Annotated in this window: 48 protein-coding genes and 8 pseudogenes (1 of these 56 running past the window's edge); 26 read left to right on the top strand and 30 right to left on the bottom strand. The window is 59.4% G+C overall.

What is annotated here, in order from left to right; translation table 11 throughout:
* Positions 1-289, top strand: the 3' portion of a protein-coding gene (locus HK44_RS10440) for a potassium channel family protein (RefSeq protein ID WP_019692802.1). It extends 137 nt beyond the left edge of the window; 289 of the gene's 426 nt are visible here — the last part of the coding sequence; its start codon lies off the left edge, out of view; the stop codon is at positions 287-289.
* A 60-nt stretch (positions 290-349) separates the two neighbouring features.
* On the opposite strand, the gene HK44_RS10435 is transcribed toward HK44_RS10440, so the two are convergent.
* The gene (locus HK44_RS10435) at positions 350-2,725 is read right to left on the bottom strand and encodes a phosphoketolase family protein (RefSeq protein ID WP_019692803.1); all 2,376 of its coding nucleotides are present in this window, start codon (positions 2,723-2,725) and stop codon (positions 350-352) included.
* Between the two features lie 456 nt (positions 2,726-3,181).
* Here HK44_RS10435 and fnr point away from each other — a divergent pair, with 456 nt between their 5' ends.
* Positions 3,182-3,934, top strand: a complete 753-nt coding sequence (fnr, locus tag HK44_RS10430; RefSeq protein ID WP_019692805.1) for a fumarate/nitrate reduction transcriptional regulator Fnr — start codon at positions 3,182-3,184, stop codon at positions 3,932-3,934.
* Between the two features lie 33 nt (positions 3,935-3,967).
* Positions 3,968-4,951, top strand: a complete 984-nt coding sequence (locus HK44_RS10425) for a zinc-dependent alcohol dehydrogenase family protein (protein ID WP_019692806.1) — start codon at positions 3,968-3,970, stop codon at positions 4,949-4,951.
* Here HK44_RS10425 and HK44_RS10420 read toward each other — a convergent pair.
* On the bottom strand, positions 4,941-5,861 hold the full coding sequence (locus HK44_RS10420) for a universal stress protein (protein WP_019692807.1): 921 nt from the start codon (positions 5,859-5,861) through the stop codon (positions 4,941-4,943). The genes HK44_RS10425 and HK44_RS10420 overlap by 11 nt on opposite strands.
* A gap of 226 nt (positions 5,862-6,087) precedes the next feature.
* Between HK44_RS10420 and HK44_RS10415 the strand changes: the two genes are divergently transcribed.
* The gene (locus HK44_RS10415; RefSeq protein ID WP_019692808.1) at positions 6,088-6,651 is read left to right on the top strand and encodes a GNAT family N-acetyltransferase; all 564 of its coding nucleotides are present in this window, start codon (positions 6,088-6,090) and stop codon (positions 6,649-6,651) included.
* A 53-nt stretch (positions 6,652-6,704) separates the two neighbouring features.
* On the opposite strand, the gene HK44_RS10410 is transcribed toward HK44_RS10415, so the two are convergent.
* Positions 6,705-7,628 (bottom strand): universal stress protein, encoded by a 924-nt coding sequence (locus HK44_RS10410; protein ID WP_019692809.1) that lies wholly within the window; start codon positions 7,626-7,628, stop codon positions 6,705-6,707.
* Between the two features lie 138 nt (positions 7,629-7,766).
* Positions 7,767-9,005, bottom strand: coding sequence for an MgtC/SapB family protein (locus tag HK44_RS10405; protein ID WP_019692810.1), 1,239 nt, complete (start codon positions 9,003-9,005; stop codon positions 7,767-7,769).
* 671 nt (positions 9,006-9,676) lie between these two features.
* On the opposite strand from HK44_RS10405, the gene HK44_RS10400 reads away from it, so the two are divergent.
* Positions 9,677-10,603, top strand: coding sequence for a universal stress protein (locus HK44_RS10400; protein WP_019692812.1), 927 nt, complete (start codon positions 9,677-9,679; stop codon positions 10,601-10,603).
* 250 nt (positions 10,604-10,853) lie between these two features.
* Positions 10,854-11,501: a YceH family protein gene (locus HK44_RS10395; RefSeq protein ID WP_024264842.1), complete on the top strand. Its 648-nt coding sequence runs from the start codon at positions 10,854-10,856 to the stop codon at positions 11,499-11,501.
* Between the two features lie 27 nt (positions 11,502-11,528).
* Here HK44_RS10395 and HK44_RS10390 read toward each other — a convergent pair whose 3' ends face one another.
* Positions 11,529-12,347, bottom strand: a complete 819-nt coding sequence (locus HK44_RS10390; protein WP_019692814.1) for a shikimate 5-dehydrogenase — start codon at positions 12,345-12,347, stop codon at positions 11,529-11,531.
* Between the two features lie 247 nt (positions 12,348-12,594).
* Between HK44_RS10390 and HK44_RS10385 the strand changes: the two genes are divergently transcribed.
* The 3 genes from HK44_RS10385 to HK44_RS10375 all read left to right on the top strand — a co-directional run bounded on the left by HK44_RS10385 (position 12,595) and on the right by HK44_RS10375 (position 13,660).
* Positions 12,595-12,912 carry a hypothetical protein gene (locus tag HK44_RS10385; RefSeq protein WP_019692815.1) on the top strand — a complete coding sequence of 106 codons (318 nt, stop codon included), beginning with the start codon at positions 12,595-12,597 and terminating at the stop codon, positions 12,910-12,912.
* A 264-nt stretch (positions 12,913-13,176) separates the two neighbouring features.
* A complete protein-coding gene (locus tag HK44_RS10380) occupies positions 13,177-13,371 on the top strand; it encodes a hypothetical protein (RefSeq protein ID WP_019692816.1) in 195 nt (64 codons plus the stop codon).
* 106 nt (positions 13,372-13,477) lie between these two features.
* Positions 13,478-13,660 carry a hypothetical protein gene (locus HK44_RS10375; RefSeq protein ID WP_019692817.1) on the top strand — a complete coding sequence of 61 codons (183 nt, stop codon included), beginning with the start codon at positions 13,478-13,480 and terminating at the stop codon, positions 13,658-13,660.
* Here HK44_RS10375 and HK44_RS10370 read toward each other — a convergent pair.
* Positions 13,657-14,718 carry an AI-2E family transporter gene (locus HK44_RS10370; RefSeq protein WP_019692818.1) on the bottom strand — a complete coding sequence of 354 codons (1,062 nt, stop codon included), beginning with the start codon at positions 14,716-14,718 and terminating at the stop codon, positions 13,657-13,659. The genes HK44_RS10375 and HK44_RS10370 overlap by 4 nt on opposite strands.
* 162 nt (positions 14,719-14,880) lie before the next feature.
* Here HK44_RS10370 and yegQ point away from each other — a divergent pair, with 162 nt between their 5' ends.
* A complete protein-coding gene (yegQ, locus tag HK44_RS10365; protein ID WP_019692819.1) occupies positions 14,881-16,206 on the top strand; it encodes a tRNA 5-hydroxyuridine modification protein YegQ in 1,326 nt (441 codons plus the stop codon).
* Positions 16,207-16,382: 176 nt separating this feature from the next.
* Positions 16,383-17,408, top strand: a pseudogene (locus HK44_RS10360) (IS110 family transposase).
* A 288-nt stretch (positions 17,409-17,696) separates the two neighbouring features.
* On the opposite strand, the gene HK44_RS30485 reads toward HK44_RS10360, so the two are convergent.
* From HK44_RS30485 to HK44_RS10350, 3 genes and pseudogenes are all read right to left on the bottom strand, one after another.
* Entirely contained in the window at positions 17,697-18,452 is a 756-nt protein-coding gene (locus HK44_RS30485; protein ID WP_371917732.1) for a methyl-accepting chemotaxis protein, read from the bottom strand.
* Between the two features lie 102 nt (positions 18,453-18,554).
* A pseudogene (locus tag HK44_RS30480) lies at positions 18,555-19,379 on the bottom strand (cache domain-containing protein); the annotation flags it as partial.
* A 107-nt stretch (positions 19,380-19,486) separates the two neighbouring features.
* Positions 19,487-19,711, bottom strand: a pseudogene (locus HK44_RS10350) (Na+/H+ antiporter NhaC family protein); the annotation flags it as partial.
* 264 nt (positions 19,712-19,975) lie between these two features.
* On the opposite strand from HK44_RS10350, the pseudogene HK44_RS30475 reads away from it, so the two are divergent.
* Both HK44_RS30475 and HK44_RS30470 read left to right on the top strand, forming a co-directional pair.
* Positions 19,976-21,265 (top strand): annotated as a pseudogene (locus HK44_RS30475) (HAMP domain-containing protein); the annotation flags it as partial.
* 102 nt (positions 21,266-21,367) lie between these two features.
* Positions 21,368-22,123 (top strand): methyl-accepting chemotaxis protein, encoded by a 756-nt coding sequence (locus tag HK44_RS30470; protein WP_431357327.1) that lies wholly within the window; start codon positions 21,368-21,370, stop codon positions 22,121-22,123.
* Between the two features lie 148 nt (positions 22,124-22,271).
* Here the strand turns inward: HK44_RS30470 and HK44_RS10340 are convergent.
* Both HK44_RS10340 and HK44_RS10335 read right to left on the bottom strand, forming a co-directional pair.
* Positions 22,272-22,487 (bottom strand): annotated as a pseudogene (locus HK44_RS10340) (ATP-binding protein); the annotation flags it as partial.
* A gap of 4 nt (positions 22,488-22,491) precedes the next feature.
* Positions 22,492-22,599 (bottom strand): annotated as a pseudogene (locus tag HK44_RS10335) (PepSY domain-containing protein); the annotation flags it as partial.
* A 152-nt stretch (positions 22,600-22,751) separates the two neighbouring features.
* On the opposite strand from HK44_RS10335, the gene HK44_RS10330 reads away from it, so the two are divergent.
* The 3 genes from HK44_RS10330 (at position 22,752) to codA (ending at position 25,617) form a co-directional block, all read left to right on the top strand.
* Positions 22,752-23,831: a hypothetical protein gene (locus tag HK44_RS10330; RefSeq protein ID WP_019692824.1), complete on the top strand. Its 1,080-nt coding sequence runs from the start codon at positions 22,752-22,754 to the stop codon at positions 23,829-23,831.
* 94 nt (positions 23,832-23,925) lie between these two features.
* The gene (queD, locus tag HK44_RS10325; RefSeq protein WP_019692825.1) at positions 23,926-24,282 is read left to right on the top strand and encodes a 6-carboxytetrahydropterin synthase QueD; all 357 of its coding nucleotides are present in this window, start codon (positions 23,926-23,928) and stop codon (positions 24,280-24,282) included.
* A 96-nt stretch (positions 24,283-24,378) separates the two neighbouring features.
* Positions 24,379-25,617, top strand: a complete 1,239-nt coding sequence (codA, locus tag HK44_RS10320) for a cytosine deaminase (protein ID WP_019692826.1) — start codon at positions 24,379-24,381, stop codon at positions 25,615-25,617.
* Positions 25,618-25,770: 153 nt separating this feature from the next.
* On the opposite strand, the gene HK44_RS10315 is transcribed toward codA, so the two are convergent.
* The gene (locus HK44_RS10315; protein WP_019692827.1) at positions 25,771-26,763 is read right to left on the bottom strand and encodes a diaminopimelate epimerase; all 993 of its coding nucleotides are present in this window, start codon (positions 26,761-26,763) and stop codon (positions 25,771-25,773) included.
* 150 nt (positions 26,764-26,913) lie between these two features.
* Between HK44_RS10315 and HK44_RS10310 the strand changes: the two genes are divergently transcribed.
* Positions 26,914-28,065, top strand: a complete 1,152-nt coding sequence (locus tag HK44_RS10310; protein WP_019692828.1) for an MFS transporter — start codon at positions 26,914-26,916, stop codon at positions 28,063-28,065.
* Positions 28,066-28,141: 76 nt separating this feature from the next.
* Here the strand turns inward: HK44_RS10310 and HK44_RS10305 are convergent, their stop codons facing one another.
* Positions 28,142-28,996 carry a hypothetical protein gene (locus tag HK44_RS10305; RefSeq protein ID WP_431357326.1) on the bottom strand — a complete coding sequence of 285 codons (855 nt, stop codon included), beginning with the start codon at positions 28,994-28,996 and terminating at the stop codon, positions 28,142-28,144.
* Positions 28,997-29,593: 597 nt separating this feature from the next.
* Complete coding sequence (locus HK44_RS10300; protein WP_019692830.1) at positions 29,594-30,724, bottom strand: MFS transporter; 1,131 nt, start codon at positions 30,722-30,724, stop codon at positions 29,594-29,596.
* Positions 30,725-30,823: 99 nt separating this feature from the next.
* On the opposite strand from HK44_RS10300, the gene HK44_RS10295 reads away from it, so the two are divergent.
* From HK44_RS10295 to HK44_RS10285, 3 genes are all read left to right on the top strand, one after another.
* Entirely contained in the window at positions 30,824-31,588 is a 765-nt protein-coding gene (locus HK44_RS10295; protein WP_024264839.1) for an AraC family transcriptional regulator, read from the top strand.
* Positions 31,589-31,690: 102 nt separating this feature from the next.
* Positions 31,691-32,818: an HlyD family secretion protein gene (locus HK44_RS10290; RefSeq protein ID WP_019692832.1), complete on the top strand. Its 1,128-nt coding sequence runs from the start codon at positions 31,691-31,693 to the stop codon at positions 32,816-32,818.
* Positions 32,815-34,407, top strand: coding sequence for a DHA2 family efflux MFS transporter permease subunit (locus HK44_RS10285; RefSeq protein WP_019692833.1), 1,593 nt, complete (start codon positions 32,815-32,817; stop codon positions 34,405-34,407). The genes HK44_RS10290 and HK44_RS10285 overlap by 4 nt, the downstream gene beginning before the upstream one ends.
* A gap of 7 nt (positions 34,408-34,414) precedes the next feature.
* Here the strand turns inward: HK44_RS10285 and HK44_RS10280 are convergent, their stop codons facing one another.
* The 3 genes and pseudogenes from HK44_RS10280 to HK44_RS10270 form a co-directional block, all read right to left on the bottom strand.
* Positions 34,415-34,855, bottom strand: a complete 441-nt coding sequence (locus HK44_RS10280) for a carboxymuconolactone decarboxylase family protein (protein ID WP_019692834.1) — start codon at positions 34,853-34,855, stop codon at positions 34,415-34,417.
* Positions 34,856-35,170: 315 nt separating this feature from the next.
* Positions 35,171-36,607, bottom strand: coding sequence for a mechanosensitive ion channel domain-containing protein (locus HK44_RS10275; RefSeq protein WP_019692835.1), 1,437 nt, complete (start codon positions 36,605-36,607; stop codon positions 35,171-35,173).
* A 243-nt stretch (positions 36,608-36,850) separates the two neighbouring features.
* A pseudogene (locus tag HK44_RS10270) lies at positions 36,851-36,982 on the bottom strand (hydrolase); the annotation flags it as partial.
* Between the two features lie 149 nt (positions 36,983-37,131).
* Here HK44_RS10270 and dkgB point away from each other — a divergent pair.
* On the top strand, positions 37,132-37,935 hold the full coding sequence (gene dkgB / locus HK44_RS10265) for a 2,5-didehydrogluconate reductase DkgB (protein ID WP_019692837.1): 804 nt from the start codon (positions 37,132-37,134) through the stop codon (positions 37,933-37,935).
* A gap of 10 nt (positions 37,936-37,945) precedes the next feature.
* On the opposite strand, the gene HK44_RS10260 is transcribed toward dkgB, so the two are convergent.
* From HK44_RS10260 to HK44_RS10230, 7 genes are all read right to left on the bottom strand, one after another.
* Positions 37,946-41,191, bottom strand: a complete 3,246-nt coding sequence (locus HK44_RS10260; protein WP_024264838.1) for a transporter substrate-binding domain-containing protein — start codon at positions 41,189-41,191, stop codon at positions 37,946-37,948.
* A gap of 6 nt (positions 41,192-41,197) precedes the next feature.
* Complete coding sequence (locus tag HK44_RS10255; RefSeq protein WP_019692839.1) at positions 41,198-41,845, bottom strand: response regulator transcription factor; 648 nt, start codon at positions 41,843-41,845, stop codon at positions 41,198-41,200.
* 148 nt (positions 41,846-41,993) lie between these two features.
* The gene (locus tag HK44_RS10250; protein WP_019692840.1) at positions 41,994-42,428 is read right to left on the bottom strand and encodes a chemotaxis protein CheY; all 435 of its coding nucleotides are present in this window, start codon (positions 42,426-42,428) and stop codon (positions 41,994-41,996) included.
* 265 nt (positions 42,429-42,693) lie between these two features.
* Positions 42,694-45,459 carry a magnesium-translocating P-type ATPase gene (gene mgtA, locus HK44_RS10245; RefSeq protein ID WP_019692841.1) on the bottom strand — a complete coding sequence of 922 codons (2,766 nt, stop codon included), beginning with the start codon at positions 45,457-45,459 and terminating at the stop codon, positions 42,694-42,696.
* 614 nt (positions 45,460-46,073) lie between these two features.
* The gene (locus HK44_RS10240) at positions 46,074-47,246 is read right to left on the bottom strand and encodes an MFS transporter (RefSeq protein ID WP_019692842.1); all 1,173 of its coding nucleotides are present in this window, start codon (positions 47,244-47,246) and stop codon (positions 46,074-46,076) included.
* 149 nt (positions 47,247-47,395) lie between these two features.
* Positions 47,396-47,767 (bottom strand): DUF6124 family protein, encoded by a 372-nt coding sequence (locus HK44_RS10235; protein WP_019692843.1) that lies wholly within the window; start codon positions 47,765-47,767, stop codon positions 47,396-47,398.
* A gap of 618 nt (positions 47,768-48,385) precedes the next feature.
* A complete protein-coding gene (locus HK44_RS10230) occupies positions 48,386-49,372 on the bottom strand; it encodes a GlxA family transcriptional regulator (protein WP_019692845.1) in 987 nt (328 codons plus the stop codon).
* A gap of 109 nt (positions 49,373-49,481) precedes the next feature.
* On the opposite strand from HK44_RS10230, the gene inhA reads away from it, so the two are divergent.
* Positions 49,482-50,180 carry an isonitrile hydratase gene (inhA, locus tag HK44_RS10225; protein WP_019692846.1) on the top strand — a complete coding sequence of 233 codons (699 nt, stop codon included), beginning with the start codon at positions 49,482-49,484 and terminating at the stop codon, positions 50,178-50,180.
* 299 nt (positions 50,181-50,479) lie between these two features.
* Here inhA and HK44_RS10220 read toward each other — a convergent pair whose 3' ends face one another.
* Positions 50,480-50,842 (bottom strand): ArsR/SmtB family transcription factor, encoded by a 363-nt coding sequence (locus tag HK44_RS10220; protein ID WP_019692847.1) that lies wholly within the window; start codon positions 50,840-50,842, stop codon positions 50,480-50,482.
* Positions 50,829-51,287, bottom strand: a complete 459-nt coding sequence (locus HK44_RS10215; RefSeq protein ID WP_019692848.1) for an SRPBCC family protein — start codon at positions 51,285-51,287, stop codon at positions 50,829-50,831. The genes HK44_RS10220 and HK44_RS10215 overlap by 14 nt, the downstream gene beginning before the upstream one ends.
* Before the next feature lie 149 nt (positions 51,288-51,436).
* On the opposite strand from HK44_RS10215, the gene HK44_RS10210 reads away from it, so the two are divergent.
* The 3 genes from HK44_RS10210 (at position 51,437) to HK44_RS10205 (ending at position 53,248) form a co-directional block, all read left to right on the top strand.
* A complete protein-coding gene (locus HK44_RS10210) occupies positions 51,437-52,357 on the top strand; it encodes an ADP-ribosylglycohydrolase family protein (RefSeq protein WP_019692849.1) in 921 nt (306 codons plus the stop codon).
* A gap of 24 nt (positions 52,358-52,381) precedes the next feature.
* A complete protein-coding gene (locus tag HK44_RS29680; protein WP_019692850.1) occupies positions 52,382-52,771 on the top strand; it encodes a GFA family protein in 390 nt (129 codons plus the stop codon).
* Positions 52,772-52,852: 81 nt separating this feature from the next.
* Positions 52,853-53,248, top strand: a complete 396-nt coding sequence (locus HK44_RS10205) for a lysozyme inhibitor LprI family protein (protein WP_019692851.1) — start codon at positions 52,853-52,855, stop codon at positions 53,246-53,248.
* 39 nt (positions 53,249-53,287) lie between these two features.
* Here HK44_RS10205 and HK44_RS10200 read toward each other — a convergent pair.
* A pseudogene (locus HK44_RS10200) lies at positions 53,288-53,410 on the bottom strand (quinohemoprotein amine dehydrogenase subunit beta); the annotation flags it as partial.
* 257 nt (positions 53,411-53,667) lie between these two features.
* Positions 53,668-54,423 carry a class II aldolase/adducin family protein gene (locus HK44_RS10195; protein ID WP_024264837.1) on the bottom strand — a complete coding sequence of 252 codons (756 nt, stop codon included), beginning with the start codon at positions 54,421-54,423 and terminating at the stop codon, positions 53,668-53,670.
* 172 nt (positions 54,424-54,595) lie between these two features.
* On the opposite strand from HK44_RS10195, the gene HK44_RS10190 reads away from it, so the two are divergent.
* Positions 54,596-55,552 (top strand): LysR family transcriptional regulator, encoded by a 957-nt coding sequence (locus HK44_RS10190; protein ID WP_019692854.1) that lies wholly within the window; start codon positions 54,596-54,598, stop codon positions 55,550-55,552.
* 11 nt (positions 55,553-55,563) lie between these two features.
* Here HK44_RS10190 and mrdA read toward each other — a convergent pair whose 3' ends face one another.
* Both mrdA and HK44_RS29465 read right to left on the bottom strand, forming a co-directional pair.
* The gene (gene mrdA, locus HK44_RS10185; RefSeq protein ID WP_019692855.1) at positions 55,564-57,456 is read right to left on the bottom strand and encodes a penicillin-binding protein 2; all 1,893 of its coding nucleotides are present in this window, start codon (positions 57,454-57,456) and stop codon (positions 55,564-55,566) included.
* A 24-nt stretch (positions 57,457-57,480) separates the two neighbouring features.
* Positions 57,481-57,671 (bottom strand): hypothetical protein (locus HK44_RS29465; protein WP_206756134.1); only part of this gene is annotated, 191 nt, incomplete at its 5' end.

Genomic DNA, 57,671 nt, shown 5'->3' with positions numbered 1-57,671 from the left:
TGGCGCGATGCTGGCCCATGCGACAGAAGTCTGGTGCTTTGCACTGGCCTATTACCTGATGGCGCGCTCCGGCGACTGGGGCAGCCTGAACGGCAACTTTGACGGCTCGTTCATGGATTGCGTGTATTTCTCCTTCACCACCTTTACCACCATCGGTTTTGGCGATATCTCACCCGTGGGCAAACTCAAGTACCTGACAGGGTTGCAGGCACTGACCGGCCTGGTGCTCATCACCTGGACGGCATCCTTTCTGTTTCTCGAAATGCAGAAATACTGGAAGAGCAAATAGGCTGACTGCTTTATCAGCCCGAGGGCTCCACAGCTGAAACATCCATTGCCTTGAGTGACCTCAACTACCGGCCGCAGGCGTCCATTGCCAGTTCATCACCTCGGGCAAGTCCTGCCCGTGTTCGATGAGGTAAAGCTTGTGTTTCTCCATCGTTGCCCAGTAACGCGCCCGGGCGGTTTCGATCTGGTCGTGCAGGCGGGGAACCCGTTCAATCACATCCAGCGCCAGCTGATAACGGTCCAGGTTGTTGAGCACCGCCATATCGAACGGCGTCGTGGTCGCTCCCTCCTCCTTGAAGCCGCGCACATGAAAATGCTCATGATTGCTGCGCTTATAAAGCAACCGGTGAATCAGTGCCGGGTATCCGTGGAAAGCAAAGATCACGGGCTTGTTGACGGTGAACAGCTCATCGAAAGCCGTGTCCGGCAAACCATGGGGATGCTGAAATGACGGTTGCAGCACCATCAGATCGACGACGTTGATCACCCTGACGCGCAGATCCGGCACGTACTCGCGAAGCAAAGTCACGGCGGCCAGCGTTTCCAGGGTCGGGACGTCCCCGGCGCAGGCCATGACCACGTCCGGGTCATGATCGTTCTGGCAGGCCCAGTCCCATCGACCGATACCGCACAGACAATGACGAATGGCCGAATCGATATCCAGCCACTGCCACTCCGGTTGTTTGCCGGCAACGATGATGTTGATGCAGTTGCGACTTCTCAGGCAGTGATCGGCAACCGACAGCAGGCAGTTGGCGTCCGCCGGCAGGTAGATCCGGACCACGTCGGCCTTCTTGTTCGCGACCAGATCGATGAACCCCGGGTCCTGATGGGAAAAACCGTTGTGGTCCTGACGCCAGACATGCGAGGTGAGCAGGTAATTGAGCGAAGCCACGGGTTTGCGCCAAGGCACTTCGGCGGCGGTTTTCAGCCATTTGGCGTGCTGATTGAACATCGAGTCGATGATGTGAATGAAGGCCTCGTAACAGGAAAACAGCCCATGCCGGCCCGTCAATAAATAGCCTTCCAGCCAGCCCTCGCACACTTGCTCACTCAGAATCTCCATCACCCGGCCTTCGGCAGCCAGGTCGATATCGTCGGGCTCCAGGGTGCCCATCCAGGCCTTTTCGCTGACGTCGTAGACCGCATCCAGTCGGTTCGAGGCGGTTTCATCCGGGCCGAACAACCGGAAGTTGCTTGAGGCCAGATTGTTTTTCATTACATCTCGCAGAAACGTCCCCAGCACCCGGGTCGCTTCTGCGCGCAGGCAGCCCGGCGCGGGCAGTTTCACCGCGTACTCAGTGAAGCGCGGCAGATCCAGCGGCCGCAGCAGCAGGCCACCATTGGCATGAGGATTGGCGCTCATTCGCCGATGCCCCGTCGGTGCCAGTGCAGCAACTTCGGGTAACAAGGCGCCATTAACGTCAAACAGCTCATCCGGACGATAGCTGCTGAGCCACTCTTCCAGTTGCCGCACATGAGTCGGCTGCCCGAAATCCGCCAGCGGCACCTGATGCGCACGACACGTACCTTCAATGCGCCGGCCATCGACGAATTTGGGGCCTGTCCAGCCCTTTGGCGTACGCAGCACCAGCATTGGCCAAAGGGGACGCTCCGGCACCGGGGGCTGCGGGTATTTGCGCGCAACACGCTGGATCTCGCGGATCTTCAACAGCATCGTGTCCAGGGTTCTGGCCAACGCCTGATGAACCTGTTCAGGCTCGTCACCCTCGACAAAATACGGATCGTAGCCGTAGCCATACATCAGGGCCGACAGTTCGTCCTCGCTGATTCTGGAAAGCACCGAGGGGTTGGCGATCTTGTAACCATTGAGGTGCAGAATCGGCAGGACTGCCCCGTCACGCACCGGGTTAAGGAACTTGTTGGAGTGCCAGCTGGCCGCCAGCGTCCCCGTTTCAGCCTCACCGTCGCCGATCACGCACGCCACGATCAGGTCCGGGTTATCGAAGGCCGCGCCGTAAGCATGGGCCAGGGAATAGCCCAGTTCGCCGCCCTCATGGATCGACCCTGGAATCTGCGCCGAGACATGGCTGGAGAGCCCATAGGGCCAGGAAAATTGCCGAAAGAGACGGACCAGGCCGTTACGGTTCTGCTCCACTGAAGGATTGAATTCGGTGTAAGTCCCTTCCAGATAGGTCTGCGCCACAATCGCCGGCCCACCATGTCCAGGACCGGTGACGAAGATCATGTTCAGGTCGTAGCAGGTGATCAGGCGGTTGAGGTGCACGTAGATCAGATTCAGTCCCGGCGTTGTTCCCCAATGCCCCAGTAATCGCGGTTTTACATGTTCCAGCGTCAGAGGCACGCTCATCAGCGGGTTGTCTTTTAGGTAGATCTGACCCACCGCCAGGTAATTGGACGCTCGCCAATAGGCATCGAGACCTTCCAGCTGATCGGCACTCAGAAAATCGCTCATGAAGCGCTCCGCTCTAGACAAGGAGCAGCGCCGGCCGTCGATGGCAGGCCCGCACTGCAGACAGGGCATTTGTCGATTCTGGGAGTCTGGGTGGTTCAAGACTTGATTTACATCAAACGCGTCTTCTATGGACAGGAGAAGGCGAGAGCGTCAACGCGGCACTTTCTGTCACTGAATCTGCTGGGGCCAATGCCAGTCAGTCAGGCGCAATCCATGTGGGAGCGAGCCGGCTCCGGGCGGCGTTCCGACGATGACGGCATAACATTCGACATCAATGTTGACTGACCCACCGCTATCGCGAGCAGGCTCGCTCCCACAGGTTTGAGCCTTAACTGACAGGCATTATCTGCTGTGGCCCCTTCCCCCGTTCGTCGTACAAACGCACCCGGTTTCCGCATTAAGGGTTTGACCGGACTTTCAGCGCCTATGCTTGATACATCGAAAGAGGGACGCTTAATGCCGCCGTATGACCTCCGCCCCGTTCACGCCCATTACCTGAAAGCCGCTTGCGCCAACTGCAGCGTGCTGGAGTTGTGCCTGCCGATTGGCCTGACCGACCAGGAAGTAGAGCAATTGGACACCCTGATCATCCAGCGCGTAAAAGTTAAAAAAGGTGCAGCGTTGTATCGCACGGGCGATTCATTGCGCTCGCTTTACGCGGTGCGCATCGGTTCTTTCAAGACCACGGTGTTGTCTCTCGACGGTCGCGAGCAAGTCACCGGTTTTCAAATACCCGGCGAGATGCTCGGCCTGGACGCCATCAGTGAAGAGCAGCACACCTGCAATGCTTTCGCTCTTGAGGACAGCGAAGTGTGTCCCATCCATTTCGCCCAGCTGGAGAAGCTTTCCCGGGAGCTGCCTACACTGCAGCACAATCTGAACAAACTTCTAAGCCGCGAAATAGTGCGCGATCACGACATGCTGATGTTGATGGGCAAAATGAACTCCGACGAACGACTGGCGGCCTTTCTGCTGAACCTGTCGCAGCGGCTTAGCCTGCGCGGTTATTCGTCCAGGGAATTCGTGCTGAAGATGCGTCGCGAAGAGATCGGCTCCTACCTGGGGTTGCGTCTGGAAACCATCTGCCGAGGCATTGCCCACCTGCGGGATCAGACACTGGTCGAGATTTCGGGGCGTAACGTCACAATCCTCGACATGGACAGGCTCAAGCAGCTGGTCACTGGCTGCCATCGGAACGCGCCAGTTTGACAGCCTGAATGCCTTTGATTCTGGAGAATCGTCATGCGCGCCATGGTGCTACAGACTCCTGGCCAGCCACTGCAACGGGAAGAGCGCGCGATCCCGACACCTGAAGCTCAGCAACTGTTAATCAAAGTCCTGGCCTGTGGCGTATGCCGCACCGACCTGCACCTGGTCGATGGCGAGCTGCCGCAAGCGACACTGCCGCGAGTGCCGGGGCATGAAATCGTCGGGGAAGTGACCGCCGTGGGGGCTGACGTTGCGCCCGACTGGATCGGCCAGCGAGTCGGCGTTCCCTGGCTCGGATCGACCTGCGGGCAATGTGAGTTCTGCCGCTCGGGCCGGGAGAACCTCTGCGATCAGGCGCAGTTCACCGGTTGCCATCTGGACGGCGGTTACGCCGACTACACCGTGGCCGACGCGCGCTTCTGCTTTCGCCTTCCGGACACGCTCTCGGCCACTGAAGCCGCACCGTTACTGTGCGCCGGGCTGATCGGCTTTCGGGCGCTGCAAATGGCAAAAACCGCACGCCATCTGGGCCTCTACGGGTTCGGTGCCGCCGCGCATCTGGCGATCCAGGTGGCGCTGGGTCGAGGGCAGCAGGTGTACGCTTTCACCCGACCGGGCGACAACGAAGGCCAGGCGTATGCCCGAATGTTGGGTGCCGCCTGGGCAGGCCCCTCGGACCAGAAACCGCCACACCTGCTCGACGCCAGCGTGATCTTCGCCCCCGTCGGTGCGCTGGTGCCGGTGGCGCTGGAGGCCACCGTCAAGGGTGGCTGTGTGATATGCGCCGGCATCCACATGAGCGACATCCCTGCATTTCCCTATCGTCTGCTCTGGGGTGAGCGCAGCGTACGTTCGGTGGCCAACCTGACGCGCGAAGACGGCACGGCGTTTTTTCAAGAGATCCGGCACACGCCCGTGCACAGCAATGTCACCTGCTTTGCACTGGACGATGCCAATCAAGCGCTGGCGCACCTGAGGAGCGGTCAGGTCAAAGGCGCCATCGTGCTCACCCCCTGACCGCCAAACCGGGTGACCGGACCGCCAGAATGCTGCCAGGCATAGAGTAAAGCGCCCGCTCAGTGGTGCTGCCAATCAACCGATCCAGCCCGACCCGGTGCACGGTGCCCATCACCACCACGTCGGCCAGGTACTCTTCGACAAACTCAGTCAATGCCCGAACCGGCTGGCCCATGACAAAGTGCCGGCGTTCGGGCGGTATACCGTAGCGGTCAGCCAGGGTCACAAATGCCAGGTGCAAGGATTCACGCAGTTCCTCCATGTAATCCACGCTCCAGCCGCCGCTGACCAACGGTGCATCGCCATTGAACGCTGGCGACAGGTCATAGGCGTACAGCAAATGCAGCGGTGCATCGCACTGCAGGGCCAGGGCGTTTGCGGTTTGAATGATGGTGTCGTTGAGGCCACTGATCTGGGTTTGCGGGTCGAAGGGGTCCACTGCCGCCACGATCCGATGAGGCAAACCGTAACGGGCCTGGTTGACCAGGTGCACAGGCGCCGGACACTCGCGCAGCAGGTGACAATCGAGTGGTGTGATGAATACCCGTTTGAGCACCGGCTCCAGCGTGGCGTCCTTGATCAGCAGGTCAGGCTTGAATTCCTCGACATGCTTCAGGATATCCAGCAGCGGATGGGTGGTGAAGACCACTTCCATCGAGACTTTCAGCCCCTCACCGCTCAGCCGCTGGATTTCCTCCGACATCCAGCGGCGGTAGCGACGCAGATAGCTCTGAAACGCCGCCTCATCGACTTTTTCATCCCACAAATGAACGATTGGCACCGGTTCGACAAAGGCACACACGTGCAAGACCGCCCCACTCGCCTTGGCCAGGGCGACCGCGCGCAGCAAGGCTGGCGATTGATGCAGGGTTCGGTCGGCGATCAGCAGTAAACGTTGATATTGCCCCATCACACACCTCGGCTCGGCGCCGGTCCATCCCGCCGGCATGTTCCTAGACTGCGCTCACTGCCCCCTCGGTCGGGTTGATTTACATCAAACCCGAGCGTTTAAGGACGCCCATGCCGAGTGTCTGATCCAGATCAGATTCGAGTGCCGTCAGCGGCGTAAAAAGTACAACAACACGTGTGAACTCATGCCACACGCGAGCTTTTTACGCCCAACGGAGGATCACATCATGCTTACCGTCAAAGACCACAACGAACGGGCAGCGGCTGTCTATGCCGCTGTCAGCGGGAACTACTGGATTGAAGCGCTCAGGGACGGTCGGCATGTACTGATCCGGCCATTGACGGATAAAGACCGCGAGCGCGAATACGCGTTCATCAAACGCCTGTCCCCGGAATCGCGTCATATGCGCTTTCTGGCGCAAATCAACGAACCCGGTAAAGTCATGCTCGACCAGTTGATGGACATCGACTGCAAGCAACGCATGGCTTACATAGCGCTGGTCCACGAAGACGGTAAATTGATCGAAATCGGCGTCAGTCGCTATGCCGCCACCGCCGAACATGAATGCGAATGCGCGATCACCGTCGCCGATGAATGGCAGCACCTGGGGCTGGGTACGCTGTTGATGGAGCATTTGATCAGGGCGGCCCGCAAAAACGGTTTCCATCAGATGTATTCCGTTGATGCCTCAAGCAATGCCCCCATGCGCGATTTGGCAAAAGCCCTGGGATTTGAAGTCCATAACGATCCTGACGATTCCCGCCAGGTCATTCACCGCCTCATGCTGTAAAAAAACGCCCCTTGGAGCACCAGACACTGGCGCGCCAAGGGGCGACTCAACACTTACGACAGCACCTGTTCGCCCGGCTTGATCGCCAGCACACTGCACGGCGCCCTGTGCAAGAGATGTTCGGCGGTGCTGCCCAAGAGTTTGCTCAAGCCCCTATGGTGCACCGTTCCCATGACGATGACATCGATCTGATGATCAGTCGCAAACTCGCAGATACTCTGCAAGGGCGCGCCTTCAATGAAGTGGCGACGATCGGCCGGCACGCCATGGCGTTCGGCCAGGGCCGCAAATACCTCATGTTGCGCCTCTCCCAATGCTTCGTAGATGCCGGTCGCGAGGGGCAACGCACCAACGCCCATGTCCGTGGCGTACACCGCTGCCCAGTCATACACGTGCACCAAATCAAGCTGGGCGTTGCACTGTTCGGCCAGCTTCACTGCCGCGTCGATAATCTGATCGTTGAACACCAGGTCCTGGTCGTCACTGCGCAACACATCGACTATCGCCAGAACCTTGTGCGGCCGTGGGTTGCGAGCATTGGTGACCAGATGCACCGGCACCGGACAATCGCGCAGCAACTGCCAGTCCAGCGGAGTAAAGAAGATCCGCTTCAACGCGAACTCCTCCTGAGCGTCCTTGATGATCAGGGCCAGAGGCATCTCGTTGACGAAGTGAAGGATCTCTTCATAGGGGTGCTGGACCCAGACCACCTCGCTGGTGACCTCGACTCCGTGCTTCTTCGCCAGGTCGGCTTGCTGCTCAAGCCATTGTCGATGACTTTCCAGGTAGCCATCACGAGCTTGCCGTATTTGCCCGGGGGCGAACAGACCGGCCACCGCCAAGGCTTCGATGTAATCGAACGCCACGATATGCAAGGGTAATTGCGTCGCCAGAGCCAGGGCCGTAGCGCGTTCGAACGCCGGAGTACGGGTCATCGCGGGTGGGGCAATCAGCAATAAACGTTGAGTCTGCGACATAAGACACCTCGGCGCTCGGCCATTTCAATGCGGTCAGTGAGACTTTAGATTGAACGTTTCGGGTGCAGGCGACTTGATCTTTATCAGCTCTATGCGCTCTTTGCAGGACCTCGATTGATACGACCTGCATCGAACGCTTCAGTGCAGCAAGGTGCCCGCCCACATCGCCGCCGTCATCAAAACCTGACCCGGGATGACATAGGCGGCGAACCGGCGACCGCCACTGACCCACGCCACCACACATTTGCTCAGCGAGTTGCTACTCACCGCGATCAGCACAGGGCCGGCAATGGCATCGTAGGGAAGCTGACCGGCCTTGGCCAGAGAGGCAATGGACGCCGTTGAAGAGTGGGCATCGGCAAGACCGCTGAGGGCCGTCGTCAGCATCACACCCACCTGGCCAAAGTGACTCAGCATTGCAGAAGACAGGAAGGTAATGCCGGTCATGGCCAGTGCCACGATCAAGGCCAGCCGGAGATTGAACGCACCACCGACCTTGATCGGCTCGTTGCCGTCCCCTGTCGATCCGGGAAACATCAAGCAAACGCCATACAACGCCGTGACGAAGAGTCCGGATAGCAACGGCCCCCACATGCTGCGCAGCAAACCGGGATCGACCGCCCCCAGGATCAAGCCCGCCTGAATCACGGTCGCCAGATTGGACAGCATCGCAGCGGCGCTCAGGACTTTGATGTGCGCCGGTTCTCTGGCACTGATATGCCCCATGGCCGCAATGGTCACCGTACCGGACGCGAACCCGGAAGCGATTGCGCTGATCGGATAACCGTAGCGGGTGCCCAGGGTGCGAACCGCGATATGCCCCACCGCCCCTATCGTCATCAACAGTACGGTCAAGGTGCAAATGGTGCGCAAATTGATTGCGGCATAGGGCCCGATGAAGCGATCCGGCGCCAGTGGCAGCACCACCAGTGCGGCGACCAACAGCACCAGACCGTCGCGAATTTCCGCTTCGGTCAACTGATTGTGCGCGAAGTGATGCAACCGCTGACGATAAGCCAGCAACCCCGCCATCACCACGCCAATGGCCGTGGCCAGCTCCGGCGCGGTGCCGCACAACGCCCCCAGTACCAACACCGTGAGCAAAGCCACTTCACTGGTAATGCCGGGATCCTTTTCAAGGTTTCGCCAATAAGCCACGGTGAGCAGCAGCGCCACACAGATCGCGATGATCCCCACTAGCAGACCGCCGCCAACCTGCGGGGAGATATAGCCCAATAGCGCAGTGATCGCGAATGTCCGCAACCCGGCACAGGCACGGCTGTCGCCCCCGCCCTTATGGCGCTCGCGCTCAAGACCGACCAGCATGCCGATGCCCAGCGCAGCGGCTGCATTGGTCAGGCCGAAGGTTTCACTCATTGGATACGCACCCGGTCATCCCCCCTGACCCCGGCGCTTATCTCGCGAGGTCAGTCAGCACCCGTTGCTCGACAGCCGGGTCGGATCGAGCGCCGGGGGGGTGTCGGGTCAATGGCTTGGTGACAGTGTTTGCCGGCCAGGCATGCGGCGCATTGAGGCGCGCCTTGAGTTGCCTGACGAACGCCTCTGCTTCATCCCGACTGTCGAAACCCACCTCCCACGCATCCATCTGTACGAGCCAACGGTGTCTTGCCAGTTGTTCTGATATCTCAATAATCATAGCCGGCCTCGGATCAAGCCTCGCAATCGGGTCTGCGGGTAATGCGTCCTGGCGTCCAAACACTCCATCACGGCGTAACACGACCTTGCTTTGGCCGCTGAGAATGACGGCAGACGATCGCTCCTGCCTTGTACGCAAGCGTGAAATGCGTACAAATTTCAGACTGCGCCGGGTTCGCGGACGAGAGATTGATCATGGTCAATAATCAGGAGATTGGAGGTGCAGCAAGCGACCGTATGTCGGACGACAAGACCGGCTTCTCGCCGGTTTGACACAGATCAAGCTCGGGCACCCGGCCAGCGACACGATCAGGCCATGGTTTCAGGAGCTGACAACTCATCGTGCCTACCGTACAGCCGCCGACTTTGTGTCTACCCAGGAGAGGTTTGTCATGTCTGGTCAATCACGTTTCATGCTGATCGTCTCGCCGCTGATGCAGCACAGCCCGGCCTTCGACAGGGCCGCCGCACTGGCCAAGGCCGCAGGTGCAGCGCTGCACATCGTGGCTTTCGACTACCTGGAAGGCCTGGCGACCGCCAGCCTGGTCAACGACCAGGCCCGCGAAGAGATGCGCCTGGGTTATATCGAGCGTCACCGCCTGTGGCTGGAGGAACAGGCCAGGCCCCTGCGCAAGATTGGCCTGGAGGTCACCACCGAAGTGGTCTGGGTCGAACGCCCGCTGCAGGAAATTCTGATCCACCTCAACGAACAGCCGATCGAGTTGCTGATCAAGGCGCTGCAACACGAATCACTGCTCTCGCGGCTGATGTTCACACCGCTCGACGTGCATTTGCTGCGCGAGTGCCCAGTACCGCTGCACTTCGTCAGTAACGCCATTCATGCCTTGCCTCGCAAGGTTGTTGCAGCGGTCGATCCCTTCCATCGCGATAAACAGTACCAGGGCTTGAACGACCGGATACTCCACGAAGCGGTCAAGCTGGCGAGTACCTGCAATGCCGAGATCGACGTCGTCTATGCCTATGACCTTTCCTCCATCAGTGCCGATGAATTCGACTTCAACAACGTTTCGACCTTCTTCTCTTCAGGCAAAGCCAAGACCCTGTTCGACGCTCAGGGGGAGGCATTCAGCGAACTGGCCGAGCGCAACGGCATCCCGCCGCAACAGCGTCACATGATCATGGGAAACCCGGCCAAGGTCCTGGTCAACTATGCCGACGTCAATCAGGTCGATGTTATTGTCATGGGGCGGGTCAGCCATCGAGGGATAGACCGGCTGGTCGGCAGCACGGCAGAAAGCCTGTTGTACAAAATGCCCTGTAGTGTATGGATCGTCTCGCCCGAAGAACTTGATGAGTGAGGCAGGCAGCACGCTCTACGATCGCTGGGCCGAGGGCGAGAAGAACCGTGTCTCCATCAGAAGAGTGAGCAACAGTGCGCTAAGATTGCCGCACTCGCCTCCTCCAACGAGGTTCTGCTCGCTACGAACCGGGTTCTGGACGTCAGACAGAACGACGTGAAGGGGGGAGCGATCTGACCCGCCAACAAGGGTCTGTTGCTAAATTAGGGAGTCAACTATGGAAGTAACGGTTAGCAAGGGCCCGGAAAGCATGAGCACAGAACCAGAGACGTCCACCGATGCACCGCGGCTGAGCAGCACGGAGCTGCGCATTCTCGGCTCTTTGATCGAAAAACAGGCGACCAGCCCGGAGACCTATCCGCTGACCCTTAATGCGCTGGTCATCGCCTGTAACCAGAAAACCAGCCGGGAACCGGTGATGAACCTCAGCCAGGGCCAGGTCGGGCAAAGTTTGCGCGCCCTGGAAGGTCGAGGCTTCACCCGGCTGGTCATGGGCAGCCGCGCCGATCGCTGGGAGCATCGGCTCGACAAGGCGCTGGAGCTGGTGCCGGCCCAGGTTATTCTGGCCGGCTTGCTGTTTCTACGCGGTCCGCAGACGGTCAATGAACTGCTGACACGCAGCAGCCGCATGCACGACTTCGAAGATGCCGAACAGGTTGTCCATCAACTGGAACGCTTGATTGCCCGCAGTCTCGCGCTGTTGCTGCCGCGCCAGTCGGGCCAGCGCGAAGACCGCTACATGCACGCACTGGGCGACCCGGCGGATATCGAAGCGATCCTCGCCGCCCGCCAGAACCCGGCGGAGCGTGGCGCCAGCAGCGGTGTGTCGGTGGAGCGCATCGAAGAACTCGAAGCGCGGATTGCGGCTCTCGAAGAGCGCCTGGCGCGCCTCGAGTAACCCTACCCCCTGCCCCGCAGCGCCTGATCAGCTGCGGGCGAACGCCACGGCCTTGTGGAACTGCTCATCGCTGGGACGCACGCCGGTGTACAGCACAAACTGCTCAAGCGCTTGAATGGCAATCACTTCAAGCCCGGTAATGACCCGTTTGCCTGCGGCACGAGCGCGCACGATCAGTGGCGTTTCCGAGGGGATCGCCACCACATCGAAGACAGTTTCCGCGTAATCGATGGCGTCAGCGTCAAAGGCCAGTTGATCGGCCTCCGCACCACCGCTCATGCCAATCGGCGTGACATTGACCAACACCCGCGGACGCTCGCTGCCAAGTTCTGCCTGCCAGCGATAACCCAGCGAGTCGGCCAAGGCGCGACCGGCGCTTTCATTACGTGCCACGATCAGGCCGTTTTGATAGCCGCCATCACGCAAGGCGCTGGCCACCGCTTTGGCCATCCCGCCGCTGCCGCGCAAGGCGAACGTCGAGTCCTTCGGCACGGCATGGGTTTTCAGCAGTTGCTCGATGGCGAGGTAATCGGTGTTGTAAGCCTTGAGGTGACCGTGGGTGTTAACGATGGTATTGATCGAGGCAATGGCTTGCGCCGACGCGTCCAGTTCATCGACCAGTGCGATGCAGGCTTCCTTGAAGGGCATCGATACGCCGCAGCCGCGAATACCCAGGGCACGAATTCCGCCAATCGCCCCCGGCAGATCCTGGCTGCTGAACGCCTTGTAATAGAAATTCAGGCCCAGTTGCTCATACAAATGGTTGTGGAAACGCAGGCCGAAATTCCCGGGGCGCCCAGACAGTGACATACACAGTTGGGTGTCTTTGTTCGGGTTCATCAGCATGTATATCTCCTTCGAATTGCACTTTCAGATGGACGGGATTGGCCAGACCATCGGGTTTATCGGATCATAGCGAGGCCTCTGGCCCGGCTGGCATGTAAAGGTAAAGATGCCGGTACAGACCTTACACAATATTTACTCTGACGCGTCGCAGATTCGCCAAAAAACGCTGTCTTAGAGTTATCCCCGCAACTATCCTTGGATCTATTGAAGGCTCAAGCGCGTTGGGGCGAAAACACGAGGAATTATCATGATCCGCAAACTCCCTGTAATAGCCTTGCTGATCGGTGCATTTGCTGTCGCAGGACAGGCGCAAGCCCATGGCTACTATTATGGTCATGGCCGTGGCGGCGGCTGGGGCTGGGGTGCACCGCTCGCCGTCGGCGCGGTGGTAGGCGCGGTGGTCGCGGGATCAGTCATGTCCAACGAGCGTCCGGTTTACGTACAACAACAACCGGTCTACGTTCAACCGCAGCCAGTCTACGTTCAACCGCAGCCGGTGTATGTCCAGCCAGCACCGGTTTACGTCCCGCCACAACCGGGGTACTACATTCAGCCTCGCTACTAAGGCCCGGGCTGGTAATTTAACGACTGCAGGTTACTCAACACAGGCTCCGTCTCGACGGGGCCTGTTTTCGTTTCAGCCGTCGAACTATGTCTGAATAAATCTCGCCAAGGTCGCTACCGGGACAGTGACTGCAGTTAAATTTGGCATGATTGATCCGACGAATGCCCTGGCTTGTGTGCAATAACCGTCATATTTATGTCATGACAGTTCCGCAAGCTTTGAATTGTCCGTAATAAACGGTTCATAAAAACAAGGACGCCCCTTATGCCCACGCAAAACCCGCACCGCATTGTAGGACTCTGTACCTCAAGCAAGGTCTATAACGCACTGACCGAGCTCAAACACCTGGAAGGCCATCGCAGCGCCAAGTTTCTCTCGCTGCTCGCCGAAAACCTGGTGCGTAAAGGCCTGCTCAATGATCATGAAATGATGAACATGCTCGACCAGGTCGTCGACTGACAGCGGCCATTCGCCACGTTGTCGTCAATGTCCACTATCGAGCACGTTGATTTTCCGTTGAACCGCCGGGTCAGTAAGGTAGCTCCATAGATTGATGGAGGTACTTATGCCCAAGGTTCAGATCATGTCCGTTATTGGTAGCGCCGTTCCCGCACCGCTCAGAGAGCTGGGATTGCTCGCCTGCTGGTATCTGGTTCAGGACGGCGTCGCGATCAGTGGCCCGCTCACTTCACTGCCCGCCGCCCAGGCCCTGTCGCAACGTATCGGCACCTACGCGCTGGGCGCTTAAGGCAACTGCACGCGTGGCCTGGTTTCGATGTACAAGTCCCAACTTGACATGAACAGCGCGGCGATCAACGGCCCAATGACAAAACCATTGAGACCAAAGATCGCCAGACCGCCCAGGGTCGAAACCAGGACCAGATAGTCCGGCATCCTGGTGTCCTTGCCCACCAGGATCGGACGCAGAATGTTGTCTACCAGACCGATTACGAACACCCCGAACACCCCCAGCACCACACCCTGCCAGATCGCGCCGCTGAGCAGGAACCAGGCCGCCACCGGCCCCCAGACAATCCCCGCCCCCACCGCGGGTAACAGCGACAGAAACGCCATTATCACCGCCCAGAGCAATGCACTGGGGATGTCCAGAAACCAGAAAATCAACCCACCCAGCGCGCCTTGCGCAATCGCCATCAGCAGGTTGCCTTTGACCGTGGCTCGCACCACGCGGTTGAACTTGAGCTGCAAGCGGCGCTTTTGGTGTTCCGCCAATGGCACCGCCGCGCGAACCTTGCGCGACAGTTCGGCACCGTCACGCAGAAAGAAGAACAACAGGTAGAGCATGATGAAAAAGCTCATCATGAACTCGAAAGTGCCCTGGCCGAAGCTGAACGCCTGACTGGCGAAAAACTCGCTGCCCTGCATCGCGCTCTTGACGATTTTCTCGCGCAAAGTACTCAGTTCACCCATGCCAAAGCGGTCCAGCAGGTGCTGAAAGTACGGCGGCAGGCTGTGCTTGAACTGCGCCAGATAGCCGGCGATGTCCAACTGGCCACTCTCGATATTCTTGTAGAGGGTCGCCCCCTCTTGTACCAACAGGACGCTGGTAATGATCACCGGCAAAATGGCAATGACCAGGCAAATACCCAAGGTGGAGAGCGCCGTCAGGTTGCGGTGCCAGCCAAACTTCACTTGCAGCCGACGCTGCAAGGGCGCGAAGACAATGCCGAGAATCACTGCCCAGAACACCGCGCCGTAGAACGGCAGCAGTATCCAGATGAACGCGGCGGTCACCCACACCAGCAGCACCAGCAGCGATCTGTCTCGCACAACGGTTTGGTTCATGTCCGCTCCCCACCAGTAACCCGCAGACACTGACTGCCTGTTCTAGGTTAGTCAGCCACCACGCGCCCGAGTGCCCTCCTTTTTTCACCCGGCATAGATCCAGATCAATAAACGCCTAGCGCGACTGCTCTACCCTCGCGAGCTTTTGTGATCGAGCCCCTCATGTCCCTCGCCACGCCTGAACTGCTTGCCCCTGCCGGCACCCTGAAAAACATGCGTTACGCCTTCGCCTATGGCGCCGATGCGGTCTACGCCGGCCAGCCGCGCTACAGCTTGCGCGTGCGCAATAACGAGTTTGATCATGCCAACCTGGCCCTCGGTATCCGCGAAGCCCAGGCGCAGGGCAAGCGTTTCTATGTGGTGGTGAACATCGCCCCGCACAACGCCAAGCTGAAAACCTTCCTCAAGGATATCGAGCCGGTCATCGCCATGGCCCCGGATGCGCTGATCATGTCCGACCCCGGGCTGATCATGCTGGTGCGCCGGCATTTCCCGCAGATGCCGATTCACCTTTCGGTGCAAGCCAACACGGTGAACTGGGCCAGCGTCGAGTTCTGGCAGCAACAGGGCCTGAGCCGGATCATCCTGTCACGGGAGCTGTCGCTGGAAGAAATCGCCGAGATCCGCCAGCAAGTCCCCGCCATGGAGCTGGAAGTGTTCGTTCACGGCGCGCTATGCATGGCCTATTCCGGGCGCTGCCTGCTGTCGGGTTACATGAACCGGCGCGATGCCAATCAGGGCACCTGCACCAATGCCTGTCGCTGGAAATACTCCGCACAGCCCGCCACGGAAAACACCGTGGGCGAGATCGTTCAGACGTTCATCCCGGAGCCAACGCTGGGGATCGGCACACCCACCGATCAAGTGTTTTTGCTACAGGAAGCCAACCGCCCCGATGAACTGATGCCGGCCTTCGAAGACGAGCACGGCACCTACATCATGAACGCCAAGGACCTGCGCGCCGTGCAGCATGTCGCTCGCTTGACGCAGATGGGCGTGCACTCGTTGAAGATCGAGGGCCGGACCAAATCGCACTTTTACTGCGCCCGGACCACTCAGGTCTACCGCCGCGCCATCGACGATGCCGTGGCTGGTCGCGAGTTCGACCGTAGTTTGATGACCGACCTCGAATCCCTGGCCCAGCGTGGCTACACCGAAGGATTCCTGCGTCGGCATGTGCACGACGAGTACCAGAACTACCAGAACGGCAGCTCGGTATCGGAGCGACAGCAGTTCGTCGGCGAACTGACCGGTGAGCGCCGTGATCGGCTGGCCGAGGTCAAGGTGAAGAACCGCTTTGGTTTGGGCGATCACATGGAATTGATGACGCCCAAAGGCAATTTCCACTTCGATTTGCATCAGTTGCAAAGCGCCAAAGGCGAAGCGATTGAAGTGGCGCCGGGGGACGGGCACACCGTGTATCTGCCAATTCCGGATGCGGTGGATTTGAAGTTCGGGTTGTTGATGCGCGATGTGTGTGGGGATTAACCCGCAATTGAGGGGGCCTGGGCGGGCCTCATCGCGAGTAGGCTCGCTCCCACAGTAGATTTGTGCACTGCCGCAAATTGCGACAACGCCATCAATCAATAATGAAATGGCTACCCCCGCCGCCCCCTGTGATCGCCCACTAAGCTTTCGCAGGGGGCTCATCGGAGACCGTTGCCATGAACAAAGTAGCTATTGCCGCCATCGATCTGGGAAAACACTCTTTCCATCTACACGCGCAAGATGATCGTGGTCATGAGTTTACCGCAAAAAGTTTACTCGTGCGGCGCTCATGCAGCACCTGATGAATCTCGAACCCTGCACCGTTGTGATGGAAGCCTGCGGCGGAGCCCACTTCATGGCGCAGGAGGTCGCGAAGCTGGGACATACGCCCAAGCTCATTGCCCCGCATCTCGTACGCCCTTACGTGAAAAGCAACAAAAACGACTTCGCTGATGCCGAGGCGATCTGCGAGGCGGCGACTCGTCCAACAATGCGCTTTGTACACCCCAAAACCCAGGCTCAGCAGCTGCTGGCCATGCTCAACTCGACACGCGATTCGTTCATCAAAGAGCGCACCGCGACCGTCAATCGGATTCACGCAGCGCTTTTGGAGGTCGGCGTCAGTCTGGCCACAGGCTTCAAGCCCATCAAAGAACTGCCCGCTCGGCTTGAAGCGAGTTCAATTCCTGTGCCCATCAAAAAACTTCTGACGAGGTTGCAGGAGCACTTCACCTATCTGGATGGGCAGATCAAGACGCTGGACAAGGAAGTGGAATGCCAGGCCGCCGAAGATGATCTGGCGGCTCGTTTGATGACCATGCCCTGCGTAGGCCCGATCACCTCCAGCGTCCTGGCTGCCGAATTGGGCGATGGCAAGCAGTTCAAATGCGGCCGAGGCTATTCGGCCTCAATCGGGCTGATACCCAAACAGCATTCTACGGGCGGCAAGACCGTCCTGCTGGGCATCAGCAAGCGAGGTGATCGCAACCAGCGGCGCCTGCTTGTCCAATGTGCCCGTGTTTACCTGATGCAACTGGACCGACAGAAAGGCTGGCTGGCGGACTGGGTCCGGCAGCTATTGGCCCACCATCACTCCAACCATGTGGTCTGCGCGCTGGCCAACAAGCTGGCAAGGATCGCCTGGGCGATTGCTGGCCCACCACACTGAATTTGATGCAGGGCCAACCGCGATGAACGCCTGACCCTGCTGTCACCCGAGCACCACCCACCTGGTTTTGCGATGCTGGATAACAGATGACGTGAACGGCTAACCGGCCTGACGACAACCCTGAGCTCCCACACGGCTGAAAGGCCGTTCGAATAATTAGGATCGTTAGGCATCGATTCTCATCGAGGCGCGGGGTTGCCACCCCACACAGACGCCGGATAGATGAAAGCAAGCCAAACACGCATCAAAAACAGTATTGCAGAAAAGGGGGTAACCATAGATGTGGGAGCGAGCCTGCTCGCGATAGCGGTCTGTTAGTCGCTTAGATCCTGAACTGCCCAACCAATTTACCCAACCGCTGGCCCAAATCCGCCAGGCTGCGGGAGGTTTGCGCGCCGAGCTGGGTTTCGTCGGCGACGCTGTCCACGGCGACGGCGATCTGATGCACGCTGCGATTGATCTCTTCGGCCACTGCGGTTTGCTCTTCGGCGGCACTGGCGATCTGTGCGTTCATCGAATTGATGGTGCCAATCAGTTGGGCCATGGTGTCCAGCGAAGCACCCGCCTGATTGGCCTGGGCCGAGGTGCCGTCACCGGCCTCGCTTGAACGGCGCATGGCGTCGACCGCCGACTGTGTGCCAGCCTGCAAGCGGTCGATCATACCCTGAATTTCCTGAGTGCTTTGCTGAGTGCGACTGGCCAGCGCGCGCACCTCATCGGCGACCACCGCAAAGCCACGCCCGGCCTCACCGGCGCGAGCGGCTTCGATGGCGGCGTTCAGCGCCAGCAGGTTGGTCTGATCGGCAATCGAACGGATCACCCCCAGCACGCTGACAATCGACGACACGTCCTGCTGCAAACTGTCGAGTGAGACCCCGCTGCTGCGAATATCTTTCACCAGCGCATGGATCTGCGAAATGCTCCCGGCGACCACGCGTTTGGCCGCCTGGCCTTCTTCGTCGGTTTGCTGGGCCGCAACCGCAGCGCCTTGGGCGCTTTTCGCCACTTCCTGCGCTGCCGCCGACATCTCGTTGATCGCCGTGGCCACCTGATCGGTCTCGTGACGTTGGCGTTCCATGGCCTGATCCGAACGCTGGGCCTGATCGGAGACCTGATTGACCAGCCCGGTCAGCTGCGACGTCATCTCGGTAATCTGCCGCACCAGGCCGTGAATCTTGTCGACAAAACGGTTGAACGAACCGGCCAGCTCGCCCAGTTCATCTTGAGAGGTAATCGCCAGTCGGCGCGTCAAATCGCCCTCGCCTGCTGCGATGTCGTCCAGATTGGCCTTCATCAGGTGCAGCGGGCGCAAAATGGTATTGGCCACAAACAGACCGACCGCAGCGATCACCAGCACTACCACCGCCGCGATGCCGACGATGCTCAGCACCACGCCTTCCGTGCGATCGCGAACCTTGGCCTCGACCATTGCGACCTGGGCTTCGATACCATCGAGATTCACTGAGGTACCGATGGCCATGTCCCATTTAGGCAGGTATTCGGTGTAACCCAGTTTAGGCACCTGGACTTTACTGTCGCCAGGCAACGGCGAGCTGTATCGCAGGTAGTGCGTACCGTCCTTGGCGACTTTCACCAGGTCACGGTTGACATACACACCGTTCGGGTCGCGGTTGTCCTTGAAGCTCTGGCCGACGCCTTCCGGACTGTTGGATTTGAACAGGCGCACGGTGTTGGAGTCGTAACCGAAGAAGTAACCGTCCTTGCCGTAGCTGATGCTCGACAGCAATTTGACCACTTGCGCGCGAGCCGCCTCATCGCCAGGCGCTGCGGCGTCATACAGCGGCTTGATCGCCGTCATCGCCACAGCAACATAACTTTGCAGGGTGGCCTGGGCATCGTTCATCAAACGCTGACGGGTTTCTTCGACTTCTTTACGGGCCTGTTCTTGCAAGATGAATGCAGTGGTCAGGCTGATCACCAGCGCAAAGAGCAAAACCGGGAGGACGGCGAGGGACAAGACTTTGGCTTTAAGGCTCAGGCGCATGTGTTGTTCACTCTGGATAGTATGGGTGTGGTTAAAGCATTAACGGCTGGCTTGCGCAAAACTGTAGGCGCAGGCTTGTCGGTAATGAAAACGACGCGGTCAATTCGTTACAACACCATCGCCACCACCCAGCCAAACGCCAGCAACGGCAGGTTGTAGTGCAAAAACGTCGGGACCACGGTGTCCCGGATATGGTGATGCTGACCGTCGATATTCAGACCGGAGGTCGGGCCCAGGGTCGAATCGGACACTGCTGAACCGACGATCAGCGTGATCACCACATGCACGCGGGACAGGCTGAGCACCAGCATGACGCCGACCGCGGCAATTACTGCATTAATCATCGTTACCTCAAAACATGGCGACGGGTAAATCCGCCGCAAACAGGATGAGTCCGTCCAGCCAGCTGCATGAGCCGACGGCGGATTGAAGAGAGGGTTTTATGAGAGGGCGCGCACTGCGCCGCAGCGGGCCTGGCGTGTCAAAACCAACACAGATTTGTGCGATTTCTTATTTATTCGAATGGATAAAGAAAGGAGGAACGTGGCCGCTACAGTGCAAAGTCTCAGATATTTATCGAATAAAAGGACGCTCCCATGTCGCTCAGACAACTTTCCATTCAATGGAAAATCACTTTGCTCGCCGGGCTGTGCCTGGCCGGCATCGTCACCTTGCTGGTCGGTCTTTCGCTGTATCGCATGGATCACAGTTCGGAGCTGGTAAAAGCCTCGAGCATGGAGATGCTCACCGAAGCGGCTCAAGCCCGTATCGAGGCACAGGGTGAAGTTCAGGCGCTGGGGATTCGCCAGCAGTTCATGGACGCCTACCAATATGGACACGGTTTCGCGCGCCAGGTGTTGTTTTTGCGCGAGCAGGCCGAGAAACGCTTCCTCGATGCCTTCGACCTGCGTGAAGACCTGACCCGTCAGGTCAAGTCCGCGCTGCAAGCCAATCCGCAATTGCTCGGCCTGTCGCTGGTGTTTGAAGCCAATGCACTGGACGGCAAGGACGAACTGTTCAGCGGCCAGAAAGAAATCGGCAGCAACGACAAGGGCCGCTTCGCCCTGTATTGGTCGCAGCCGACCGCCGGCAAGCTGAACTCGATGGCGCTGCCGGAAAGCGACATGGCCGACACCAGCGCCGGCCCCAGTGGCGAACCTGCCAACGCCTGGTTCACCTGTCCGCGCACCACCCTCAAGCCGTGCGTGATCGAACCCTATTTCTATGAAATCGACGGCCAGAACGTGCTGATGACCAGCATCGTCTTCCCGCTGCTGGTCGACGGTAAGGTCATCGCGTCGCTGTCAGTCGACATCAACCTCAACAGCCTGCAAGCGGTCAGCCAGCAAGCCAGCAAAAAGCTCTATGACGGCCAGACCAGCGTCAGCATCCTCAGCCCCGTCGGCCTGCTCGCCGGTTATAGCCCGGACGCCAGTAAACTCAGCCAGCGCCTGGACAGCGTGGACAAGGACAGCGGTGCCGAGCTGATCCGCAGGCTTGCCGCCAGCACTCAGACCCAGAGCCTGCATAACAACCAGTTGCTCAAAGTACTGTCGCCATTCCAGCCGATTCCCGGTGGAAAATCGTGGGGTGTGTTGCTCGACGTGCCGGAAAAAGTCCTGGTCGGCCCCGCCGAAACCCTGAAGCAGCAACTCGACGAACGCAACACCGCCGGCACCCTGATCGAGCTGAGCCTCGGCGTTTTGGCGGCGGTTATCGGCTTGTTGCTGGTGTGGTTGATGGCACGCAGTGTGACCCGGCCGATTCTTGGCGTGGCGCGCATGCTGGAAGACATCGCCAGCGGCGAAGGCGACCTGACCCGCCGTCTGGCCTACGACAAACAAGACGAGCTCGGGCAACTGGCCGGCTGGTTCAACCGCTTCCTCGACAAGCTGCAACCGATCATCGCGCAAGTGAAACGCTCGGTGCAGGACGCGCGCAGCACGGCGGATCAATCGTCAGCCATCGCCACCCAGACCAGCGCCGGCATGGAGCAGCAATACCGTCAGGTCGATCAGGTGGCCACCGCGTCCCATGAAATGAGCGCCACCGCCCAGGACGTCGCCCGCAGCGCCGCCCAAGCGGCTCAGGCGGCGCGCGATGCCGATCAGGCGACTCGTCAGGGCCTGACCGTGATCGACCGCACCACCGCCAGCATCGACAGCCTGGCGGCAGACATGAACACGGCGATGACCCAGGTCGAAGGCCTGGCCGCCAACAGCGAGAAGATCGGTTCGGTGCTGGAGGTGATTCGCGCCATCGCCGAACAGACCAACCTGCTGGCGCTCAACGCGGCCATCGAAGCGGCCCGCGCCGGTGAAGCCGGGCGTGGTTTTGCGGTGGTCGCCGATGAAGTGCGCAACCTGGCGCGCCGTACGCAAGAGTCGGTGGAAGAAACCCGTCAGGTGATCGAGCAACTGCAAAGCGGCACGCAAGACGTGGTCGGCTCGATGAACAACAGTCATCGCCAGGCTCAGAGTAGCGTCGAGCACGTCAGCCAGGCGGTCACCGCCCTGCGGCAGATCGGCGACGCGGTCACGGTGATTACCGACATGAACCTGCAAATCGCCAGTGCCGCCGAAGAGCAGAGCGCGGTGGCCGAGGAGATCAACAGCAACGTGGCGACCATTCGTGACGTGACGGAATCGCTGTCGGGGCAGGCCAATGAATCGGCGCGGGTCAGCCAGTCGTTGAACAGCCTGGCGAACCAGCAGCAGGGTTTGATGGATCAGTTCAGGGTTTGATCCACAACCTTGTGGCGAGGGAGCTTGCTCCCGCTCGACTGTGCAACAGTCGTAAATCCGGTCAATGCGGTTTAGCTGAAGCACCGCAGTGACTGGTTTTGGGGCCGCTTCGCAGCCCAGCGGGAGCAAGCTCCCTCGCCACAAGGTTTCAGCGCCTGGGCAACTCGACCACCACCTTCAACCCGCCCCACTCGCTCTCCTGCAACACCAACTCCCCGCCCCACGCCTCGACGATATCGCGCACAATCCCCAGTCCCAGGCCATGCCCGTCAGTCTGCTCATCCAGGCGCGTGCCGCGACTGAACACCTGATGCGGCACTTGATCGTCCAGTTGCGAGCGTTGCCCTTGTTGCAGCTGAGCGATCTGCTCGCAGGCGCAGGGCTTCGTCCTGGTCCAGATCACGGGCCGCTACCACCGAGCAAAATGCCAGGAGCGCCAGGGTCGCCAGGCCATACGCGGGCAGATTAACCTTCATTACATATCCAGAGCATGGAGTGCCTGCGTATTCTTCATGAATGACCCGGGGAGTCACCCTAGCTGTATCAACTTAACTGAAACTGAATTGCCATCATTGATGCGTTTACACTTCATTTCTGTGCATACATCCTGCAAAAAATCGAGACCGGTATGACCGCCATCCACATCAAATTCCCTGCCCTGACCCTCAGGGCCGGCCCGCGGGCCTTTACGCGGATTCGCGAAAACGGCTTGAGCGCCCTGGAGGTCGGCACGCTGCCGGGTGCCGCCGGTGGACCAAAGGCCCTGGGGATTCAAGGTCTGGACCTGGCGCTGTTCGGGCAGTGGCTGCCGGCCGCACCGCGTGAACGCTCGTTGATCGGCGCTTCGGTCGGTTCCTGGCGCTTCGCCAGCGCCTGTTTGCCAGACGCCGCCGAAGGCATCAGACGTCTCGGTGAGCTGTACAACGCCCAGCATTTTGCCAAGAGCATGACCATGGCGCAGATCAGCCAGAGTTCGCAGCGCATGCTGCATGACTTGCTCGACGGGCACGATGCGCGGCTGCTGGACAACCCGCTCTATCGGCTGAACATCATGGTGGTGAAGAGCCACGGCCTGCTCGCCGACGACCATCGCGGGCGACTCGGGCTGGGCTTGTCATCGGTGATCGCCGACAACCTGCGCGGGCGCTCACGGTTGTCGCGGCACTTCGAACGGTTGATCGTGCATGACCCACGCCTGGCGCCGCCGCTCTATGCGCTGAATGACTTCCCGTCGCGTTTCGTCCCGCTGAACGCCGGTAACTTGCGTCAGGCCTTGCTCGCGTCGGGTTCGATCCCGATGGTCATGGAAGGCGTACGTGACCTGCCCGGTGCGGGCGCCGGGACTTATCGCGATGGCGGCCTGCTGGATTACCACCTCGACTTGCCGTACAGCGGTGATGACATCGTGCTTTACCCGCACTTCACCGATCGAGTGATTCCCGGCTGGTTCGACAAAACCCTGCCATGGCGACGCGGCAATTCCGGGCGCTTGCAGGATGTGCTGCTGGTGGCGCCGTCGAAGGCCTACCTGTCGCGTCTGCCCTACGGCAAATTACCCGACCGGAACGACTTCAAGCGCTTCATGGGGGACCCCGCCAGCCGCCAGAAATACTGGAAAACCGCCATGGACGAGAGCCAGCGGCTCGGCGACGAGTTCCTCGAACTGACTGCCAGCGGGTGTTTGGGTGAGCAACTGTTGACCCTTTAGTCAGTGTTTTACCGCAACCCCGGACCCAAGCTGTTAAACTCGCGACCTGCCCCATCGCCGCGGGCGATAGCCACCTGACAGAGCTCAAACCACTGTGGAAATCTTCAAAGAGTTTACCTTCGAATCCGCCCACCGCCTGCCTCACGTCCCGGAAGGTCACAAATGCGGCCGCCTGCACGGTCACTCGTTCAAAGTGGCGATTCACCTGAGCGGCGACCTCGACCCGCACACTGGCTGGATCCGCGATTTTTCGGAAATCAAGGCGATCTTCAAGCCGCTCTACGAGCGTCTGGACCACAACTACCTGAACGATATTCCAGGCCTGGAAAACCCGACCAGCGAAGTCCTGGCCAAGTGGATCTGGAACGAGCTGAAGCCATTGCTGCCGGAACTCAGCGCCATTCGCATCCACGAAACCTGCACCAGCGGCTGCATCTACCACGGCGAATAAGCCTGGGGATCAAAAAACCACCGGGACCGGTGGTTTTTTTATGCCTATGATTCAGGCATTCACTGACGCTATCGATCGAGAACAGGACCCGTCCCCATGCACATCATCAACGCCCGCCTGCGCAACCATGAAGGCCTGCATGAACTGCACCTGGAAAATGGCCTGATCGCCAACATCGCCCGTCAGACCGAAGCGCCGACCCTCGGTCCCGAAGACCTCGATGCAGGCGGCAATCTCGTCGTGCCGCCCTTTGTCGAGCCGCACATTCACCTCGACGCCACGCTGACCGCCGGTGAACCGCGCTGGAACATGAGCGGCACGCTGTTCGAAGGCATCGAATGCTGGGGCGAGCGCAAGGCGACCATCACTGCCGAAGACACCCGAACCCGCGCCAAAAAGACCCTCGCCGCCCTCGCCGCCCACGGCATCCAGCATGTGCGCACCCATGTCGACGTCACCGATCCTGCGCTGACGGCGCTCAAGGCGATGCTTGAAGTGCGTGAAGAGAGTCGACACCTGATCGACCTGCAAATCGTCGCCTTCCCTCAGGATGGCATCGAGTCCTATCGCAACGGCCGCGATTTGATGAAGGAAGCCATTCTCCTGGGTGCCGATGTGGTTGGAGGGATTCCGCATTTCGAGTACACCCGCGATCAAGGTGTCAGTTCGGTGAAATTCCTGATGGACCTGGCCGAGCGCACCGGCTGCCTGGTGGATGTGCATTGCGACGAGACCGACGACCCGCATTCGCGCTTTCTTGAAGTGCTGGCCGAAGAAGCCCGCAGCCGCGACATGGGTTCACGGGTGACCGCCAGCCACACCACGGCCATGGGCTCCTACGACAACGCCTACTGCGCCAAGCTCTTTCGCCTGCTCGGGCACTCGGGGATCAGTTTTGTTTCCTGTCCGACCGAAAGCATTCACCTGCAGGGGCGCTTCGACAACTTCCCGAAACGTCGGGGTGTCACCCGGGTCAACGAGTTGCTGGAAGCCGGGATGAACGTGTGTTTCGGCCAGGACTCGATCGTCGACCCGTGGTATCCGCTGGGCAACGGCAACATCCTGCGGGTGCTCGAAGCCGGCCTGCACATCTGCCACATGCTCGGTTACCGCAACCTGCAAAACGCGCTGGACCTGGTGACCGACAACAGCGCCAAGGCCATGGCCCTGGGTGATCGCTATGGTCTGGAGCCGGGGCGTCCGGCGAACTTGCTGATCCTGTCGGCCGACAGCGATTACGAAGTGATCCGCAGCCAGGGCCTGCCGCTGTATTCGATTCGGGCCGGGAAGGTGTTGATGAAGCGGCAGATGCCGGTGGTGGAGCTTTTCGGCTGACCGGGCTGACCGGGCTGACGCCATCGTCGGATCGCCGCCCGGAGCAGGCTCGCTCCCACACGGGATATATGTCGTTCACAATTGTTGTGGTCGTCGCAGTTCACCTGTGGGAGCGAGCCTGCTCGCGATGGCAATCTGACTGGCACCGCAGAATCAGGACATCAACCGCGCCGTGCCAAACAAACTGACCCGGCTCAGTTCACCGTCCTGCTCTTCGAGCAATACCGGCGCCGTACCGCCAGGCATAACCACCGCCACGGTCCCCGCCGTCACCCAACCCACACTCCATGCCGCACACGCCACCGCGCTGGCGCTGGTACCAGAAGACGCGGTCGGCCCTTCGCCGCGCTCGAAGACCCGAGCAGCCATGCGATTCTCGGATTGGCGCTTCGCCCATTGCAGATTGACACCTGCCGCACAAGGCTCGCCAGCCCCGCTCGGTGGCGCGAAAGCGATGCGTGTCAGGTCGACCGACAATCCGCGCCCGCGCATCTGCTCATTGCTTGGCAACGCCTCGGCATCCGCCACCAGCGTCACACAATGGGGATTGCCGATCCGCACGAACTGACTGTAATCCCACAGTGGATTCAGCCGCGCGAGCGGCGGCACATGGCTTAATTCACGTTGATTCAATGTCCGCGTCTCGACCGCCTGAGCCCCCACAGCATTCGGCCCGAAGGCCGGTTTGCCGAGGTCCAGCCAGAAACCCTGCACGCCATCGACCTGCGCCGGTTCGACCGAGGTTTCGACGGGAGACACGGCATCGCCTTTGTCATGGTGAACCTTGAGCAGGCAACGCCCCTGCGCCGGCATCAAGCCCTGCTCGGTCAGCGCCTGGGCAAAAATCGTCAGACCGTTGCCACTGCGCTCGGCCAGCGTCCCGTCGGTGTTGACGATCAACAGGTCAAACGGTGGTGCAGCCTGAAACGGGCCGACCAGCAAGCCGTCCGAACGGTGTTCCTTGGCACCGGCCGGTTGAGTGCCGGGGGCCCAACTGCAAATGGCTTCCACTGCAGACAGTGCCCAGTCGGTACGGCTTTGCGCCGACTGGCCGGCGTCCTCCGGCAGATTGATCCCGCGCTGGCGCAGATCGTGTGGGCTGACAACGGCGTAGATATTCCCGCGGGCATCGAAAAGCGAGGTCATGGACAGGTCCTGGGCGAGGTCTGGAACACGACGCTACTGTAAGCGCTGGCGACTCGAATCACACCCACAGAACCCAAGGTCGTCTGACGGTCACTGATGTGCAAGGATGTGGTCCGGCTCACAGTCTCCCCCGACGTACCAAGGATTTTCATGACCGCCATCATCCCTCCCGTCTCCGTCCGCCCCGGGCGCCTCGAACAGAGGTCGACGCGCATCGCCTTCTTTATCGCAGGCTTCGGTATCGCCGCGTGGGCGCCGCTGGTGCCTTACGCCAAAGCCCGGGCCGGGCTCGATGACGGCATGCTCGGCGTGTTGTTGCTGTGTCTGGGAGTCGGATCGATTCTGGCGATGCCAATGGCCGGTATGCTGGCCTCGCGCTTCGGCTGTCGGCGAGTGCTCAGCGGCGGCACGCTATTGATCTGCCTGGCACTGCCGCTGCTGGCAACGGTGTCGTCGATCCCGTTGCTGATTGCTGCGCTGTTCCTGTTCGGGGCCGGATTGGGCACGGTGGACTCGACGGTGAACCTGCAAGCGGTGATCGTCGAGCGAGCCAGCGGCAAGACCATGATGTCGGGCTTTCACGGGTTGTTCAGCCTCGGCGGGATCGTCGGCGCAGCAGGTGTCAGCGCCCTGCTCGGCCTGGGTATCTCGCCATTGGGCGCGACAGTGGTGGTGATCATGTTTCTGCTGGTGTCGTTGCTCAAGGCTGCGCCCCATCTGTTGCCCTACGGCAGCCAAAGCTCGGGGCCGGCGTTCGCCATTCCCCACGGCGTGGTGCTGTTTATCGGCAGCCTGTGTTTTATCGTGTTCCTGGCCGAAGGCGCGGTGCTGGACTGGAGCGCCGTGTTCCTGACCGCAGAACGTGATCTCGACACCGCGTATGCCGGACTGGGCTACGCCGCGTTTGCCTTGACCATGACGGTCGGACGGCTGACGGGCGATGCCATCGTGCATAAGCTGGGGGCCACGCGTGTGATCGTGTTTGGCGGTTTGACCGCGGCTGCCGGTTTGCTGCTGGCAACGTTGGCACCGGCCTGGGAAGCCGCGCTGATCGGTTACGCGCTGGTCGGGGTCGGATGTTCGAACATCGTGCCGGTGTTGTACACCGCCGTCGGCAAACAGAACGTCATGCCGGAAAACATCGCCGTGCCCGCCATCACGACATTGGGGTATGCGGGAATTCTGGCGGGGCCTGCAGTGATCGGCTTTATCGCCCACGGCAGCAGCTTGAGTTTTGCTTTTGGATTGATCGCTGTATTGCTGCTGGCTGTGGCCGTCAGTGGCAAGGCGTTGAAGGTCTGAGTCGCCGAAGCAAAAGACCGCAGCCATCACCCGCCACAATGCGCTGGCGGGTGACACAGGGCCAAACAACGGGCGTTTAAAAACGCAACGTGGCACCGGTGGCAAGCCACTGTTTACAGTCGTTGTTGAGGTGGCGTCCGACCACCAGATCGATATCGACCTTTTTGCCCAGATGCAGACGAGGTCCGGCCTGCCAGCCCTGGTCTCCACCCTGCTGGCCGAAGCGTTCGGCAATCAGCGTCAGGGATTCGGCCAGCGCGTATTCAACGCCTGTGCCCCAGGTCCAGCTGTGGCGTTGCTTGCCGTCGTCGTATTCGTGGGTCCAGCCGGCGCTGGCGTTCAGGCGCAACGCCTCGACAGGCTGATACGCCATGGGCAGGGTCAGGTCGGCGCCATCGAAGGAGTGACGGCGGTTGAGAGCGAAATTCGCGCCTGCGGCGAGGGCCACTTCCAGCCCCAGATCGTCATCGCTGAACACCTGCGCCTTGATCTTCGGGCTGACTTGGGTCTCCCTGTCGCCATCGTCGTGGCCGTGGGACACCGCGGCGCCGAACTGCACCGAGGGCAGTGCCTTGAACGTGCAGTCCTGGGAGAGCTCGGTTTCATGGTTCGATTGTTGGTGGCGCTGGCTTTTGTACCAGACGTCGACGTTGCATTCGCCGGGGGCATTGATCGAACCGTCGTCGACCACATAGGGGCCACCGGCGGCATGGGCTTTGGACGACAGTGTCAGCAGGAGGGAGACGCCAACGGCCACACCGACAAACACCAGGTTTTGCCGCATGCCCCCGCGTTTGTGGGGAGACAAATCATCAAGAAAAGCAGTGAATGAACCGGCCTCAACGGCCTGTGCTGTGGTTTTCGAGTGGGCGGTCCGGACGGTGCGGCAAGGTGTGTAGTTTGGCATGATCGACCTTGAATACTTGTTCACGAAAACGCTCCTCACGCCTATAACGAGGAGGGTTTGCGATGGCTAAGGTTAATGTCTTCAACAATAAGGCAGTGCTCAGGCACTGAGAGTTACAACTAGGTTCTTCGGTCATCTTTTGACGCTCCTATTTTTTCATTAATGACAACAACGAGGCACTACCGCTTAACTTCCCCGAACAGTATCCACTTCGATTTGTGACGAATTTATTTCATTCTGAAACTTCAACAACCGCCAAGCCAGACTGCCCTTCCTACCATATTTACCGCACCTTACAACCACCCAACCCAATACCCCCTTACACATACTGATACAAATAGCCGAGCACCGGAGCACTTATTCCTGATAAGCGAACACACTACCCCGGCATTCAATCAGCGACACATCCTCAACTAAATAATGGGTTTTCGCGTGCAACAGAGTATATCCACAGCACTATTTATTTGTCCGCACCCAATATGAAATCCATACTGTTTTCTGAATAACGTTCAGTTACCCGACAGAAAAACCAGCCAGGGAACTTATTATTTTTATAGCCGGCGTAGTTGTAACATTCGAAAGCAAAGCCCACGTAATGCTGCCAGGCAGGAGGCTCGTTTATCAGGCCATGCGGCGTACACGCATGCTCAAAAAAACCACCAGAACACCACACATCAACAGCGTCCAACCCAGCGATTGACTCCAGGCCGCAAGCATCAGACCGCTGCCGATCAGCAGGTAATACATCAAGCCAAACAGCGCACCGGCAGTACCCAACCGATCGCCATAACCGGTCAACGCTGAGCCGAGGATATTCGGTATCGCCATCCCGAATGCCAGGACCACCAACAGCATCGGCGCGATAAACCAGACGCTGGCGCGCAATCCCAGTACACCCAGCGCGCCGAGCAATGCCACCACGGCCGCAATGCCGATCAGCTGCTCCACCTTCACGCCGCGCTTGAGCAAGTGCTTGTTCAAGCCCGCCCCCAGCCCCGATCCCAGCGCCAGGACCACCCCGCTATAGCCGAACAATTCAGGACCCAATCCCAAACGCTGAAACTCAAAGGGGCCCAGGCTGTAATAGCTGAACAGAGCGATGTTGAACACTGCCACCAATGACGCCGCACGCCAGATCGCCACGTCTTGCAGCATCTGCCGCAAGGTTGCGAACAACGGTGATATCGAAACGTTGTCCGGTCGGGTTTCCGGCAAGGTCCAGGCGCTCCAGCCGAACAGGATCAATGCCAGTATCAGCAGGCAAACCAATACGCCTCGATAGCCAAACCCGCTGACCAGGCTGGTGCCGATAAACAGACCCAACGCCGGGCTGATCGCCAGCGCCATGCCGACCATCGAAAACACTCGGGCCAGCGCCGGGCCACTGAAGCAGTCGCGCAACAAGGTTTGCGTCACTACCGAACCGACCGCTGCACCGAAAGCCGCCAGCGCCTGCATCGCGAGCAGACCACTGAAAGTACTGACACCCAGCGCCATGACCGAGGCCAAGGCATACAACGCCAGACCGGCGAGCATCGCCGGTCGTCGACCGATGCGATCACAAAGCCGCCCCCACGCCACTACACCTGCAGCGAACGCCAGGAAATACACCGACAGGACCTGCGCAGCGGCTGCGGGCGTCACTTCAAATGCCTGGCCAATATCGGCCAGCGCGGGGCTGTAGAGGGTTTGCGCGATCTGCCCGAACATCAACAAGGCAACGGCCAGGCGCAACAGGTTGTTTGAATTCATGACGGCTTACTCACCAGAAAGATTGATGGTGATTTTAAGGAGCCGTCATTGACGTATTATCCTGATCTTGACAATAAACCATTGAAATCGGACAACCTCATGGCCTGGCTTGAAGCACAGACACCCTTTGACCCGGACACCCATGAGGCCGATGTGATTGGTATTGCCGCAAGCCTGGGCGATCACGACTCGGGCCTGCACCAGCATCAGCGCGGGCAATTGCTGTTCACTCGCCGGGGCTGCACCCGGATTACCCTGGCCGGCCAGCTCTGCCTGTTACCGCCGTCGCGCGCGGCATGGATTCCACCACGGGTACGCCATCGTGCGGTGATGCAACAGAGCGTCGACTACCGGTCCATTTACCTGACGCCGCCACTCTCAACTCAATTACCCCATCAGGTCTGCGTGATTGAGGTCAGCCCATTGCTGCGTGCGGTGCTGGAGTCGATCGCCATGACGCCGTTCGACACGAACTGGCGTCAGGGAAAATTCGTGCATTTGCTGGGGCTGTGCCTGAGCGAAATCCGCGAAGCCGTCCACCAGCCGATGCTGCTGCCCTTGCCTCGGGATAAACGCCTGGCGCCTTTGCTGAGCGTCCCCGAACTACTGCCGCCGCAATTGCAGGTATTGGCGACAAGGGTCGGCGCCAGCAGCAAAACCATCGGGCGGATTTTCCAGCGGGAAACCGGCATGGGCTATCAGCAATGGCGACAGCAGTGGCGACTGATGCGCGCCATCGAACTGCTCGCTACCGGTCGCAACATCAGTTACAGCGCTTTTGAACTGGGCTTTGCCAGCGACAGCGTGTTCATCGCCTTTTTCAAGGCCATGACCGGCAAGACGCCAGGCACTTATTTCAAATGATCATCGGCAACCGACGAGCGGCCGGAAAAATCATTTGTCAGAAAATATTACTTGCATCATATTATTATCGTAATAACGACTGATACCCCATAGGGGATTGCCATGACCAGCCTGAATACCGTTGATCCTTCCCTTGCCGTGCAACCTGCGCGCCCTCCTTTGCTCAAGCGCTTACTGCTCGCCGTTGCGGCCCTTGTTGCTCTGGCGTTGATCGCCCTCTACGGTTCGCACTGGTGGACCAGCGGCCGCTTCATCGAAGAAACCGACGACGCCTACATTGGTGGCGATGTGACGGTGATCGGGCCGAAAGTCGCCGGTTATGTCGAAGAAGTGCTGGTAACCGACAATCAGCGCGTCAAGGCCGGCGACCTGCTGATCCGCCTCGATTCACGCGACTATCGCGCCAGCCTGGCCAAGGCCGAAGGCGCCGTTGCGGCGCAAGAAGCGCTGCTGGCCAACCTCGATGCCACGGAGCAATTGCAACACGCGGTGATCGGTAAGGCGCGCGCCGGGATCGATGCCGCAGGTGCGGAAACCGCCCGCTCGCGGGATGACAATGCCCGCTACAAACAACTGGTCGGCAGTAATGCGGTGTCGGTGGAAAGTGCGCAACGCGCCGATGCCACCTTCAAGACGGCTCAAGCGCAGAGTGCCCGGGCACAAGCCGAGTTGCTCGCAACGCAACGGCAGCTGGACGTGATCGCCACCCGCAAGCAACAAGCCAAGGCTGCGTTAATGCAGGCGCGTGCCGAGCGTGACCTGGCGCAATTGAACCTCGGCTACACCGAATTGCGCGCGCCGGTCGACGGGGTGATCGGCAACCGCCGGGCGCGGGTTGGCGCCTATGCCCAGGCGGGCTCGCAATTGCTTTCGGTGGTACCGGCCAGCGGACTGTGGGTCGATGCCAACTTCAAGGAAGATCAGCTGGCACACATGGTGCCCGGCCAGCGCGTGAGCATTCATGCCGACGTGCTCTCGGGGCGTGAGTTCCACGGTCATCTGGACAGCCTGGCGCCAGCCACTGGCGCGCAGTTCAGCGTGCTGCCACCAGAAAACGCCACCGGCAACTTCACCAAAATCGTCCAGCGGGTGCCGGTGCGGATCCTCCTTGATCCGGCCGACGGTGTACTCGGCCAGTTGCGTCCGGGGCTGTCGGTGACCGCGTCGGTTGATACCAAAACCGCACCCAGGGAAACCACCGTTGCCATAGCCCAGGCCAGCGCACCATGAGCCGCGCCCTCACCGCCCAGGCTCAACCGTTCAATGCCGCGAACATGGCGACGGCGACCAAGGTATTTGCCTTCGCCACGATGTGCATCGGCATGTTCATCGCACTGCTGGATATCCAGATTGTTTCGGCTTCGCTGCGTGACATCGGCGGCGGGCTCTCGGCCGGCACTGACGAAACCGCTTGGGTGCAGACCAGCTACCTGATCGCTGAAATCATCGTGATTCCGCTGTCGGGCTGGTTGTCGCGGGTGTTTTCCACCCGTTGGCTGTTCTGCGCCTCAGCGGTCGGTTTCACCCTGGCCAGCCTGCTCTGCGGCGCGGCCTGGAACATCCAGAGCATGATCGCCTTCCGTGCCCTGCAAGGGTTTCTTGGCGGCTCAATGATCCCGCTGGTGTTCACCACCGCATTCTTTTTCTTCAGCGGCAAACAACGGGTCATCGCCGCCGCGACCATTGGCGCGGTGGCCTCATTGGCGCCGACCCTGGGGCCGGTGATTGGCGGCTGGATCACCGACGTGTCGTCCTGGCACTGGCTGTTCTACATCAATCTGGTGCCGGGGATTTTCGTCGCCGTCGCGGTGCCGATGCTGGTGAAAATCGACCAGCCGGAATTGTCCCTGCTCAAGGGCGCGGATTACCTGAGCATGGTGTTCATGGCGCTATTTCTCGGCTGCCTGGAATACACCCTGGAGGAAGGTCCACGCTGGAACTGGTTCAGCGATCAGACGATTCTGACCACCGCGTGGATCTCGGGGCTCGCTGGCCTGGCATTCATCGGTCGGAGCTTGCACGTGGCCAACCCGATCGTTGATTTGCGGGCGCTGAAAGACCGCAACTTTGCCCTCGGTTGTTTCTTTTCATTCGTCACCGGGATCGGCCTGTTCGCGACCATTTACCTGACGCCGCTGTTTCTCGGCCGGGTACGCGGTTATGGCGCACTGGATATTGGTCTGGCGGTGTTTTCCACCGGGGTGTTCCAGATCATGGCCATTCCGCTGTACGCCTTTCTGGCCAATCGCGTCGACCTGCGCTGGATCATGATGACCGGCCTTGGGCTGTTCGCGTTGTCGATGTGGGACTTCAGCCCGATCACCCATGACTGGGGCGCCAGGGAGTTGATACTGCCGCAGGCCTTGCGCGGGATTGCCCAGCAATTGGCGGTGCCACCGGCGGTGACGCTGACCCTTGGCGGACTGGCCCCAGCACGGTTGAAGCACGCATCGGGGTTGTTCAACCTGATGCGCAACCTCGGTGGTGCAATCGGCATCGCCGCCTGTGCAACGATCCTCAATGACCGCACCAACCTGCACTTCACACGGCTTGCAGAGCACCTGAACAGCAGCAATGAAGCCATGAACCAGTGGCTGTCACAGGTTGGCAGCAACTTCGCCGCTCTGGGCCAGAGCGGCGACGCGGGCGTGACGGCCAGCCTGCACCAACTGTGGCTGCTGACCTACCGCGAAGCCCAGACGCAAACCTATGGCGACGCGTTCCTGACGATCATGGTCTGCTTCATGATCGCCACGCTGATGGTGCCCTTGATGCGCAAGGTGCAAGCACCGGTCGCGCCGTCAGCAGACGCCCATTGATCCCGGATCAGGCCTGCGGCATTTTGCGAAAGCCCACCGCCAAGCGGTTCCAGGCGTTGATGGTGGTAATCGCCACGCTGAGGTCGACCATTTCCCTGGCATCGAAATTGGCGCTCAACAGCGCGTAATCCTCGTCCGGGGCGTGAGTTTCACTGACACGAGTCAGGGATTCGGTCCAGGCCAGCGCGGCGCGTTCACGGGGGGTGAAGAACGGTGTTTCACGCCAGACCGACACCGCATACAGACGGCGTTCGGTCTCGCCACCTTTGCGCGCATCGGCGGTGTGCATATCGACGCAAAAGGCACAGCCGTTGATTTGCGAAGCACGCAGCTTGACCAGTTCGATCAGGGTCTTTTCCAGCGGCAGCTTGGAGACCGCGGTTTCCAGCGCGATCATGGCTTTGAGGGCATCCGGCGAGGCGGTGTAGAAATCGACACGAGATTGCATGGTCAGCTCCGTAGCAAGTGGGGATGCGCCATACGGTAGCGCTGCCGGCGATTGGTACAAATAGCCAATTGTTCAGAAGTCGAGGTAGCCAATGACTGACCTGCCCGTCTTTTGGCGCGACCGTTTCTCCCGCCGAGTTGGCGGTGAATCGCGCGCTGGATCACCTCGATGCACCGCAGTAACAAGCAACACCGTGCGGCTCTTGTGGCGAGGGGGCTTGTCTGCGCACAACACAAAACCCGTCACCTTTTCACGAGGTTGGCGGGTTTTTGATGGTTCCCACGAGTGAGAACACTGTGAGGGCTTCGTAGTGGGCTACGCCCGGCTACGCAACCACTGCAAGAAGCCCTTCTTCTCCACGACCTTCGGCACTTCCTGAGTCAGGGTTTGCGCCGTGTGCAAGCGGTAATCCAGCAAAGCCTGCATCGCTTCGTTGATGTCGTGGCGGGCGTCGAGACAGGGTTTGAGGTATTCCTTTTCGATCCGGTACAGGGTGCAGAAGGTCTTGGCCGAAAAGTCTGCCGGCACCGATTTATCCGAGAGAATCCCGGCCTCGCCGATCACCTCGCCCGGTCCCATGCGTCCGGCTTCGAACTTGTTGCCGCCACGGCTCAAGGCTACTGAAACCACCCCGGACTCAATGATGAACAGGTGATCGCTGACCTCGCCGGCCGGCAGGATCATTTCCCCGGCACGGAAGGTGATGAGCGTCATGTTCTGGCTGAAGGTGTCTTTCTCTTCCGAACGCAAGGTCGAGAAAATACTCGAGCTTTCGAGCAGCGCCCGTGGCCGCGAAAAGCCTGGTGGTGTTGCAGTTTCTGCAGTCGACAACAGGCTCACGCCCGATGCCCGCAAATGCCGGAAGGCCAGATCGAACAGCAGATTGCGCACTTCGCGCTTTTGCCCCATGGACGATACAAATCCGATGATCTCGTACTCCACGCCGCTGGCGCTGGAGCTTTTCAAGGAAACGCTCGGTGCCGGTTTGCTGAGCAGCGGCCGGCAACCCTGCATCGCCCGCTCCAGCGCTTCGATCACCGTGTGCGGGCGTGCATGGGGGCTCAGTTGCAGGCTGATGGTAATGCCGAAGATGTCGCTGGGCCGGCTGAAGTTGATGATCTTGGCCTTGGCCGCCAGCGAGTTGGGAATCACCGCCATGCTGCCCTGTGAGGTTTGCAGCCGCGTGGCCCGCCAGTCGACGTCGGTGACCCGGCCTTCGGTGCCGTCGATGGAGATCCAGTCATCCAGTTGATAGGGTTTGGTGGTGTTGAGCACGATGCCGGAAAACACGTCGCTGAGGGTGCTCTGCAATGCCAGGCCGACGATGATCGCCAGGGCACCGGAAGTCGCGAGCACGCCTTTGACCGGCAAATCGAGCACATACGCCAGGGCGGCAATGATCGCGATCAGGAAAATCACCGCACCGAGCAAATCCTGCAACAGCCGGCCGGTATGCCCGACCCGTTGCATCATCACCGTGCCGAGCAATACCGTCAGGGTCCGCGCGCCAAACAGCCACCAACCAATCTGCAATCCAGTCGCGGCCAGGTGCAACGGCACGTTCTCCGGCCAGGGCGCCACGTCCATCGGGTTCATGCCTTCGTTGAACAGCACGGCGCTGAACAACGCAAAAATCACCACCCGCACGACCAACTGCCAGTGACTGGCACTGACCAAACGCCACAGCAGGATGTCGAGCAGAATCAGCGCCAGGGCGCAGAACATTGGGTGATCGGTGAGAAGTGACAACATCAAGCAACTCCAGCAAAGCCAATGGCGTGAAGATCGCACAGATTGGGCACAGTGTAGGAGTGTTTGGTTGCGAGATGAACGCACCCCGCACAAAACCACAAAACCAATGTGGGAGCGAGCCTGCTCGCGATGACGGTGGAACAGACACCTATGCAGTGACTGTCAGACCGCTATCGCGAGCAGGCTCGCTCCCACAGTTGGTTAGTGGCGTATACAGAAGCTGTGTACGCCACCAAACCAGTGTTACTTGCTGTTGGTCAGCGTGTTGTAGCTGGTCATCAGGTTGCGGTAATCCGGAATGTGGTTGGAGAACAAGGTCGCCAACCCTTCCACGTCGTTGCGCCAGTCACGGTGAAACTCGCACGCCAGGCCGAAGGCATTCAGCCACAGCGACATCGCTTGAGCACACGCCACTCTGGATTCGTGACTTTCAGTAAAAGGTGCTTTGCCGATACAGCGGTTTTTCTCAAGGATGCAGATCGGGATACTCGCCGCCATTCCCGTCACAACCCTTGGAGTCACACATGTCTGTTCCAGCCTTCGGCCTTGGTACGTTTCGCTTGCAAGGCCAGGTGGTCATCGATTCGGTGAGCACTGGCCTTGAACTCGGTTACCGGGTGATCGATACCGCGCAGATCTACGACAACGAAACCGATGTCGGCCAGGCTATCGCCGCCAGCGGCATTGCCCGCGAAGAGCTGTTCATCACCAGCAAGATCTGGATCGCCAATTTCGCTAAGGACCAACTGATCGCCAGCTTGAAAGAAAGCCTGCACAAACTGCAAACCGATTACCTGGACCTGACGCTGATTCACTGGCCGTCCCCGGAAAACCAGGTGCCGGTGCACGAATTCATGGGTGCCCTGCTGGAAGCCAAAGCGCTGGGCCTGACCCGGCAGATCGGTGTGTCGAACTTCACCGTCGACCTGATGCAGCAAGCTATCGATGCGGTTGGTGCAGACAACATCGCGACCAATCAGATTGAGCTGCACCCTTACCTGCAAAACCGCACAGTGGTCGAATTCGCCCAGAGCCAGGGTATTCAAATCACCTCCTACATGACCCTGGCCTACGGCGAAGTCCTGAAGGACCCGGTCATCCAACAGATCGCCGAGCGGCATCAGGCAACCCCGGCGCAAGTCACGCTGGCCTGGGCCATGCAGCAGGGTTACGCGGTGATCCCGTCTTCGACCCAACGGGTCAACCTCGACAGCAACCTGGCGGCCCGCGACCTGACGCTTAGCGAAGCAGATATGACGCTGATCGCAGGACTTGAACGCGGCCAACGCCTGACCAGCCCCAAAGGTATCGCCCCCGATTGGGATTGAGCAGAACCGCTCAGTGCTGCTCCAGGTGCATAGCCAAACGCTCCATGGCGTCTTGCAAGGCCTGCACCGCCTGGTTCAACAATGTCTGATCGCGATTATCGCAGGCGACTTCCAGCTGTTCGCAACATCGGACCAGGCGCCGCGCCTTGACCATTTGCGCACCCCCCTTGATCCGGTGGGCCAGGTCCCGCAAGCCCATGTGATTACCTTGGCGGTAAAAATCCTGTAACCGCATCAGGTCCTCGGCATTACTGGCGGCCAGCTCAGCCAGCAATTTATTGATCTGACTGCGGTCAGGTCCGGCCAGTTGTTCCAGGCTGCTGAGGTCGATCTCGACCGCGCTGGCCAGCAGCGTTTCGAGCGGTTGTAGCGTGCTCGTGTCCGGTGTTACGCCGGCCAGGCGAGCACTCAGGTCCTTCAGGCCGATGGGCTTGAACAGGCAATCGTCCATCCCGGCTTCCATGCAGCGGATTTTTTCTTCGGGCTGGGCGTTGGCAGTGAAACCGAGAATCAGGCAAGGCGTGTGCCCACCGGCCCGCTCCTCGTCACGAATCGCCGTGGCCAACTCGTAACCGCTGAGATTCGGCATGTTGCAATCGGTGATCACCACGTCGAACGTATGTTCACGCCAGCATTCGAGCCCCTGCTCACCGTCTTTGGCATCACACACACGGTGCCCAAGGCGGCTCAGTTGTTGTAACAGCAACAGGCGATTGGCCGGGTAGTCGTCAACCACCAGAATGTTCAACGAGTGCCCTCGCTCCGGTGGCGCAGTCTCGACCGTCGGCGGTGCGGCCAGCGGCTGCAATGCCAGTACATCGAGGCTGACGTCGATTCGAGTGCCTGTGCCCAGCTTGCTGCTCAACTGCAATTGGCCACCCATCATCTCGCACAGCGAACGGCTAATGAGCAAACCCAGCCCGGAGCCACTGCGGCCATCCTGCGGGCTATTGCCGGCCTGCACAAACGGACTGAACAATCGCTGCTGGTCGAGCTCGCTGATGCCAATCCCGCTGTCCTCGATACGCAGGCTGATCGCCAGGTACCCATGAACGGCAGCGGGCTCTATTCGTAGCGTCAGACTGATCTGTCCGGTGCGGGTGAATTTGATCGCGTTACTCAGCAGGTTGGAGACGATTTGCTTGAAACGCATCGGATCGATCAACATATCGCGGTCACTGCGGGCGTCCAGTTCGACCTGCCAAAGCAGGTTCTTTTGCCGCGCCAGACCTTCGAACACTTTGCTCACCGAACCGACCAGCACCATCAGATTTGCACGCTCCGGGGTCAGGGACAAATGCCCCGACTCGATCCGCGCGATGTCCAGAATGTCGCCTATCAGCTCCAGCAGCTGCTGCGCTGCATTCCACGCCACCTCAATCGCAAAGCGGTCCGAAACGCCTTCTTCAGCACGCAGCATCGCCAGTTCAAGCATGCCAATCACAGCATTCATTGGCGTGCGAATCTCATGACTCAGGGTGGCCAGGAAGGTGGTTTTGGCACGGTTGGCATCGTCTGCCGCGTCCCTGGCTTGCTGCACCTGTTGCAACAATTGCTGGCGCTTGCGGATCAGGTTGCGCTGGTAAGCAATCCAGCACAGTGCCAACAGCAACAACAGCCCGGCGGCCAAAAACCCCTGAAGAATGGAAGTGCGGTGACGCGACCAGTAGCTGTCATCCATCGGCAGTTCATTGCGCCAACGATTGGCCAACTCATCCATTTCTTCCGGAGGAATGCTTAGCAGGGCTTTATTCAGGATCGAATAGAGCTCGAGGGCTCCACGCTGGGTAGCGAAGCTGACATGCGCCGGTTGATTGCCAACGGTGCTGCTCACCTCAAGCGTGTTGCGGTAGTGCCGGGCAATCATGTATCGCGCACTGATCAGCGAATTCAACGCAGCATCGGCCGCCCCGCTGGCCACCATTGCCATCGCCTGGGCGGGGCCTTCTACCTCGACGAAGCGTACACCCGGTGCATTGGTCTGAATGAATTCGTGCAGAGCGTTACCGCGGACAATTGCCAGACGTTTACCCGGCAAATCGTCCAATGTTTTGGGGGCTCCGGCGCCCACGGCACTGACAAGCACAAAGGGGCTGATCCGATACGGTCTAGTAAAACGCAGCTCTGTCTGGCGTTCGATGCTGGGTGTCATCACCGCCAACATATCGACTTTGGCCTTATTGAGCTGATCGAGTTGCTCATTCAACGATTCGCTACGCAGCGGTTCGAATTTCAACCCGGTGAGCAGGCTGACTCTGTCCAGGACCTCGGCGCTGAGGCCACTGAACCGGCCTTCCTTGTCATAAAACGAAAGTGGCTCAAAGTGGCCGATGACGCCGACCCTGACACGCGGGTTCTGGTCCAGCCAACGTTGTTCGCTGGCGCTCAACTGCACGCGTTGCGGATTGCTGAAACTGCTGCCGGAGTTCCAGCGACGCAGGATGGTCATGCGCTCCTGCTCTGGAATCACCGCCAGAGCGGCATTGATGATGCGTTGCAATCGGGTGTTCTCGGCGCTCATGGAGAACCCGAATGTATTGACTTCCATTCTGGAAAATTGCGCCGACTGCACATTATTCAGGTAATTATTGCTGATCAGGTAGCGCGCACTGATGGAGTCGCCGAGGTAGACATCCGCGCGCCCAAAGGCCACGGCGCCAATGGCGCTCAATGTCGAGGGATAGAGTGTTAACCGGGCTTCGGGGTAAACCGCCTCGACAGCTTCAGGCCGCAGGTAGTGATCGAGCATTGCCACCCGCAACCCTGAAAGGTCTGCTGTCAGCCTGGCGTTGTCGCCAACCTTGGCGACCAGAACCGGAGTATCTTCTGCATAGGCACGCGACATCAGCAGCTGCGGATCAGCCGCTTCAAAGTCGTTGGCGGTCCCCAGCAAATCAATCTTTCCCTGCTTCAACGCGTTAATCACAGCCTCGCGAGAATCGTAACGCGTCACCTCTACCTTGATACGCAGCAACTGGGCGAGCAGGTCCGCAAAATCAGCAGTGATGCCTTCAAAATCGTAGTCGTTGATCGTGCTCTCGAACGGTGGGTAATCCGGTGCCGAAGCGCCCAGCCGCAAGCGGCCCGTCTCCCGTAACCAGCGCCAGTCGGCCGGTGCCAGTGCGACGCGGTAACCCTCAACGGTCGAGCGGCCCAGTAGATGCAGGGACTCGGACTCTTGAGCAAAGGTGTCCGCCGTGTACCACGGACTGAGCAACATCGACACTACCAACCAGGCATGCAGACGCATGTGCATGCGCATTCAGATCAACTGATTGCGCTTGGCGAAACCCACCAGATGAACCAGAGACCTCACATTGAGCTTTTCGATCAGACGGGTTTTGTAGGTACTGATAGTCTTGTGACTGAGGTTCATGACTTGGGCGATCTCCTGGTTGCGAAAGCCAAGCGCCAGATATCGAAAGATGGTCAACTCGCGGTCGGAGAGATTCGCGATCATCTGCCGTTCATTGAGTTGCAGGGAGTCCAGATGCACTGAACTGGTGCCCAGTCGAGGGAAACAGGTGTAACCGGACTTCACCGCCTGAACGGCTTTACGCAGCTCTTGCAGGTCATTGGTTTTCGAGACGAAACCCAAGGCCCCGACTCTTATGCAACGGTCGACATAAAACAGCGGCTCATGGGAAGTAAAGACCACAACCTGGGCAGGTGACTGTTCGCGCTGTAGACGTTTGAGTAATTCCAACCCGCTAAGCCCGGGAATATTCAGATCCAGCACCACCAGATCAGGTGCCTGGGCAAGAATCAATTGCAGGGCCTCAATACCATTGGATGATTCCTGAATGGTCGGGAACATCGTTTTGTCTTTGGAGTCCTTGATCGTCCCAAGTACCATTTTGACGGCGGCACGAATTATCGGATGATCATCCACGATCAGCGCTGACGGCATGGCAACTCCTATAGAAATGCCCAAAACCCCGGCGTGCCGCCCATGGCGTTTACCAAGGCTGACACAATGGCTGCGCAACGACTGTTGCACGAGAAACCGAGCGAAACTACCTGTCAGAGTTGACAGTTCAGACGAACGGTCGAGTGGCTCAGGCGCGTAAACCACCCTGCTGCCGGGCGTGTCCACGCTGGGAACCATGAGCCGGCATATCGACGCGACTCATCAGCCCTTCGAGGGTTTCCTGGTCCGGTATACGAGCCTGGCTGATCCGGACGTTGTGCTGCTGGGCAGCGAACAATGCGGGCAGTCCGGCTTTCTGGGCATCGTAGATCAATGCATGACAGATCTGCTGGTTGTCCTGGCAGAACGCCACCAGGTCCAGGCCGGTCCCGGTACACAAGGTTGCATTGATGATCACCAGATCAAACGGCTCGCAGCCGTATTCGACAACGCTGAGCAGCTCTACAAGGGAATGCACGGGGGCAATTCGGTAGTAACCGAGCTGATTCAGCTTGCGCTCGATTTTCATGTGATGAAAATGCTGCTCATCGGCGATCAGGATACGTAACGCTTTATTCGGCATGTTTGATTGACCCTACAATGACGGTGCGGCTGTTTACGCCCACCCTTATCAAGAGCGCCTCAGACTAAGGGCAATGCCGCGGGGTTTCTGTAGGACCTTTCTGAAAGAAACAGTTCCATCTAAGTTCAATTTTTTTGTTGTGATGCCGATGACACTGGCGCCCTTTCGTAGGAGCAAGGCTTGCCCGCGATGAACGATGACGCGGTCTACACGTAAGACCGCAGCGTCCTTATCGCGGGCAAGCCTCGCTCCTACACCGGCAGCATTACTGCCAGCCAAACCGGCGAATGTAGAAGCCTTTCACTGCCTGGGTCAGTGCCATGTACGCCAGCAGGATCACCGGCAGGAACACAAAGTACAGCGACGGCAACGCCTGCAGTTTGAAGTAATGCGCCAGTGGCCCCATCGGCAGGAAGATCCCCACCGTCATGATGATCCCGGTCATCACCAGCAGCGGCGTGGCTGCACGGCTTTGCAGGAACGGAATCTTCGGCGTGCGGATCATGTGCACGATCAGCGTCTGGGTCAGCAATCCGACCACGAACCAGCCCGACTGGAACAGGGTTTGATGGTCCGGGGTGTTGGCATCGAACACGTACCACATCAAGGCGAACGTCAACAGATCGAACACCGAACTGATCGGGCCGAAGAAGATCATGAAGCGCCCGACATCCGCTGGCTGCCAGCGTTGTGGTTTTCTCAGCATCTCGTCATCGACGTTATCGAACGGAATGGCGATCTGCGAAATGTCATACAGCAGGTTCTGCACCAGCAGGTGCATCGGCAGCATCGGCAGGAACGGGATAAACGCACTGGCCACCAACACCGAGAACACGTTGCCGAAGTTCGAGCTGGCGGTCATTTTGATGTACTTGAGCATGTTGGCGAAGGTCCGACGGCCTTCCAGCACGCCCTCCTCCAGCACCATCAGGCTCTTTTCCAACAGGATGATGTCGGCCGCTTCCTTGGCGATGTCCACCGCACTGTCCACCGAAATGCCGATGTCGGCGGTACGCAGCGCCGGTGCGTCGTTGATGCCGTCGCCCATGAATCCAACCACATGCCCGTTGGCCTTGAGCAGGCGAACGATGCGCTCCTTGTGCGTCGGCGTCAGTTTGGCGAAGACATTGGTGGTCTCTACCGCCAGCGCCAGTTCGGCGTCGCTCATGCGCTCGATATCGTTGCCCATCAACAGGCCTTGTTGCTCCAGACCCACTTCGCGGCAGATTTTTGCGGTCACCAGTTCGTTGTCACCGGTCAGCACTTTGACCGCCACACCGTGGGCAGCCAGGGCTTTGAGCGCAGGCGCGGTGCTTTCTTTCGGCGGATCGAGGAACGCCACGTAACCGATCAGCGTCAGTTCCTGCTCATCGCCCAGGCTGTAAGTGTCGCGACCGGCCGGCATTGACCGCGCGGCCACCGCGACGACGCGCAAGCCTTCTTCGTTGAGTTCGGCCGTGACCTGACGAATCCGCGCCAGCAGCTCATCGGTCAGCGCTTCCTCGGCCTCGCCGTGACGCACACGCTTGCACACCGCCAACACTTCTTCCACCGCGCCTTTGCAGATCAGCAGATGGGGCTGGTGCTGCTCGGCCACCACCACCGACATGCGTCGGCGATTGAAGTCGAACGGGATTTCATCGACTTTGCGAAAGGCGCTGCCGACGTTCAGTTCACGCTGTATTTCAACGTGTTCGAGCACCGCCACGTCCAGCAGGTTTTTCAGCCCGGTCTGGTAGTAGCTGTTCAGGTAGGCCATTTCCAGCACGTCTTCGGACTCTTCGCCCCAGACATCGACATGCCGCGCCAGGAAGATTTTGTCCTGGGTCAGGGTGCCGGTCTTGTCGGTGCACAGCACGTCCATCGCGCCGAAGTTCTGGATTGCGTCGAGGCGTTTGACGATGACTTTTTTGCGCGACAGAAACACCGCACCCTTGGCCAGGGTCGAGGTGACAATCATCGGCAGCATTTCCGGGGTCAGGCCCACGGCGATGGACAGCGCGAACAGCAGCGCCTGCATCCAGTCACCCTTGGTGAAGCCGTTGATGAACAGCACCAGCGGCGCCATCACGAACATGAAACGGATCAGCAGCCAGCTGACTTTGTTCACCCCGGTCTGGAATGAGGTCGGCACGCGATCCGTGGCGCCGACACGTTGGGCCAGCGCACCAAAATAGGTGTTGTTGCCGGTGGTCAGAATCACCGCCGTGGCGGCGCCCGACACCACGTTGGTGCCCATGAACAGAATGTTGTCCAGATCCAGCGGGTTGCTGGTGTCGTTGTCCTGCTGGCGCGCAAACTTTTCCACCGGCATCGATTCACCGGTCATCGCCGCCTGGCTGACGAACAGGTCCTTGGCGCTGAGCACCCGGCAATCGGCAGGAATCATGTCGCCGGCCGAGAGCACGATCAGATCGCCCGGCACCAGTTGCCTGATCGGCAGTTCAATGCGCTGCGCACCTTTGACCCGGGCCGCCGCGCCATAGAGCTTGCCAAATACGGTCGCCGGTTCAGCGCTGAAGTCACGGCGCATCACGGTCGCGGTGTTACTCACCATCGCCTTGAGCGCATCGGCGGCCTTGTTCGACTTGGCCTCCTGCCAGAAGCGCAACAGGGTCGAGAGCACCACCATCGAGAAAATCACCGTGGCGGCCTTCAGGTCATCGGTCAGCCACGAGATCACCGCCAGCAAGGTCAACAGCAGGTTGAACGGGTTTTTGTAGCAGTGCCACAGGTGCGTCCACCACGGCAATGGCTGCTCGTGCTCGACTTCGTTGAGGCCGAACTGCTCACGCAGCGCCTCGGCCTCGCTGTCGCTCAGGCCGTCGCTGTGGCTGCCGAGTTTTTCCAGCAGACTGCCAGCGTCGCTATTGGCGGCAGCCACCAGGGTTTGCGCCAGAGTGGGCGGCACTTCACGGTCGACCGGCGTGTCGGTGAAGCTTTCCAGCAGCGCCAATCGGCGGAAGTGCCGGGCGAAGTGTCGGGTCCGCAGAAAGCCTGCGAAGAACTCTTTCAACAGAGTGAGTTTCATGGCGGTTCCCCCAAGGATCAGCCGGGAAACCCACGAGCAGGTACGGCCGACCTCACGCCCTGCCCTAAAACAGGCAAAACGGGTCCGGCCCGCCCGTCAATAAGACAGGCGCGTCGATAGGCTGCAATGGCGACGCAAAGGTCGGCATCACACACTGTTCAGTGTCGTTGAGAGGACGTCGGGACTCGGGCCAGGACTGGCCACGATCGGGATGCCGCTGCTCGCTTTGCGGCGAGACAACAGCACAGGAAACTGCGCGTTATCTTGCCGAGAATATGCCGGTTACCGTAACCGGCCGACTACTGTCACTCGAACAAGTACCCACGTGGGTCTCCGCTATTGATGAAAACGCGCGCAGCTTACGCCGCACTTTTATGAGAGTAAACCTTGAAACAATTTCCACAGGATGAAATCGGCAGTTCTTCAGGAAGGGTTCAGGTTGAGTGTTTTCAGGGCATGAAATAACAAAACGCCGGCTGCGATCTTTTATAAAGAAGCAACGATTTCAGCAGGCACACCGCGGGTAGCGGATCTGCGACTGCTTCGCAGCCGAACGGGGCGGTGCGGCGTTCCGATAAGCCCCCTCACCACAGTTCATCGCCACATCGTGCCGCTCACCTGAGTCGGCGATAACTCTGGATGGCCGAACCCAGCACCACCGCTCCCGCCGCAATCGACAGCCAGAACCCGCTACGCGCGCCGAAGGCATCCACCAGCCAGCCGGAACCGGCTGCGCCGATCGCCACGCCGATGCTCAGACCGGTGATCAGCCAGGTCAGGCCTTCCGTGAGTTTGGCCGGCGGCACGATGCGCTCCACCAAACCCATGGCAACAATCAGTGTCGGTGCAAAAAACAGCCCCGCCACAAACACCGCCAGCGACAACCCGAGAATGTTCCCCGCCAGCAGCAACGGCAACGTGGTCAGCGCCGTCGCCACTCCGCCGTACAGAAACAAACGCGGCAATGGTGCATTGGGTTTCAACGCGCCGAACGCCAACCCGGCCAGGCACGAACCGATGGCATACACCGACAGCACGATACTCGCCGCTGCCGGCTGGCCCTGCTGCTGGGCGAACGCCACGCTGACCACATCCACCACCCCGACGATGATGCCCATGGCGCCCATCAACAACATCAACAGACGTATATCCCCTGAAGCAACCACCGATCCCGGTTGATCGGCATCATGCGGATGCACCGGCGGCTCGGTGCTGCGCTGCAACACAAACGCAGTCACCCCGACCGCCAACATCAGCAACGCCGCCAACGGCCCGGCCTCGGGAAACACCACCACGCACAGCCCCACCGACAGCGGTGGCCCGACGATAAAACACACCTCATCCAGCACCGACTCCAGCGCATAGGCGGTTTGCAACTGCGGCTGACCGCGATACAGCTCGGTCCAGCGGGCCCGGACCATCGCCGACATGCTCGGCATGCAACCGGCCAGCGCGGCGAACACAAACAGCGTCCAGTTCGGCGTTTGCAATCGTGTACAGAGCAACAGCAGCAACAACGCGCCACCGCCGACCAATGCAGAGATCGGCAGCACCCGGCGCTGACCAAAACGGTCGACCATGCGCGACACCTGCGGCGCGCAAAATGCCGTGGCCAAGGCAAAGGTCGCCGCCACTGACCCGGCCAACCCGTAACCGCCCTGTAACTGCGAGAGCATGGTGATCAGGCCGATGCCGGTCATCGAGATCGGCATGCGCGCGACCATCCCCGCCAGCACGAAGGCGCGGCTGCCGGGGGCGTTAAATAACGCTTGATAGGGGTTTGCCATCGGGTTCCCTCCTCTGCTGGGGTATGCAACGTGCCACACTTTACCGTTGCAGAAAAATTGCGTACCGAGAGGATGATGACAACGTCAGGAACAGCTCCGGGTTCTGATTGTTCCTGTGGCGAAAAAACTCCCTCGCCACAGGTTGCCTTCTACGCGTCCGAGTCGTAAGGATCGAAATTATCCAGTGCCCGGTTCACCAGCAACTCGCCCAGCACCACCATCTGCTGAATCGCCAACGCCACATGACGTCGTGAACCTTCCAGTTCGAAGGCCAGATCGCTGGCCAGCACATTCACCGACGCCAGGGTTTCGCTGGCGTGGGCCAGCAGGGTTTCGTTATCCACATCGGGAATGACCACAAACATTTTACCCGGCCGGGTATCGAGTTTCGGTGGCGGGGTGAACGGCGGTAAGTGGAAATCCAGCGCCCGCTCGGCGGCTTCATGCAGCTTGCTGGAATCGAGGGGATCGTACGGGGAAACGCTGGGGTTTTCGGGGGGATTGGGGGTGATCTTGACCATGGTTGAAACTCCATTCAGAAATTGGAGTTCGCCATTTCTGCGACCAAGCAGAAGGGTGGCGAACTGTACGCAGGTTGGTCGACCAGGGAATGGAAACCCGGCAGGGCCTAAGCCCTCCCACGCACAGCTTGCCAATAAGCAAAAAAACCGCTCACGCGGTTCTGTGCGCCATTCTAAACCCGGGCGACCAAACCCGGTCACTGATTTTGCAGCGACCCGCAAACACTAGTCCCGCGCCCTTCCTAACCACAACCTGAAAACCTCGTCGGAGAATTCCCCGGCCAACGCTGCTTCTGTAGGAGCAAGGCTTGCCCGCGATGAACGAAGACGCGGTCCACCTGACGAAACGCGTTTAATAAAGACAGCCCCAAAAGATCGCCCCCCCCTCAACGGGTACAGCGGAGCTGTTCAATAAAAACCCGCATTCAAGGAACCCGAATGACCCATCGCATTCACTGCAGCATCCAAGCATCTCCCCGCTCGGGCCTGACCCGGGATCAACTCTGGGAAGCCGAAGACAAAGGCCTGATCAAGTGCTGGGAAATCGGCCGCGAACGTGCCGCTAAAACTTCAACCAGCCGTCGGAAATGGAAGCCCAGGAGCTAGGGATCGGCTGATTCAACCCTCCTCAACAACGCTCTCGCGCGAAAACCGTTCGCGATACGCCTGCGGAGTTACGGCCATGGCCCGCAGGAAACTGCGGCGCAGGGTTTCTTCGCTGCCGAACCCGCATTGCACGGCGATTCGTTTGATCGGCACTCCAGTGTCACTCAGTAGCCGTCGCGCAGTTTCGACGCGGATCAGTTCGATGGCCCGCGCCGGGGTCTGGCCAGTGTCGGCGCGATAATGCCGGATGAAGCTGCGTTCGCTCATGCCCGCTTGCAAGGCCAGCGCCGGAATGCCGAGGTCCAGGCTGAGGTTTTCGGCGATCCAGGCGTGCAGCTCATCAAAGCGGTTGCCGTGCTGTTGCAGGTCCAGCGTCACGCTGAACTGCGACTGGCCACCTGGGCGCTTGAGGAACACCACCAGATGCCGGGCGACTTCCAGGGCGATCCCGCGACCGAGATCTGCTTCCACCAGCGCCAACGCCAGGTCGATACCGGCCGTAACCCCGGCCGAGGTCCAGACCGGGCCGTCGTTGATAAAGATCGGGTTGGGTTCGACCCGCAGTTGCGGGTGCTTTTGCGCCAGCTGATCGCAGCGGGTCCAGTGGGTGACCACGCGACGACCGTCGAGCCAGCCGCTGGCGGCCAGCAAAAATGCGCCCGTGCACACCGACGCCACGCGCCGCGAAACCGCAGCCTGCTGACGTACCCAGCCTACCAGCACAGCATCTTCTGCCGCTGCGTAAACGCCCCAGCCTCCCGCGATGATCAGCGTGTCGGAAGGCTCGCTCGGCAACGGTTCGGCCAACAGCGCCAAGCCGGCCGAGGACATCACCGCCCCGCCGCCATCGGCGATCACCATCGGCGCATATGGTGGCGACAGCCCTCGCTGCGCCGCAATGTCATTGGCCGAGGCAAACACCTGCAACGGCCCGGTGACATCCAGCAGTTGCACCTTGGCGAAGGCCAGCACATGAATGGTTTTCGGTGAGTTCGGCATGATTGGCGTAATTCGAGGGCTGATTGGCGTATGCGCCAAATCCTACGAGCCTACAGTCAAACCGTCCACCCAAAACGGGTGCGAACACGCAGACCAAGGAGATAGCGTCATGACGTTGCAGATCGGTTTTCTGTTGTTTCCACAGGTGCAGCAACTGGACCTGACCGGACCTTACGATGTGTTGGCCTCGTTGCCGGACGTAAAGGTGCATTTGATCTGGAAGGACCTGATCCCCGTGACGGCAAGCACCGGTCTGGTCCTGAAACCGACCACCACATTCGATGACTGCCCCGACCTGGATGTGATTTGCATCCCCGGAGGCAGCGGTGTCGGGCCGTTGATGGAAGATCCACAGACCCTGGCGTTCATTCGCAAACACGCCGCCCAGGCACGCTACGTGACCTCGGTATGCACCGGCGCATTGGTGCTCGGCGCGGCGGGATTGCTCAAGGGAAAACGTGCGACGACCCATTGGGCCTATCATGAATTGCTGAGTCTATTGGGCGCCATTCCGGTTCGGGACCGGGTGGTACGCGACGGCAATCTGCTGACCGGTGGCGGAATTACGGCGGGGATCGATTTTGCCCTGACCCTGGCCGCTGAGTTGTTCGACGCAGACACTGCTCAACTGGTGCAGTTGCAACTCGAATACGCGCCCGCACCACCATTCAATTCCGGCGACCCGCAAACCGCGCCGAAAGCCGTGCTGGAGCAAGCCCATCAGCGTGCAGCCGCCTCGCTCAATCAGCGCACGCTGATCACCGAGCGCGTAGCCGCACGGCTCGACAAAGCATTCAACCAGGCCTGAAACAGACTTTTACAGCGCGCATAAAAAAACCCGCCGAAGCGGGTTTTCAAGACCATGACGACATCCTGTCGTTGCGATCCTTGCAAATGGTCGATCATCCATGACCCTGAGCGCGTCCTGCGCTTCAGTTGATGGGTGCAGATTACGCTTCGGATCCAATCTTAAACAGGAGACATAGCTACTACTTCGCGTAAGACATTCGCCATTGCAGCACTTCCGAAAACCCTTAGACACCTCAGGTCTCAAGCATCCGAGCGGCGAGTAGTGCGTCGGATACGGCTCAAACGGGATGGGGCAATTCATTGTTCGACAAAGGATTTCAGATTCACCAACGCGTGGTCCCATTGCTGGCTGATCACTTCCAGCGAGCGGCGGGCCTCGTCCAGTTGCGTCGGCTCAAAGACCCATCGGCGTTCACGCCCCCGCTTGGTGTCACGCACCAGACCCGCATCAGCCAGCACCCGCAGGTGTTTGGTCACGGCCTGACGGCTTATGTCAGTGCCGACAGTCAGTTGTGCGATCGACATCGCCCCGCCGCCGCACAACACATCGATCAGCCGCAGCCGGGTTTCGTCGCCGAGTGCGGCGAAGGTCAGCGCCGAGCGGCCCAGCGCAGTGGCGGTCGACGGTGTATCCAGCGTTAAGGCGTCAGGGGGTGGCAAGGTACGTCTCGATGTTGGTCATTTGATCATCCCAGCCGCGACTGTTCATGCGGAAAGCTTTCAGACGGCGTTCTGCCGGAATGTTATCGAAACCGGACTCGACAACCTTCAGCAACGTGCCGCCCTCCATGTCCTCGAGCTCGAACAGCACCAGGGTGGTGGGCTCCGACGCATAGTCCACGGTCGGGTCCACCGGATACGGATGCCAACGGAACGCAAACACCCGCTCGGGCTCGACCCGCACCACCTGTACGTCCCAGACCAGATGTTCATAGCCCGGATAAGTGATTTGCCCCCGGGTTCGCTCACCGGCGACAAAACGTTTGCCCTCGAGCGCGACACCAAACCACTTGCCGAAGGACTCGGCATTGGCCAAGGCGCGCCAGACGGTGGAGCGTGGAGCCTTGAGCAGGATCTTTCTTTCGATGCGATCTGATGAGTGCATAGGTCACCTCCTTTGATGAACACTAGGCCCGGATGGCTGAACGCGCAACTTTTTGGTTGCATAAAGCATTCGGACAGGCTTTACCTTTTTGTCATGACGTCTGGAAATGCTAACGTCGCCAGTGAACTGGCCCAAAACAAGGATGCTTCATGTTGCCTACCCTTTCGGAGCGTTATTGCGGCAGCCTGCTGGGGCTGGCTTGCGGCGACGCCGTCGGTACAAGCGTAGAGTTCAAACCGCGCGGGTCGTTCCCGGCGCTCACCGATATGGTGGGTGGTGGCCCGTTCAATCTGAAACCGGGCCAGTGGACCGATGACACATCGATGGCTCTGTGCCTGGCCGAAAGCCTGCTCACAAAAAACGGTTTTGATGCCACCGACCAGATGGGGCGTTATCTCAATTGGTGGCAATGGGGTTACCTGAGTTCGACTGGAGATTGCTTTGATATCGGCATGACCGTGCGCGAAGCCCTGACTCATTATCAGGAAACCGGCAATCCATTCGCCGGATCGACTGATCCGTTCACCGCAGGTAACGGTTCGCTGATGCGATTGGCGCCAGTGGTGCTTTTCTATTTCCCTGACATCGATCAGATCAACGTGTTTTCCAGCAGTAGCTCCAGAACCACTCACGCGGCCCCAGAAGCCATCGAATGCTGTCAGTTGTTCGCCGAATTGATTTGCAGAGCATTGCAGGGCGCGTCGAAATCGGACTTGCGACACCTGGGCCACACTCACTTTTCAGAACCAAAAGTCGCCGCGATTGCCGGTGGCAACTATCTCGCCATACCAAAATCCGAGATCGTGGGTACAGGTTACTGCGTTGCCTCGTTAGAGGCGGCGCTGTGGTGCTTCCATCACACCGACAGCTTTGAAGACGCCATTCTGCAGGCAGCCAACCTGGGTGATGATGCTGACACTACCGCCGCTATTGTCGGGCAGTTGGCCGGAGCTTTTTACGGTGTTCAAGCAATCCCCAGGAACTGGCTTGCGAAGCTGCATATGTGCGATGAAATCAGGGCGATAGCTGACGCATTACTGCAAGCATCACTCACCCGACTTAATGACTGAACACACGGACACAAGGAGTACCTCATGCCCACTCTCCACGGCAGTTGCCTGTGCAAGGCCATCGCCTATGAACTCGACAGCCTCGACATGCCGATCAGCCACTGTCATTGCCACACCTGTCGCAAAGCACATGCGGCGGCGTTTGCTTCGACAGCTGGGGTCATGCGTGAGCATTTTCGCTGGATCAAAGGTTTGGACAAGTTGTCATCCTTCGAGTCCTCGCCTGGCAAGCTGCGGCACTTCTGCTCGCAGTGCGGCTCGCACCTGGTGGCCGAGCGTTTGGCTCAGCCACATGTGATTGTGCGGGTGGCGACGCTCGATAATGATCCGCAAATGACGCCGCAGGCACACATCTGGACATCTCACGATGTGCCATGGCTGGCTTATGAAGGCATTGCCGAGTCTGCCGAGTAACCACCGCTACGGGTTGCACAAGCGTGGCGACTGCACTTCAATCAGCCTATTCAACTCATCGAAGACCCACGCGAGCGTTCCATGCTTCCACGCTTTTTACTGACACTTGCGCCGCTGCTGCTGGCGCCCTTCGCCCATGCCGACGACTGCGCGAATGCCGCCGACCAACGCACGATGAACGAGTGTGCCGCCAAGGATTACAAGAAGGCCGATACCCAGCTCAACGCCCTCTACAAGCAGATCAATGAACGCTTGAGGGACAACGCCGATAGCAGAAAGCTTCTGGTCGGTGCTCAGCGCGCCTGGGTGGCGTTCCGCGATGCCGAGTGCGAGTTCTCGGCGTTCGGGGTGGCTGGCGGCAGCGCTTACCCGATGATCTACGGCAATTGCATGGCCGGGCTGACGCTAAAACGTGTCGAGGCGTTCAAGACCTACCTCGAGTGCCAGGAAGGCGACCTGAGTTGCCCGGTTCCTTGAACGAAAAAATCGCAGTCAACACCAGCCCCCGTAGGAGCTTTAGCGGACAAACACCTGCGCCGTGGTGATCGCCATGTCGCCGCCCGGCATTTTGATGCTGCCGATCTGTTTCAGGTTGTCGGCATCAAAGATCGCCACGTCGTTGAAGGTCCCGGCCAGGTAATCGATGGCCGGCATCGCGGCGTCGATTTCAGCGCGCAAACCCCGTTCGGGACTTTGCCTTCAAGGTGAAGCTTCTCCCAGGACAACCGGGCTTCATGTTGCAGTTGTGGTGTTATTGTTTTTACAAGAGTCATCAAGCGCTCCGGATCCGTCCGCCCAGTCTCTGGCCGGGTCACTTCCAGATATGCGACGAAGCACGCACGTCATGGGGAAATATCTTCCCGGTTCAGAGTGCCGTAGAGCGCCTGACTCAGTGCTCATGAGCAATAGGATTCGCGTTGCGATTCGATCAGGGTCAATGCCGCAGACCAGGCCAGTTCGATGATGTTCTCGGCATCGTCCTGCTCGAACTGTTCAGCCGTGTGGACACAGACCTCTGGCGACGGGAAGTTCAGCTCACACCCACCCGCCAACGCCTGTACCTGCGCCTGGCAGGCACGCTCCAGGAAGTAAATTTCCTGGAACGCATGGGCCACACTGGCGCCGCCCACCAACAGTCCGTGATTGCGCAGGATCATCGCCTTGTGCGGTCCCAGGTCGGCAATCAACCGCTCGCGCTCGTCCGGCGACAAAGCGATGCCTTCATAGGTGTGATAAGCCAGCTTGCCGTAGAACTTCAGCGCATGCTGAGTGATCGGTAGCAGGCCTCGCTTCTGTGCAGCCACCGCCATGCCCGCCGCCGTGTGGGTGTGGATCACACAGTTCAGATCGGGGCGTGCCATGTGGATCGCAGAATGGATCACGAAGCCCGCAGTGTTGACCCGATGATCCGCGTACACCGGATCGAAAATTCGGCCCTGTTGGTCGATGCGCACCAGATCCGAGGCGCGCATGTGATCAAAGATCACCCCGTAGCGATTGATCAGGAAGTGATGCTCCGGTCCTGGAATCCGTAATGTGATGTGGGTGTCGATCAGGTCGGTCATGCGAAAGTGCGCGACCAACCGATACAGGGCCGCCAACTCGCAGCGGGCCTGCCATTCAATGGTGTTCATGTGCTCAGGCTTATTCACCAACTCACCTCTTTTGTGTGTGATGGCGACCGGCTGCCCTTGGACGGGCAACGCGCAGACGCCGGGGATCAACAGCACGGTGTGCTTGTGGGCTTTATCGCGGCAGGGCTAGGATTAGTCAATTTTCGAATTCTTAACCTAATTATTAGTTTTGCTAATAGCAGGATTCTTTATGCCCTCACCCGCCACCCAATCCAGCCGACGCTTTCTCAATGACCGGCTCGACTGGAACCTGTTGCGCACCTATCTGGTGATCGCCCAGGAAGGCAGCATGAGCCGCGCTGCTGCGCGCCTGCACATCACGCAATCGGCGGTGAGCCAGGCGCTCAAGCGTCTGGAAGAGCAACTCGACTGCGTGCTGATTGTTCGCAGCGGCCGGCGTTTCGACCTTACCGAAACCGGCGAAGAAGTGCTGCAGATCGCGGCCGATGTCTATGGTGATATTTCGCGCCTGGGACCGGTGATCGAGACTCCTCACGATGACGTGGTGGGCAAGGTGCGGATCCTGACCATCAGCGGCATCCAGTCCCCGCACTACGATAAGTTCCTGGCGGACTTTCATGAGAGTCATCCGAATGTCGAACTGGAAGTCGAGGTGATGGGCAGTTCGAACATCATCAGTGCCCTGCTGCAAAAGACTGCGACGGTCGGCGTCGGCTTATCCCGACTGCCGCAACCGCGGCTGGAGCAACGGGTGCTGTTTCGCGAACGTTATGGGTATTTCTGCGGCCAACGCCACAGACTGTTCGGGCAGACGAATCTGAGGCTGGAACAACTTGCCACCGAGCACTTCGTCAGCTTCACCAGCGACCAGTTGGGTGGCAATCTTTCGCCGCTGACGCTGTTTCGCGACCAGCAAGGTTTTACCGGCAAGATCGTCGCATCTTCGACCAGTTTCGAAGAGATTCATCGGTTGATCTGCGCAGGGTTTGGGATCGGCTGTTTACCCGTTCATCTGGTGCGGCGAGATGTCGAGCAGGGGTTGCTGTGGCGTTTGCCGCCTGAGGAGGGTGTGGTGGATCTGGATATTCGGTTGCTCTGGAATCGTGAGCAAAAAATGACTCAGGCCGAAACAGTGTTCCTGGAAAGCTTCCAGCACCTGCTCAGCAGGCATGAGCAGGTGCTGTAGTTTTCAGCGCGTCAAACGTGAGGATCGCTGGGTGGTTTACTCGGGCTCGCGTATTGCGGCTTCAGATGGCCGTCCTTGTCCAGCAGCCACGCATCCATGATCTGTCGCACCACAGGGCCGGCAACGCGACCGCCGGCCTCGCCGTTCTCGATCATCACCGAGATCACGATCTGCGGATGTTCGGCCGGGGCGAAACCGACGAACAACGCGTTGTCGCGGTTACGCTCGCGGGTCTTCAAACGGTCGTAGCGCTCGCCCTGTTTGATTGCCACCACTTGCGCGGTGCCGCTCTTGCCTGCAATCCGGTATTGCGCCCCCACAGCCGCGGCACGGGCGATACCCCGCGGATCGTGCATAACCATCTGCATACCGTGGTTGACCTGCTCCCAGTCGTGTGGATTCTTCAGCAGGATGTTCGGCATCGGATGCTCATCCACTGGTGGCACGCCATCGATCGTCTTGGCCAGATGCGGACGGTTCCACACGCCTTTGTTGGCGATCAGTGCCGTCGCCTGAGCCAGTTGTAGCGGTGTCACTTGCATATAACCCTGGCCAATCCCCAGGATCACGGTTTCACCGGGGAACCACGGCTGACGGCGAGTAGCGCGCTTCCATGCTTGAGACGGCATCAGCCCGGGGGACTCTTCGAACATGTCCAGCGAGACTTTTTCGCCAAGGCCGAACATCGTCATGTAATCGTGCAGGCGATCAATGCCGAGTTTGTGCGCCAGGTCGTAAAAATAGGTGTCATTGGAGCGCATGATCGCTGCGTCCATGTCGACCCAACCGTCGCCGCTGTGATTCCAGTTACGGTATTTATGGTCGAAGTCCGGCAGTTGGTAGTATCCCGGATCGAAGACCCTGGTAGACGCTGTCACCACGCCGGTGTCGAGCCCGGCAATCGCCACTTCCGGCTTGATCGTCGAGCCTGGCGCATACAACCCGCGCAAGACCCGGTTGAACAGTGGGCGGTCAATGGAGTCATGCAGCGCCGCGTATTCCTTGGAGCTGATGCCGGTGACGAACAGATTCGGGTCAAAACTCGGTTTGCTGACCATTGCCAGCACTTCACCGGTTGCTGGATCGAGAGCAACCACTGAACCGCGACGGTCACCCAGTGCCTCTTCTGCCGCTTCCTGAAGCTTCACATCGAGGCTGAGCACGATGTTTTTCCCGGGAATCGGATCAGTGTGCTTGAGCACTCGCAGCACCCGGCCCTGGGCGTTGGTTTCGACCTCTTCATAGCCGACATGACCATGCAACTCGGACTCGTAGAATTTTTCGATGCCGGTCTTACCGATCGACTGGGTACCGCGGTACTCGACGGTATCCAGTGCCTTGGATTCTTTCTCGTTGATACGCCCGACATAACCGATAGAGTGGGCGAAATGCGCACCCAGCGGGTAGTTGCGCACGAACTGCGGCTCAACGTCGACTCCCGGCAGGCGGAACTCGTTCACCGCCAGTACCGCAATCTGCTCTTCGGTCAGCTCGTAAAACAAGGTGACCGGAACAAAGGGATGGCGCGCCTGCTTCATCGCCTTGTCAAACAGCGTGCGATCTTCAGCAGGCAAGTGCAACAGACTGACCACCGAGTCCAGCTCGCCTTTCACATCGGTTGCGCGTTCGCGGGTAATGATCAGGTTGTAGCTTGGCCGATTGTCGGCCAGCAGCACGCCGTTGCGGTCGTAGATCAGACCGCGAGTCGGGGTAATGGGCAGGACATGCACCCGGTTGTTTTCAGAGATCGTCGAGTGATAGTCAAACTCGACCACTTGCAGGACGTACATGCGCACAACCAGCGCGCAGGTAATTGCAACCACGAACAGCGCGCAGGCCAACAGCCGTTTGTTGACCAGGCGCGTTTCTTTTTCGTGGTCCTTGATCGGGATCGGTTCGGGCATCTCTGCAGCAACTCTTTGACCGGGTTAAACGCCATTCCCTGCGCGTGACATCAGTCCATTAAAAAACGAGCTGCACCATACCAAAAACTGCGCGGCCACTTTAGGGGTAATTTCCCAAGTGGTTGTCCTTGACGGCCAAAACGACGGTCGGACGTTAGTGCCGCCGATGAGCACTTTCTCGCAGGCAAAACAAAACCCCAACTGCTTTCGCAATT

The organism is Pseudomonas fluorescens HK44, from assembly GCF_000217955.3.
Taxonomy (GTDB): Bacteria; Pseudomonadota; Gammaproteobacteria; order Pseudomonadales; family Pseudomonadaceae; genus Aquipseudomonas; species Aquipseudomonas fluorescens_AQ.
Note: the sequence above shows the minus strand (reverse complement) of the source record. Positions and strands in the feature narration are given on the sequence as shown.

Bases quoted from the DNA above. Each gene is read 5' to 3' on its own strand.
- HK44_RS10285 (WP_019692833.1), top strand. From the start codon at position 32,815: ATGAGCCGCGCCCTCACCGCCCAGGCTCAACCGTTCAATGCCGCGAAC.
- HK44_RS10390 (WP_019692814.1), bottom strand. From the start codon at position 12,347: ATGCTGATGAACCCGAACAAAGACACCCAACTGTGTATGTCACTGTCT.
- HK44_RS10380 (WP_019692816.1), top strand. From the start codon at position 13,177: ATGCCCACGCAAAACCCGCACCGCATTGTAGGACTCTGTACCTCAAGC.
- HK44_RS10315 (WP_019692827.1), bottom strand. From the start codon at position 26,763: ATGACCTCGCTTTTCGATGCCCGCGGGAATATCTACGCCGTTGTCAGC.
- HK44_RS10230 (WP_019692845.1), bottom strand. From the start codon at position 49,372: ATGCCGAACTCACCGAAAACCATTCATGTGCTGGCCTTCGCCAAGGTG.
- HK44_RS10400 (WP_019692812.1), top strand. From the start codon at position 9,677: ATGTCTGGTCAATCACGTTTCATGCTGATCGTCTCGCCGCTGATGCAG.
- codA (WP_019692826.1), top strand. From the start codon at position 24,379: ATGCACATCATCAACGCCCGCCTGCGCAACCATGAAGGCCTGCATGAA.
- HK44_RS10370 (WP_019692818.1), bottom strand. From the start codon at position 14,718: ATGAACCAAACCGTTGTGCGAGACAGATCGCTGCTGGTGCTGCTGGTG.
- HK44_RS30470 (WP_431357327.1), top strand. From the start codon at position 21,368: ATGGAGCAGCAATACCGTCAGGTCGATCAGGTGGCCACCGCGTCCCAT.
- HK44_RS10280 (WP_019692834.1), bottom strand. From the start codon at position 34,855: ATGCAATCTCGTGTCGATTTCTACACCGCCTCGCCGGATGCCCTCAAA.
- HK44_RS29680 (WP_019692850.1), top strand. From the start codon at position 52,382: ATGCCCACTCTCCACGGCAGTTGCCTGTGCAAGGCCATCGCCTATGAA.
- yegQ (WP_019692819.1), top strand. From the start codon at position 14,881: ATGTCCCTCGCCACGCCTGAACTGCTTGCCCCTGCCGGCACCCTGAAA.
- HK44_RS10215 (WP_019692848.1), bottom strand. From the start codon at position 51,287: ATGCACTCATCAGATCGCATCGAAAGAAAGATCCTGCTCAAGGCTCCA.
- dkgB (WP_019692837.1), top strand. From the start codon at position 37,132: ATGTCTGTTCCAGCCTTCGGCCTTGGTACGTTTCGCTTGCAAGGCCAG.
- HK44_RS10405 (WP_019692810.1), bottom strand. From the start codon at position 9,005: ATGAGTGAAACCTTCGGCCTGACCAATGCAGCCGCTGCGCTGGGCATC.
- HK44_RS10260 (WP_024264838.1), bottom strand. From the start codon at position 41,191: ATGCACATGCGTCTGCATGCCTGGTTGGTAGTGTCGATGTTGCTCAGT.
- HK44_RS10410 (WP_019692809.1), bottom strand. From the start codon at position 7,628: ATGTCGCAGACTCAACGTTTATTGCTGATTGCCCCACCCGCGATGACC.
- inhA (WP_019692846.1), top strand. From the start codon at position 49,482: ATGACGTTGCAGATCGGTTTTCTGTTGTTTCCACAGGTGCAGCAACTG.
- HK44_RS10395 (WP_024264842.1), top strand. From the start codon at position 10,854: ATGAGCACAGAACCAGAGACGTCCACCGATGCACCGCGGCTGAGCAGC.
- HK44_RS30485 (WP_371917732.1), bottom strand. From the start codon at position 18,452: ATGGAACGCCAACGTCACGAGACCGATCAGGTGGCCACGGCGATCAAC.
- HK44_RS10235 (WP_019692843.1), bottom strand. From the start codon at position 47,767: ATGGTCAAGATCACCCCCAATCCCCCCGAAAACCCCAGCGTTTCCCCG.
- HK44_RS10250 (WP_019692840.1), bottom strand. From the start codon at position 42,428: ATGCCGAATAAAGCGTTACGTATCCTGATCGCCGATGAGCAGCATTTT.
- HK44_RS10255 (WP_019692839.1), bottom strand. From the start codon at position 41,845: ATGCCGTCAGCGCTGATCGTGGATGATCATCCGATAATTCGTGCCGCC.
- HK44_RS10375 (WP_019692817.1), top strand. From the start codon at position 13,478: ATGCCCAAGGTTCAGATCATGTCCGTTATTGGTAGCGCCGTTCCCGCA.
- HK44_RS10275 (WP_019692835.1), bottom strand. From the start codon at position 36,607: ATGTTGTCACTTCTCACCGATCACCCAATGTTCTGCGCCCTGGCGCTG.
- HK44_RS10435 (WP_019692803.1), bottom strand. From the start codon at position 2,725: ATGAGCGATTTTCTGAGTGCCGATCAGCTGGAAGGTCTCGATGCCTAT.
- mgtA (WP_019692841.1), bottom strand. From the start codon at position 45,459: ATGAAACTCACTCTGTTGAAAGAGTTCTTCGCAGGCTTTCTGCGGACC.
- HK44_RS10330 (WP_019692824.1), top strand. From the start codon at position 22,752: ATGACCGCCATCCACATCAAATTCCCTGCCCTGACCCTCAGGGCCGGC.
- HK44_RS10420 (WP_019692807.1), bottom strand. From the start codon at position 5,861: ATGGGGCAATATCAACGTTTACTGCTGATCGCCGACCGAACCCTGCAT.
- HK44_RS10295 (WP_024264839.1), top strand. From the start codon at position 30,824: ATGGCCTGGCTTGAAGCACAGACACCCTTTGACCCGGACACCCATGAG.
- HK44_RS10210 (WP_019692849.1), top strand. From the start codon at position 51,437: ATGTTGCCTACCCTTTCGGAGCGTTATTGCGGCAGCCTGCTGGGGCTG.
- HK44_RS10190 (WP_019692854.1), top strand. From the start codon at position 54,596: ATGCCCTCACCCGCCACCCAATCCAGCCGACGCTTTCTCAATGACCGG.
- mrdA (WP_019692855.1), bottom strand. From the start codon at position 57,456: ATGCCCGAACCGATCCCGATCAAGGACCACGAAAAAGAAACGCGCCTG.
- HK44_RS10310 (WP_019692828.1), top strand. From the start codon at position 26,914: ATGACCGCCATCATCCCTCCCGTCTCCGTCCGCCCCGGGCGCCTCGAA.
- fnr (WP_019692805.1), top strand. From the start codon at position 3,182: ATGCCGCCGTATGACCTCCGCCCCGTTCACGCCCATTACCTGAAAGCC.
- HK44_RS10385 (WP_019692815.1), top strand. From the start codon at position 12,595: ATGATCCGCAAACTCCCTGTAATAGCCTTGCTGATCGGTGCATTTGCT.
- HK44_RS10205 (WP_019692851.1), top strand. From the start codon at position 52,853: ATGCTTCCACGCTTTTTACTGACACTTGCGCCGCTGCTGCTGGCGCCC.
- HK44_RS10240 (WP_019692842.1), bottom strand. From the start codon at position 47,246: ATGGCAAACCCCTATCAAGCGTTATTTAACGCCCCCGGCAGCCGCGCC.
- HK44_RS10300 (WP_019692830.1), bottom strand. From the start codon at position 30,724: ATGAATTCAAACAACCTGTTGCGCCTGGCCGTTGCCTTGTTGATGTTC.
- HK44_RS10290 (WP_019692832.1), top strand. From the start codon at position 31,691: ATGACCAGCCTGAATACCGTTGATCCTTCCCTTGCCGTGCAACCTGCG.
- HK44_RS10425 (WP_019692806.1), top strand. From the start codon at position 3,968: ATGCGCGCCATGGTGCTACAGACTCCTGGCCAGCCACTGCAACGGGAA.
- HK44_RS10415 (WP_019692808.1), top strand. From the start codon at position 6,088: ATGCTTACCGTCAAAGACCACAACGAACGGGCAGCGGCTGTCTATGCC.